28 protein-coding genes and 2 pseudogenes are annotated in these 48,755 nt (G+C 67.5%); 16 read left to right on the top strand and 14 right to left on the bottom strand.

Features of this window, described 5'->3' with window-relative positions; all coding sequences use genetic code 11:
- The coding region (locus ACIRR9_RS51455; protein WP_403767580.1) for a serine hydrolase at positions 1 to 681 on the top strand (681 nt) is incomplete at its 5' end.
- A gap of 50 nt (positions 682 to 731) precedes the next feature.
- Here the strand turns inward: ACIRR9_RS51455 and ACIRR9_RS51450 are convergent.
- A pseudogene (locus ACIRR9_RS51450) lies at positions 732 to 959 on the bottom strand (IS3 family transposase); the annotation flags it as partial.
- A gap of 85 nt (positions 960 to 1,044) precedes the next feature.
- Here ACIRR9_RS51450 and ACIRR9_RS51445 point away from each other — a divergent pair.
- Positions 1,045 to 1,581 carry a WD40 repeat domain-containing protein gene (locus ACIRR9_RS51445; RefSeq protein WP_403767577.1) on the top strand — a complete coding sequence of 179 codons (537 nt, stop codon included), beginning with the start codon at positions 1,045 to 1,047 and terminating at the stop codon, positions 1,579 to 1,581.
- A 974-nt stretch (positions 1,582 to 2,555) separates the two neighbouring features.
- Here ACIRR9_RS51445 and ACIRR9_RS51440 read toward each other — a convergent pair.
- From ACIRR9_RS51440 to ACIRR9_RS51420, 5 genes are all read right to left on the bottom strand, one after another.
- Positions 2,556 to 2,864 carry a hypothetical protein gene (locus ACIRR9_RS51440; RefSeq protein WP_403767574.1) on the bottom strand — a complete coding sequence of 103 codons (309 nt, stop codon included), beginning with the start codon at positions 2,862 to 2,864 and terminating at the stop codon, positions 2,556 to 2,558.
- A gap of 538 nt (positions 2,865 to 3,402) precedes the next feature.
- Positions 3,403 to 4,641, bottom strand: coding sequence for a glycosyltransferase (locus ACIRR9_RS51435; protein WP_403767571.1), 1,239 nt, complete (start codon positions 4,639 to 4,641; stop codon positions 3,403 to 3,405).
- Positions 4,642 to 4,654: 13 nt separating this feature from the next.
- Complete coding sequence (locus ACIRR9_RS51430) at positions 4,655 to 5,665, bottom strand: alpha/beta hydrolase (RefSeq protein ID WP_403767568.1); 1,011 nt, start codon at positions 5,663 to 5,665, stop codon at positions 4,655 to 4,657.
- 185 nt (positions 5,666 to 5,850) lie between these two features.
- Positions 5,851 to 12,507, bottom strand: a complete 6,657-nt coding sequence (locus ACIRR9_RS51425; RefSeq protein ID WP_403767565.1) for an SDR family NAD(P)-dependent oxidoreductase — start codon at positions 12,505 to 12,507, stop codon at positions 5,851 to 5,853.
- On the bottom strand, positions 12,504 to 14,273 hold the full coding sequence (locus tag ACIRR9_RS51420) for a fatty acyl-AMP ligase (RefSeq protein ID WP_403767562.1): 1,770 nt from the start codon (positions 14,271 to 14,273) through the stop codon (positions 12,504 to 12,506). Before ACIRR9_RS51420 ends, ACIRR9_RS51425 begins: the two co-directional genes overlap by 4 nt.
- 406 nt (positions 14,274 to 14,679) lie before the next feature.
- Here ACIRR9_RS51420 and ACIRR9_RS51415 point away from each other — a divergent pair, with 406 nt between their 5' ends.
- The gene (locus ACIRR9_RS51415) at positions 14,680 to 16,071 is read left to right on the top strand and encodes an MFS transporter (RefSeq protein ID WP_403767559.1); all 1,392 of its coding nucleotides are present in this window, start codon (positions 14,680 to 14,682) and stop codon (positions 16,069 to 16,071) included.
- Positions 16,072 to 16,243: 172 nt separating this feature from the next.
- Here ACIRR9_RS51415 and ACIRR9_RS51410 read toward each other — a convergent pair whose 3' ends face one another.
- Positions 16,244 to 17,719, bottom strand: a complete 1,476-nt coding sequence (locus tag ACIRR9_RS51410; RefSeq protein WP_403767586.1) for an MFS transporter — start codon at positions 17,717 to 17,719, stop codon at positions 16,244 to 16,246.
- 152 nt (positions 17,720 to 17,871) lie between these two features.
- Positions 17,872 to 18,492 carry a TetR/AcrR family transcriptional regulator gene (locus tag ACIRR9_RS51405; RefSeq protein WP_403767556.1) on the bottom strand — a complete coding sequence of 207 codons (621 nt, stop codon included), beginning with the start codon at positions 18,490 to 18,492 and terminating at the stop codon, positions 17,872 to 17,874.
- Positions 18,493 to 18,528: 36 nt separating this feature from the next.
- On the opposite strand from ACIRR9_RS51405, the gene ACIRR9_RS51400 reads away from it, so the two are divergent.
- Positions 18,529 to 19,326: an alpha/beta fold hydrolase gene (locus tag ACIRR9_RS51400; protein ID WP_403767553.1), complete on the top strand. Its 798-nt coding sequence runs from the start codon at positions 18,529 to 18,531 to the stop codon at positions 19,324 to 19,326.
- A gap of 499 nt (positions 19,327 to 19,825) precedes the next feature.
- Here the strand turns inward: ACIRR9_RS51400 and ACIRR9_RS51395 are convergent, their stop codons facing one another.
- Complete coding sequence (locus tag ACIRR9_RS51395; RefSeq protein ID WP_403767550.1) at positions 19,826 to 20,323, bottom strand: hypothetical protein; 498 nt, start codon at positions 20,321 to 20,323, stop codon at positions 19,826 to 19,828.
- A gap of 1,447 nt (positions 20,324 to 21,770) precedes the next feature.
- Between ACIRR9_RS51395 and ACIRR9_RS51390 the strand changes: the two genes are divergently transcribed.
- The 8 genes from ACIRR9_RS51390 to ACIRR9_RS51355 all read left to right on the top strand — a co-directional run bounded on the left by ACIRR9_RS51390 (position 21,771) and on the right by ACIRR9_RS51355 (position 34,852).
- A complete protein-coding gene (locus ACIRR9_RS51390; RefSeq protein ID WP_403767547.1) occupies positions 21,771 to 22,178 on the top strand; it encodes a hypothetical protein in 408 nt (135 codons plus the stop codon).
- A gap of 497 nt (positions 22,179 to 22,675) precedes the next feature.
- Entirely contained in the window at positions 22,676 to 22,963 is a 288-nt protein-coding gene (locus tag ACIRR9_RS51385) for a DUF5988 family protein (protein WP_403767544.1), read from the top strand.
- Between the two features lie 46 nt (positions 22,964 to 23,009).
- Positions 23,010 to 24,341 (top strand): beta-ketoacyl synthase N-terminal-like domain-containing protein, encoded by a 1,332-nt coding sequence (locus ACIRR9_RS51380; RefSeq protein ID WP_403767541.1) that lies wholly within the window; start codon positions 23,010 to 23,012, stop codon positions 24,339 to 24,341.
- Between the two features lie 242 nt (positions 24,342 to 24,583).
- Positions 24,584 to 25,945 (top strand): beta-ketoacyl synthase N-terminal-like domain-containing protein, encoded by a 1,362-nt coding sequence (locus ACIRR9_RS51375; protein WP_403767538.1) that lies wholly within the window; start codon positions 24,584 to 24,586, stop codon positions 25,943 to 25,945.
- On the top strand, positions 25,942 to 30,933 hold the full coding sequence (locus tag ACIRR9_RS51370; protein ID WP_403767535.1) for an SDR family NAD(P)-dependent oxidoreductase: 4,992 nt from the start codon (positions 25,942 to 25,944) through the stop codon (positions 30,931 to 30,933). Before ACIRR9_RS51375 ends, ACIRR9_RS51370 begins: the two co-directional genes overlap by 4 nt.
- 1,284 nt (positions 30,934 to 32,217) lie before the next feature.
- On the top strand, positions 32,218 to 32,964 hold the full coding sequence (locus ACIRR9_RS51365) for an IPT/TIG domain-containing protein (protein ID WP_403767532.1): 747 nt from the start codon (positions 32,218 to 32,220) through the stop codon (positions 32,962 to 32,964).
- Positions 32,965 to 33,191: 227 nt separating this feature from the next.
- Positions 33,192 to 34,214, top strand: coding sequence for an IPT/TIG domain-containing protein (locus ACIRR9_RS51360; RefSeq protein ID WP_403767529.1), 1,023 nt, complete (start codon positions 33,192 to 33,194; stop codon positions 34,212 to 34,214).
- Positions 34,215 to 34,351: 137 nt separating this feature from the next.
- Positions 34,352 to 34,852, top strand: a complete 501-nt coding sequence (locus ACIRR9_RS51355; protein ID WP_403767527.1) for an Ig-like domain-containing protein — start codon at positions 34,352 to 34,354, stop codon at positions 34,850 to 34,852.
- 395 nt (positions 34,853 to 35,247) lie between these two features.
- Here the strand turns inward: ACIRR9_RS51355 and ACIRR9_RS51350 are convergent.
- A pseudogene (locus tag ACIRR9_RS51350) lies at positions 35,248 to 36,363 on the bottom strand (tyrosine-type recombinase/integrase); the annotation flags it as partial.
- Between the two features lie 472 nt (positions 36,364 to 36,835).
- Between ACIRR9_RS51350 and ACIRR9_RS51345 the strand changes: the two are divergent.
- A complete protein-coding gene (locus tag ACIRR9_RS51345; RefSeq protein ID WP_403767524.1) occupies positions 36,836 to 38,362 on the top strand; it encodes an FAD-binding oxidoreductase in 1,527 nt (508 codons plus the stop codon).
- A 256-nt stretch (positions 38,363 to 38,618) separates the two neighbouring features.
- Here ACIRR9_RS51345 and ACIRR9_RS51340 read toward each other — a convergent pair whose 3' ends face one another.
- Positions 38,619 to 38,807 (bottom strand): hypothetical protein, encoded by a 189-nt coding sequence (locus ACIRR9_RS51340; protein WP_403767589.1) that lies wholly within the window; start codon positions 38,805 to 38,807, stop codon positions 38,619 to 38,621.
- 298 nt (positions 38,808 to 39,105) lie between these two features.
- Here ACIRR9_RS51340 and ACIRR9_RS51335 point away from each other — a divergent pair, with 298 nt between their 5' ends.
- On the top strand, positions 39,106 to 41,769 hold the full coding sequence (locus tag ACIRR9_RS51335; RefSeq protein ID WP_403767522.1) for an ABC transporter substrate-binding protein: 2,664 nt from the start codon (positions 39,106 to 39,108) through the stop codon (positions 41,767 to 41,769).
- A gap of 259 nt (positions 41,770 to 42,028) precedes the next feature.
- Here the strand turns inward: ACIRR9_RS51335 and ACIRR9_RS51330 are convergent, their stop codons facing one another.
- Positions 42,029 to 42,385 (bottom strand): transposase, encoded by a 357-nt coding sequence (locus tag ACIRR9_RS51330; RefSeq protein ID WP_403767583.1) that lies wholly within the window; start codon positions 42,383 to 42,385, stop codon positions 42,029 to 42,031.
- A 509-nt stretch (positions 42,386 to 42,894) separates the two neighbouring features.
- On the opposite strand from ACIRR9_RS51330, the gene ACIRR9_RS51325 reads away from it, so the two are divergent.
- Positions 42,895 to 44,166, top strand: coding sequence for a hypothetical protein (locus tag ACIRR9_RS51325; RefSeq protein ID WP_403767519.1), 1,272 nt, complete (start codon positions 42,895 to 42,897; stop codon positions 44,164 to 44,166).
- Positions 44,167 to 44,179: 13 nt separating this feature from the next.
- Here the strand turns inward: ACIRR9_RS51325 and ACIRR9_RS51320 are convergent, their stop codons facing one another.
- Positions 44,180 to 45,085: a hypothetical protein gene (locus tag ACIRR9_RS51320; RefSeq protein ID WP_403767517.1), complete on the bottom strand. Its 906-nt coding sequence runs from the start codon at positions 45,083 to 45,085 to the stop codon at positions 44,180 to 44,182.
- On the bottom strand, positions 45,082 to 45,483 hold the full coding sequence (locus tag ACIRR9_RS51315; RefSeq protein WP_403767514.1) for a hypothetical protein: 402 nt from the start codon (positions 45,481 to 45,483) through the stop codon (positions 45,082 to 45,084). Before ACIRR9_RS51315 ends, ACIRR9_RS51320 begins: the two co-directional genes overlap by 4 nt.
- 30 nt (positions 45,484 to 45,513) lie before the next feature.
- Between ACIRR9_RS51315 and ACIRR9_RS51310 the strand changes: the two genes are divergently transcribed.
- Positions 45,514 to 48,597, top strand: coding sequence for a CHAT domain-containing protein (locus ACIRR9_RS51310; RefSeq protein ID WP_403767512.1), 3,084 nt, complete (start codon positions 45,514 to 45,516; stop codon positions 48,595 to 48,597).
- Positions 48,598 to 48,755: the final 158 nt, after the last annotated feature.

Raw genomic sequence — 48,755 nt, 5'->3', positions numbered from 1 at the left:
CTCGCCTCCTCGGTGAGCGACCTGCTGCGCTGGGCACGGTTCCAACTCGGCGACGGCGAGGGCGTGTTGCCCGCCGCGGAGCTGCACCGCATGCGAGAGCAGACGGTCGAGCTGCGCGCCAGCACGCTCGGCGACGGCTTCGGCATCTGCTGGTTCCTGCACGACCTGGACGGCGTCCAGGGGATCGGGCACGGCGGCTCGGGCAACGGCCAGTTCGCCGAGCTGCTCATCGTGCCCGAGCGCAACTTCGCCGTGGTCTCCCTGGCCAACGTCGGCCCGGACGGCTACCCCTTCAACCAGTCCGTCGTACGGTGGGCGCTTGAGCACTACCTCGGAATCGTCGAGAAGACGGCGGAGCCGCTCCCGTACGACGAGGGACAGGCCCGACAGGTCGTCGGCCGCTACGAGATCGACGCCATAAACCTCGACATCGCCTCCGACGGCACCCGTCTCACCCTGGCGGTCGGGATCAAGCCGGAGATCCGCGAGGCATCGGACGAGGAGATGCCCCCCGACCACCCGGCCGCGGACATCGGCTTCCTCCCCGGCGACGACGAGTACATCGTCACCGAAGGCGGCCTCAAAGGGCAGCGCGGCTACTTCTCCCGTGACGCAGACGGCGCGGTCACAGGCGTCGACCTCGCCGGCCGGCTCTTCAACCGAGTCGCGGAAGCATCCTGATCCAACGCGGGAAGGGGCGGTCCGGAGGGGCCGCCCCTTCAGGCACCCCGAACCGACGGCAGGTATCTGGTGTTCGGCTCCTGAGCGGTGAAGTCCCGCTGGAGCAGGTCCGGCACCGGTGTCGCCGACGGCTCGGGAATGGTGGTGCGGACCTTCTTGCGCAAGTGCAACCCGACGATGTGGAACTTGCGCATGACGCGCTCGACGCGCTTGTGATTGACCGGCTTCCCGGCCTCCTTCAGCTCGGCGGTGACGCGCGGAACCTCATAGGTGCCGTCTGGCGTCGTGGGGCTGTGGAGCACCACGACCGGAGAACCAGTCGGCCCGCCGTTCCTCAGCGACACCTCCCACAGCCTTCACCCGGTGGCGTTCTCTCCCGACGGGCGGCTCCTCGCAGCCGCCGGCCATCGCGCGGCGTGGGTGTGGGATGTCGGCACCGGGCAACCGGTCGGCCGGCTGCTCGCGCACCCCGGCGCCGTCTGGACGGTGGCGTTCTCCCCCGACAGTCGGCTCCTGGCCACCGGCGGCGCCGACAGTCCGGTGCAGCTGTGGACCGCCGCCAAAGCGCCCCGACGTCGCCCGCTCACACGGCGGCGAGCCGACGCCCCGGAGCGGCTGCGAAACCCCACCGTCCTGAAGCCGGCCGGCGCGCCGCTCGTGGACGGCACCATCGGCGTGCACGAGGTGGTGTTCTCCCCCGACGGTCATCTCCTCGCCCGGCGGGGCACCAACCGCACCGTGCAGCTGTGGGCCGTCGCGGCCAGGGAGCCGGTCGGTTCACCGATGAAGTTCGACGGGAAACCCACGTCGATGGTGTTCTCCCCGGACTGCCGGTTCCTCGCCGTCTCCTGCATCATCACAGGCGGGTCGCAGCTGGTGCGACTGTTTGCGCTCGGGTGATCGCAGATCGAGCTGGAAGTCGAAGTCCGGTATACACCAAATGCCATACCCCGATCGGGTGATATAGGAACCCTGCTCTTGAGATGCCACTCATCTGTCGCATTACTGGATTACGAACTGGCGGTTTCCCATCCCTTTCCGGGAACGTGACTGCTGCCCGTTCCGGTCGTCACTCCCAACATGCGCAGTATGGTTCTCGCCGCAGGCAGCCGCCGGCAGTTGGCGGCAACCACTCCCACCGACGTCGTAGCCAATGAGTGAACCGGCCACCTCTGAAAGGGAGTGTCAAAATGTTCCGTTCTCGCCTTACCGTCGCCGCCGTCACTGCCACCATGGCCGCGGGCGCGATCGTCGGCATCGCTCCTCTGGCCACAGCGGTCCTGTCGGCGCGCCCTGTGTCAGCAACTTGCAGGCTGCCCAGACGTCGAACAACGCTGCCATCGCGGCCGACCAGGTCCGCAACCCCGTGGACGCCCGTCCCCACAACGTTGCCACCGCCACCTACCTCGTGGTCGCAGGCGCCCGCTTCGGCGATCACCCAGGCACTGGCCAACGCGTTCTGACCGATACACGGGCAGGCTGCTTCTGCGACAACGCCCGCTTGCCCCCGCCCGTCCCGGCGTGAGCCGGGACCAGACGCCCGCCGGGCCGCCGGGTCTCTCCTTCCCCCCCGGCCCTGCGGACGATGGGAGGGCCGGGCACTCGACCGTCGATTCGAGCGAGTGCCCGGCCCGGTCGGCAGCCCTCACAATTCCCGTTCGCAGGGGCATTCGGTGCCGTGTCCAGATGCTGGGGCTGATGGCAGCGGTGAGGCCGTATCAGCCGGCTCTTGGAGCGCGTTTGGAACCCGTCCCACCACAGCCGAGGAGACCGAGACAGAAGAACCCGCCACAGAGGAGTGGGAGAAAGGCTGTGCGCGACGCTCGTCGTGCACAGCCACGACGGCAGTCTCAAAAACAGGCTCGGGACGCACTTCAAGCAGACTCGCCGACATCCAGCTCGCTGCCCGTAGGCACCGGCCGCGCCCGCTGCCGCGCGAGGGGCAAAAGTCCGGCTGCCCGTAGTACCGCCGGTCTCACCGCGGACGGGTCTCCACTGGCCACCCAACGGAAGCGGGCCACCATCATCACGTCGTCGACGCTCTCACGCACGTATCCGTCGACGATTCCGAGGCCGCCCGGGCATTCGCGCAACACCACATCGCCCGGCTCCTCATCATCCGCGATCTGCTGGTAGTCCCCCGAGTCGGGGAAACCCGAGAACTCGTACACCCAGTGACCCATGCCTGCCATCCTGCCGGGAACAACGAGCACCCACTGGTCAGACATGAAAGCGGTGGAGCGGATCCGCCCGAAGGGATCAGAGGCGCCGCTGATCAGACAAGTCCGCGGCCCACGGGAGCCTGGAGCTGATCGTCGGCTGGCCCGTTCCATGGGCCGTCACGGATACCCACAGCATGGAAATGGCCCGAATGCCGTCGTTTCGCGGAGGTGAACCGCGATGACTCTCCTCGTACACCACCGGCCCGGCCATCTCATGGAACGAGCGTTTCCCTTCCCGGGCTGGGTCGAGCTGATCGCCGCCGAGTTCGATGGCGTCTTCGAGCGGATGAACCGGCTCCTCAGGCCGTCGGTGTCGCACCCTCCTTCAGGGCCTTCTCGCCCCTGGCCGACCTGCACGAAACGGACGACGCCTCGTGGTCTGGGCGGAACTGCCCGGCATCGAGGGCGAGGACACCGGCGTCGCGGTCAGCAAGCGGGAACTATGTCAGCTCTCCAGCCCGGCACCGGAAACGTTCTTGGACGTCTTGATCAGCCTTGATCACGCAGAGCCGACTCCGAGCCGGTCCAGGACCTGACAGGCCTGGGCGACCCCGTCCTCGGCTTCCAGGTCCCGGCCTAGCCGACGCGCGGTCTCGGTGTAGGGGGCATGCTGGGTGAGGGTGTGCAGGCGATCGACCAGGGCGGCAACGGTGAGCTTTCGGACCGGCAGAGGCGTGGGCCCCGCGCCGAGTTCGTGCACCCGTGTGGCCCAGTAGGGCTGGTCTCCGAAGAACGGGCAGATCAGGGAGGGTCTTCCGGCGCGCAGTGCCGAGGCCGTCGTGCCGGCTCCGCCGTGGTGGACGACAGCGGCCATCCTGGGAAACAGCCAGTCGTGGGGGGTGTCGCCGACCACGAGGATGTCGTCCTCGCTGGTGGCGGGGTCCCCTGGCAGCACTCCACGCAGGTTCGCCCGACGCAGGGCCGTCCGTACGAGGGCGTCGGTCGCCTCGGGGTCGCCGGTTTTCATGCTGCCGAATCCGACGTAGACGGGCGGGGGGCCGGCGGACAGGAAGGCAAGCAATCGCTGTGGTGGGGTCCACAGCGGCTGATCATGATGCCAAAAGCCGGTGACGTGGACGTTCCGTCCCCAGTCGGACGGCCTCGGCACGACAGTGGGGCTGAACGCACACAGTACGGGGGCTTGGCGAACCGGCCGGAAGGGGGCCGCCAGGGACAACTCCGGTAGGCCCAGAGTCTCCCGGCGCCATGTGTTGACGAACCGTCGGAACACCATCCAGGACCCGAGGTCGACGGCACCGAAACTGAGCCGGTTACCCACACCCCCCAGCATCCGGGCAGCCGGCGCGAACGGGTGCGGAAAGACCTTCGTGGGCTGGCTCGGCTGGAAGTGAATGACGGCGTGCGGGACCTGGAGGTACTCGCTCAGGTGAAGACCGAGGAAGCTGAAGGTTGGTGCCAGAATCAGGTCAGCTCCCTTCGAGCCGATCTGCGTCTCCTCAAGCATCGACATCATGCGGGGTCGTAGGACCCGGTCCATATGCCGGATGAACGCCACCGGGTTCCGTCGTCCGGCGAGGAGTTCCTGCCCCTCGGCCGACTCGACGATCTCCACCGGGTCGACCGGAAGGGGATGAAGATCCAGACCTGCCTCGGCGATCAGACGCCGGTAGCGGAGACTGGCCAGGATCCTCACCGTGTCGCCTCGCCGGAGCAGTGCTCGCCCCAGGGCCAGGCAGGGCTGGACGTCGCCGCGGGATCCCGCGGCGAAAATCACCACTGTCCGCATGGAATCACGACCCGATCGACTTCATGACGGACGGCCAGATGCTGTGCAACTCCGCCTCCCAGTACGGCCAGGAATGCGTCCCCGGCGTGTAAAGATGCGTCGTGACGTCGACCCCTTCAGAGCGAAGCACCGTCGCGAATCTTTCGATCTGCCCCGACAGTGGTGCCTCGCCCAGCATGCTCACCAGCACTTCATCGGCGGGGCGTCCCGTGTCCAGCGGTCCGGTCTGACTGCTGCCCGCGGAGAGATGGATGTGCATTCCGCGGAAGGCACGCGGCATTGCAGCAGGGTTGTGGGCCCGCCAGACTTCGGCGTTCTTCACCGGGTCGCCCCAGACTTGTTTGATGTCGATACCTTCCCTCGCGGTACCAAGGGCGAGTTCCAGCCGCACGGCAGGGTCGTTCAGATCCACGTAAGAGCTCATTGAAGCCACGTACCGGAACATCCACGGGTTGTGCGCCGCGTAGTTGAGCGCGCCGAAGCCCCCCATGGAAACTCCCACGGCGGCTCGTGAGCGGCTCGCACGGAACTTCTCCTCCATGAGCCGCACGAGTTCGTGAGTGTGAAATGATTCCCAGCTGGCGGCACCGGCGAACCAGTTGCTGTAGTAACCGTTCTTTCCGGCATCCGGCATGACGACCAGCACGTCAGAGTTCTTCGTCAGCGCCTCCACGTCTGTCTCGCGTGTCCAGGACGTGTAGTCGTCGTCACCGCCGTGGAACAAGTAGACAACCGGAAAGGTGGCTGTCGGCTCTTCTCTCCAGTGCACGGGAAGAATGACGCGGACCGGGACGGACATTCCCATCGTCGGGGAACTGACCATGAGATCACGCATTCGCTCGTCAATGAATTTCACGTCAGTGACGCTGGCCTCCGTATGGTGAGGCCAGGGCGAGGCGCCCGGTTTCCACTCAGCCGCTTGTGCCTCGGTCGAGAGAAGAGCCGCGGCGAGCCCGAGACAGACCAGATTCTTTTTCGCGTACTTCAGGAGAGTGACCCACACAGGTGGGATCATGACGAAATATGTTGATCACCACCAGCAGACACCCCGGCCAACTGAGGGCAAATGTTCCGTACAGCCGATCGGTGTTCTCGGCGTACCGGGCACAACATCACTCGCCCACAGGCCGTGCTCTGGCGGGCGACAATCGGTTGCGCCTGTTCCACAAGTGAGGCTGCGGAACAGGCGCGGTGCTCCGATCACTGGGTGGGCCACCCCATGGCTCGGGTGACGTGCTGCGCGATGGTCTGGACGTGCGGGGGGTCGATGACGGACAGATGGTCACCGTCGACCGGGACGATCTCGAGGATGGGGCACAGGGGCGCCCACCCGAGGTCGGCGTCCTGTCGGAGGTAGCGCGGGTCCAAAGCGGCGGTGAGCTGTTGCGGTTGCTTGGCGCGATAGAGCACTACGTGGCCCTCCTGAGGGCGAGGGACGTATCGTTCACCGACGCGGGCGTCGATGTACGAGGTCCGTTGGTGCTCCATGATCCCTGGGCTCATGTCGAGTCCCGCCTCGGCGACCAGACGCATGACAACGTCGATCTGCTGATCGTCCGGGGTGGCCGCCAGCTCTTCGTAGGGCAAGTCGAGGCGGTGCCCGTACGTCTTCTCGATGTATCCGGCGAAACGACCGAAACGCTCGAGCAGGAACTCCCGTGATTCCGGTTCCGGCAGGACGGGCGGCAGGACGGTGTCGATCAGCCCGAGAGACCCGATGTCCTGTCCCTCTTCCCTCAGTTGAAGCGCCACTTCGTAGGCGAGACACCCTCCGAAGGACCAGCCGAGCAGGTGGTAGGGCCCTTCCGGCTGGATGTCACGGATGAGTGTGCGGTAGCGGGCCGCCTTCTCCTCCATGGTGCTCAGCTCGTCGACGCGTTCCAGGCCGTACACGGGCTGCTCGGCTGGCAGCAACCCCGTCAGTGGCAGGTAGACGGAGGTCGGGCCACCGGCGGGGTGGAAGGTGAACAGCGGAGGCCGTTCCGACCCGGGGAGGGGAGGACGCAGGGTGGTGAGTGCCGACCCGCCGGTCCGGTTGACGACGGGCCGGATCAGTTCGGCGACTGCTGCGACGGTGCGCAGGGCAAGGATGGCAGCGGCCGTCAGGCTCAACTCGATGTCGTCGCCGAGGCGCCGACGAATGACGTCCGCCATGGCTGCGGCAGCGTCGTGGTCTCCGCCGGCGGTGATGAAGTCCTCCCGGACGTCCCTCGGCCCTTGCTGCAGGACTTCGGCCCAGGAACTCGCGACCAGCCGCTCCGCAGCGTCCCTGGGGTTGAGGACACTCGGCAGTGTGCGTGGGGACGGCTCGGCCCGGCAATTGTCCTCGGATGCCGTCGGCCGGGAACCGGCCGACGGCTCCGTGACGTCCAGCCCAAGTTGTTCGAGTACCGCGCGTCCGATTTCACGCAGGCTGGCGCCGCGCAGCAGGCGGGACGCGGGCACGTCGACGCCGAAGTCCTGGCGGATCGTGTTCTGGACGCGTACCGCCACCAGGGAGTCCAAGCCCAGGTCGGTCAGCGGGACCGTCTCGCCGAGTTCGGCGGCCGCGAATCCCATGATGGCCGCCGTTCTTCGGACCAGGCGTGTGTAGACCGTGTCCGCGGCGGAGCTGCCGAGAGCCCCGATACCGTGGGGGCCAACCCAGTCGTCGGGGCCGGCTGAACCGTTTTCGAGGACGTCGGAGAAGAAGGGAATGGCGGACAGGCCGGGGAACGCCTCCAGCACGCGCTCCGCGTCGAGGTGGACGACGCCCACGTGCGCGCAGTTGAGGGTGACCAGTGCCTGCAGCACGTCCATTCCCTCGCTCACCTGGATGGGCTCCAGCGCCAGCGCCTGGTTCCCGGCTGTCATGCCGACGTTCTCCCAGGGGCCCCACGCAATGGAGGTCGCGGGCAGGCCACTGGCTCTGCGGCGGTGGGCCACGGCATCGAGCCAGGCGTTGGCAGCCGCATAGGCGGACTGTCCGGGTGAGCCGAGCAGTGCCGCGGCGGAACTGTAGATCACCCACCAGTCCAGATCGAGGTCGGCGATAGCCGCCTCAAGGTTCTGGGCTCCTACGGCCTTCGGCCGCAGCACCGTGTCGATATCCGCCGGTTCCAGGTCGGTGATCACGCCATCGTGCAGGACGCCGGCACAATGCGCGATTCCGCGCAGCGTGTGGCCGTCGGCGAGCGCGGCACCCACCAGTTCCGCCGCCACGTCGAGGTCCGCGATGTCCCCTTGGACCACCGCGACGGAAGTCCCCCGTTCCTGCAGTTCGGCCAGGACGGCCTGGGCCTCGGGTCCCGGGGCACGGCGTCCGTTGAGGACGATGCGCCCGGCGCCCTGCTCGGCGAGCCGGCTCGCCGTAGCCAGGCCCAGTCCCGTCAGGCCCCCGGTGATGACGTACGCGCCGTCGGGGCGGGTGAAAGCCACGGTGTCGTTGCGCTGTGCGCTGAGTTCGGCGCGGGCGAGATGCGCGGTGAGGCGCGTGCCGGCCCTCCACGCGATCTCGTCCGCGTCGCTGCCCGCCAGGAGTTCGCGGGCAAGGTCGTCGATTGCTCCGGGCTGCTTGTCGATGTCTACCAGCGAGGCCCGCAGCTGGGGGTGTTCGAGCGCAAGAACCCGGACGAGTCCACGCAGGCAGGCGAGAGACGGCGTCCCTGGTTCCCCGGACCCCGTAGCCTGTGCCAGCACGGTGACCATCCACAGGCGTGGCGGTTGCCGGTGCGTTGCACTGGCCAGGCGACGCGCCAACTGTGCCGCCCTGTGCAGTGACCGCATGTCGTCGTCCTGTTCTTCCTGTTGGAAGAACAGGACTACCGCGCTCTGGCCGTCCTGTGGGCTCTCCAGCCAGGCGGCGAGCACGGCGTCGCAGGCATCGTCCCGGGCATCCGTCGCCGTGACGTCGGTACCGCCGGCTTCCATGGCTGCCAAGAGAGAGGCCGTGGCGTCTGATTCGTCGCTGATGAGCAAGACACGCCGCAGACCCAGCGACGGCAGGGGAACGGTGGACTTCTCCCACTGGATGTCGTACGTGCACGTCTCAAGGGCCCGTGGCACTTCGTGCCGCTCGACGGGCCGCAGCTGAACGAACCGAGCGACGATCTCGCTCGTGTCGCCCCGTGCAGAGACATGCCGCTGGTCGACGTCCGCGTCTGTCGGGTCGGCGCCGTCGGCGGGCGTGCAACTGATGTCATAGCCGGTGTCAAGGATGCCCGGCCCCTTGACGAGCAGGGACCCCATGCCGACCGGGACGGTATGTGCGGCGGCTTGGACGGTGCGGTCCCCGGCCGGTGGCGTCTCCGCAGCGCTCTGCGCCTCCAGCATGGCGGTCAGGACATGTGCGTAGGACGGCCGGTGAGGGGATCTGGGGTCCTCGGGGATGAAGTGCCGGGTGAGTGTCAGCTTCGATTCCGGCTCGGGGTGAGGCTCGTCCTGGGGTTCCGGGGCGCGGGTGACACGGGCCGAGGCGTAGCAGTGCCAAACGGTTTCGGCGCCCCGGGCGTGGAGGCTGATGGTTCCGTGTGTGCCGGAGTCCGGTTCCCACACCGTGGTCAGGGGGGTGCTGCTGGAGATGGCGAGCCACCGGTGGATCTGCAGGTCCTCGATGCCGAGATGAGTGATGCCCTCCCGGGCCCATAGGTCCAGGCCGGCTTCGATCATCAACTCCGCGGCCTCGGCAAGGGTCAGCACCGCTCTGCCGTGGACCTTGCCACGAGTGCCGTGACAGTTCGAGCCGACGTCTCCCTGCCACAGCACGGCGCCGGTTCTCGGGTCGTCGGTGCGCACCCCCAGCAGGGGATTGCCGCCAACTTCGGTCGATCGGGCGGAGCGAGGGAACCAGAACCGTTCATGCCGCCACGCGGGCGTGGGCAGTGCAGTGCGTGCACCGGCGGGCCACAGTCCGGGGTTCAGCGGGACGCCGGCGAAGTGCAGCCGTGCCAACGCGACTCGTACCTGGACGGTGTCGTCGGTGTTCTTGCGGAGGGTCGGAAGGACCAGCGCCTGATCCCCCGCCGGGGTGGTGTCGAGGCTCTCCGCGAGGGGGACGACGACGATGGGGTGGGGTGAAATCTCCAGGAACAGGGTGTGACCGTCCTCGGCTGCCGCTGTCACCGCTTGTTGCAGAAGCACTGGGCGGCGGGTGTTGGCGCACCAGTAGCCCGCATCGGCTGCCGCGCCTGCACGGGGATCATCAAGGACTGTGCTGTACCAGGGTGTGGCCGGTGGGCGCGGGCACAGGTCGGCAAGATCCTCGCTCAGTGGCGCCAGGATGGGATCGACCAAGGCAGTATGGGTGGCTCCGCCCAGTTCGAACAGTCGGGCGAGCCGGTCCTGATCGGTCAGCTCGTCCACCAGGTCGCGCACCGCTTGGGCCGGGCCGGCCACCGTGCAGCGTTGGGGCGAGGAGTGAACAGCGACCTCGACACTGGGAAAGCGACTGAGGACGGCCGTCCGGGACTCTACGGGCAGCTCCACCGCGGCCATCGCCCCTGCCTGGGTGGCTTCGAGGATGGCGAGGTGGGCCGACCGGCGGACGATGACGCGCACTCCGTCGCGGTCGTCGAGAGCACCGACGACCACGGCGGCTGCGACCTCGCCCATCGAGTGCCCGATGACGGCGGCGGGTTCCACACCGTGGGCCTGCATGGTCCGCGCCAGGGCCACCTGGATTCCGAAGATCAGCGGCTGGATCCGGTCCGCTGTCTTGGTCAAATCGGCCATGAGCATGTCGGTAAGGGAGAAGCCGGTCTCCGCAAGGAAGAGCGGGTCGAGCTCGGATACGTGGGCGGCGAAGACGGCGTCGTCGGTCAACAGGCCCCGCCCCATGCCTTCCCACTGTGAGCCGTAACCGGAGAAGACGAAGACCGGTCGCTGCGCTGCGAACGACGAGGCCGCTCGTGCGTCCGTGCACGCGGGCACCACGCCGGGTACCGTCTCGCCCTGGGCCAGTGCGGCCAGCCCGGACGCCGCGTCGGAGTGGGTCCGTGCGACGACGGCGGCGCAGGACGGGCCACGGCGGTGCGAGGCGAGCGTGTGGGCGATGTCGGTGAGGGCGGGCGCGTCGCCGGCTGCAACCCATTGCGACAGACTCGCGGCCGTGTCGGCGAGCCGGTCCGCGGAACGGGCTGAAACCACCAGGATGTGCGGGTCGCCGGCCTCTTCGTCGTCGGCATGCGTGGGATGCGCGCCGGTCGGGACCGCCTGCTCAAGTACGGCGTGAGCGTTCGTACCGCCGAAGCCGAAGGCCGACACACCGGCGCGCGCCGGACGGTCCCCGGCGGTGGGCCATGCGGTCGGTTCGGTGACCACGCGCAAGCCCAACTCGGCGAAGTCGATGTGAGGGTTGGGGCTGTGGAAGTGCAGACTGGCCGGGATGCGGCCGTGATGCAGGGCCAGCGCTGTCTTGATCAGGCCGACAATGCCGGCCGCGCCTTCGAGATGGCCGAGATTGCTTTTGACCGATCCGATCAGCAGTGGCTGGTCGGGCTGCCTGCCACGTCCGACGACAGCCCCGAGCGCGGTCCCCTCGATGGGGTCTCCCAGAAGGGTGCCGGTCCCGTGCGCCTCGACGTAATCGATTTCGGTCGCGCTGATGTTTGCGTCGCGCAGGGCGTCCCGCAGCAGCGCTTCCTGCGCCGCCGGGTTGGGTGCCATCAGACCCGCCGAACGGCCGTCCTGGTTCACGGCGGTACCCCTGATGACGGCGAGCACCCTGTCGCCGTCGCGCCGGGCGTCGGCGAGCCGCTTGAGCACGACGACGCCGCAGCCCTCACCGCGGGTGAATCCGTCCGCCGCGGCGTCGAAGGGTTTACACCTGCCGTCCGCGGCCAGTGCGCCGGCCTGGTCGAATGAGGCCGTGACCGCCGGGGACAGAAGGAGGTTGACGCCTGCAGCCAGCGCCGTGTCGCACTCCCCGCTGCGCAGACTGCGGCAAGCCAGGTGCACGGCCACGAGAGACGACGAACAGGCAGTGTCGACGGTGATGCTGGGACCCCGCAGGTCGAGCAGATAGGACACGCGGTTGGCGGCGATACTGCCGGCAGCCCCAGTGCCGGTCCACGCGGTCAGTCGTGTGGGGTCCGACGTGGTCAGATGCCCGTATTCGAGGGCGCTCAGTCCGACGAAGACGCCGGTGGATGTGCGCTGCAGGGCGGGGGCGGGTACGCCCGCATGGTCCAGTGCCTCGCAGACGACTTCGAGCAGCAGCCGTTGCTGGGGATCCATGACTTCGGCCTCGTGCGGCGTGATGCCGAAGAACTTGGCATCGAAACCTTCGATGTCGTCGAGAAAGCCACCCCACTGTGTGGTGGATTCCATGAGGGCGGTGGCCTCCGGCGCCGTTCCGGCGAAGTCTGGCCAGCGTTTCTCCGGCACCTGACCGACCGCGTCCATTCCCGCCATCAACTGGTCCCAGAACGCGTCCGGCCCGTGCACGTTGCCGGGCAGGCGGCACCCTATGCCGACGACGGCGATGGCACCGTCGTCAGTGCGGGCGGTGGCGGCCGCATCATCGGGCGTACAGGACTGCCGGTCCGACTGCACGGCATCCGCCTGGTCGGCGTTCGTCAGGGCGGCAACGAGTTGTCCGATGGTGGGGTACTCCCACAGCAGCGTGGTGGCCAGTGATCGGTCCAGGATCTTCTCCAGCTCGCCGGTCAGTCCGACGGCATCGCGGGAGGTGAGACCGTACTCCGCCAGAGGCCGGCCGTCGTCGAGTTGTTCCGGCGAGATGCCGCTGATGTCTGAGACCAACTGCACCAGTGCACTTCGCAACTCGGCAGCGCCCGATCCGGAGCGACCGTCCGTGATGGAGGTGGTGGCCTCGGCGTCGTCCTCGACCGCCTCCCCGTGTTCGCCTGGCTGGTTCATGCGTCTCCGGTCTCTTTCTGTACGTGCGAGTCGGAGGCCCAGGTACCCCGGAGGTAACGCTCGCGGCAAGCGCCGCGGGCGACCTTCCCGCTGGTGGTGTGCGGTACGGTGCCGGGTTGGGCGAGGACGAAGTCGTACATGGCGATGGCGTGACCGGTGGACACCGCCGCACGTACCGCGCGTGTCACCTCGTCCCGGACCTTGTGCGGTTCCGCGAGGTCACGGGCGTGCTCGGCCACGACGATCAGGCGTTCCCCGTCGTCGGTGGGGACGGAGAACGTCGCGGTGTGATGACGGCGGATCGCCGGGTGGGCGTTCTCGACGGTGTGCTCGATGTCCTGCGGATAATGATTGGTCCCGTCGATGATCACGAGATCCTTGAGGCGACCGGTGATGTAGAGGTGGTTGTCGTGCCACACCCCGAGGTCTCCCGTGCGCAACCAGTGCTGCGTCCCCTGGCCCGGGTTGTCACCGTGAAGAGTGGCGCGGAAGGTCGCCTCGCTCTGTTCCGGCCTTCCCCAGTAGCCGCGTCCGACGTTGGGGCCGCTCAACCAGATCTCGCCCACACACCCGTCCTCCAGCCGGACGAGGCTGACCGGGTCGACGATGGCGGCCTCCTGGTCGGTGGGCCGTCCACAGCCGACCAGGCGGCTCACTGCCTGTTCCTCGGTGCCCTCGGCCGGCCGGGCGGTGCCGGCTGCCAGCGCGTCGCGGTCGAAGGAGGTGACGGTCGGTTCCTCACCGGCCGATGAGGCAGATACGAACACAGTCGCCTCGGCCAGCCCGTAGGACGGACGCATCGCCGTGGGAACCGCACCAACTGGCGCAAAGGCCTGCTGGAATCGCTGGAGCGTCTGCTCCGCGATGGGTTCACTGCCGTTGATCATGGCGGTCACCGACCCCAGCGACAGCGTTGCGCGCTCCTCCTCGGTGACGCGGCGCACACAGTAGTCGTACGCGAAGTTGGGGGCGGCAGTGAGCGCACGCGGGTGTTCGCTGAGCAGTCGCAGCCAGCGGACGGGCTGTTGGACGAAGGCCAGCGGATCCATGAATACGGAGTGGACGTTGCCGACGACGGGAAGCACGATCGCCAGCACGAGCCCCATGTCGTGGTAGAGGGGGAGCCAGCCGACGGTGCAGTTGCGCCCGGCTCGGATGTCGTACGCCTTCTGCGCCTGGCGTGCGTTGGCGCAGACGTTGGCGTGGGTGATCTCCACGCCGGACGGCATGCGGGTGGAGCCCGAGGTGTACTGCAGGTAGGCGCACTCCTCGGGGCGGGGATGAGAATATTCACCGTCCGCTGGTTCGGCCCACGCCGTCGAACTCGAGAGCAGGTCCTCCTCGGTGGTCACACGCACGCGGAGGCCGTCCTGGTTGGCGCAGAACTTCTCCGCGGCCGGAAGCGAGTCGGGGCTGGTGAGAGCGAGCACTGGGTCGGCGTCGGCGAGCGCGGCGGCCAGTTTCTCCGCATGGCCCGGCAGGGTCGGGGGGAACAGGGGAACGGCGATCGCGCCGGCGCACGTGGCCGCGAGGAAGCCGACGACGTAGTCGAGGTTCTGCGGCCCCACGAGGGCCACCCGCTCGCCGACCGCACCGCCGTGACGCAGTGCCGCCGCGAGGGTACGGACCCTCTTCTCCAGTTCGCGCCACGTCAGAGAGGCAGGGGTTCCTTCGCGAACGGCACTGAAGTCCACGAAAGTAAAGGCATTTTCGGCGGGGGCCCGCTCCGCGGCCCGAGTGAGATGATGACTGATCGTGTCTTCCATGGTTTTCAGCATGAATTCACCGAACCTTCGTTCTCGACAGGCAGCGGGACCCCTCAGCCGTCAGTCATTCCGGAGAATTGACGACAGACGTCACCGCTCGCCATCCATCCCCAATGCATGATGGCAGCGATGGTGATCATCCCTACATATAAGGGCACCGCGGATGCGGCGCCACTCCGGGAGTCCCGTCCGAGCGACCCACCGGAAAGCGAGCGGCGTTTTCGGCACACCAGATACCGAAGTCAGGCCGTCACGGAGTCGCGCCTACCATGCCCACGAGGCAAAGTACGGAGAAGGGCCTGCGGAACGTGGCGGCCCTTTACCACCGTCGGCGCTACTCAAGGCAGGTACCGTGAGCCGACTACGTGTCCTCTCCATCCTCGTGGCCGTACTACTGCCGTCCTTCATGACCGCCCTGGACAACACTGTCGTCAATGTGACACTGCCTCAGATCCAGGCTGAACTCGCATTGAGTGAAGCCGACCTCAAATGGGTGGCGGCCATTTACCCGCTCACCCTCGCGAGCCTTCTGTTGCTGGGCGGGCATCTGTCGGACACCGTCGGGCGGCATGCCACTCTGTCGCTTGGCGTCGCAATCTTCACCGTCGCATCGGTCGGGTGCAGCGCGGCGCCCTCCGGTATAGCGCTGATCGCCTGCCGGGGGCTGCAGGGAGCGGGCGCTGCACTGATCCTGCCGGCCTCGCTGGCAGTCCAGTCGCACGATCTACCGCCTCACGTGCGCAATACCGCCTTCAGCGCCACCACTGCCACGTTGGCATCAGCGCTGGCCTGCGGCCCTGTGATCTCTGGTGTCATGACACAACACTTGGGCTGGGAATCCGTTTTTGCCATGAACCTACCGCTGGGCTGTGTGAGTCTCCTCGTCGGCTTCCTTGTCCCCCGGCCCAAACCCTCGCCCCGTGCCACGTCCCCGGCCTCGGCCACACTCTCGCTCCGCGTCATCGCGTTGGCCTGTTGCTCGCTGGCAGCCCTCGCCTACGGCCTGATCGAGGGGCCTGAACAGGGCTTCGACGCCCTTCCTGTCGCCGCGGCAGGGGGCGTCGTCGTCGCATCGGCCGTCGGCCTGTGCTACGAATTGACTTCGTGTCGGAACACCGTGCTGCGCCCCCTCCTCCGGCAACGCCCTTTCGTCGGCGGAGTCATTACTCAACTACTGTGGGGCCTGAGCGTAAGCGGAGTCTATTTCTTCACGTCTCAATTTCTACAGAACGGCCTCGGCCTCGCCCCGACGCAGGCCGGGCTGACATTCATGCCCGTCGCCCTTTCCCTGATCGCCACCATCCCTTTCATTTCGCGTATGGCGCACCGCTGGAGTGAAGGCCGGATCTCCGCTGCGGGCCTGCTCCTGGTCGGCCTGGGGTTGCTGATGGTCGCGCTGGGAAGTTCTAGAGGAAATCTCGTTGATATCCTACCCGGCCTTTCACTTATCGGTTTCGGTTCCGCGCTGGCCGTGCCGCTGACTACCCGTGCTCTGGAATCCTCACCGAATCATCTTTCTGGAATCGCGGCCGGATTGTTCAGCGCCGCCCGCGAGGCGTCCGGAGTCGTCGGAATCGGCCTGGTGGGCGCCATCGTGTCGTTCGTGGAACATGCCGCAGTCTCCACCGGGGCCGATGGCTCGGGTGCTTTTCTCTCCGGCTACCAAGCCGGTCTGTGTTTCGCTGCAGCGCTGGTCGCGGCAGGAGCTCCCGTCGCGTTGTGGGCGCTGCGCCGCCGCAGGCGCACACCAGAAGGCGACAGGGGTGCCTCTGCATACGCCTCGAGGCCAGGGCCATAACGCAGCCCGGTCGGGCAGCAGCCCGCCTGTCGGCAACGGTTGGCATCTGCGCGGGCAGGGACATGCTGCTGGTCAGAGCTTGGTCCAAGCGCGATGGCGGCGGCCGCAAGGAAGTACTGCGCGTGGAGCCTTACGGCCCCGGACAGCCAGTCCCATCGGCACGGGGAACTCCCTATACCCGCGTCTTCGTCGCCCCGCCCGGCGTAGCCGTGAGCGGCGTCGCAATCTCCTCCAGCGGCCTGCGCTCCGCATTGACCGCCAGCGCCGCCGCCACCAGTCCAGCCGCGCACATCAGCCCCGCCCCGATCTGGAACGCCAGCACCGTGTCGGCCACCTTGCCCGTTCCCGTGAGGTCGGCGAAGAGCAGTGGGCCGCTGATGCCGCCCGCCGCCGTGCCCAGCGCGTAGAAGAACGCGATCGACATCGCCCGCGTCTCCATCGGGAAGATCTCGGACACCGTGAGGTACGCGCTGGACGCGCCCGCCGACGCGAAGAACAGGACCACGCACCAGCACGCCGTCAGCGTCCCGGCCGACAGCACGCCCCGGCCGAACAGCCACGCCGTGAGGAAGAGGAGCACGCCCGAGAGAAGGTAGGTCGACGAGATCATCACCCTCCTGCCCACCGTGTCGAACAGCTTGCCCAGCAGCAGGGGACCCAGGAAGTTGCCCACCGCGATGACCACGAAGTAGTAGCCCGTGTCGCCCGTCGGCACGTCGAAGAAGGTCGTGAGGATCGCGCCGAAGCCGAAGGTGATCGCGTTGTAGAGGAACGCCTGGCCGATGAAGAGGGAGAAGCCGAGCACGGCCCGGCGCCGGTAGTCATGGAAGACCGTGCGGGCGATCTCGCCGAACGTGATGCTCCGGCGCTGGTGGATGACCAGTTCGCCCGCCGGTTCGGGCAGCGGCCCGCCCTTCTCGGCCGCCACCCGCCGCTCGATCGACGTGACGATCTCCTCCGCCTCCTCCTCCCGGCCGTGGATCAGCAGCCAGCGCGGGCTCTCCGGGACGTTCCGCCGTACCAGGAGGATGACCAGGCCAAGGACGACACCGAGTGCGAAGGTCAGCCGCCAGCCCACGTTCTTCGGCAGGAAGCCCGTGTTCAGGGCGACGATCGAGAGCAGCGAGCCGCCGATCGCGCCGACCCAGAAACTGCCGTTGATGATCAGGTCCACCCGGCCGCGGTAGTGCGCCGGGATCAGCTCGTCGATCGCGGAGTTGATCGCCGCGTACTCGCCGCCGATGCCGAAGCCGGTCAGGAAACGGAAGACGAAGAACCACCAGGGGGCGAAGGAGATCGAGGTGAGAGCGGTGGCGGCCAGGTACACCGCCAAGGTGATCATGAAGAGCTTCTTGCGGCCGTGACGGTCGGTCAGCCGACCCCAGAACAGCGCGCCGATACAGGCACCGGCCACATACAGTGCCGCGGCCGTCCCGGTGACCTGGCCGGAGGAGATCGCGAGGCCGCTGCCCGGTTCGGAGAGGCGGCCGGCGATGTTGCCGACGACCGTGGCCTCCAGGCCGTCCAGGATCCAGACCGTGCCGAGGCCGATGACGATCGTCCAGTGCCAGCGGGACCACGGCAGCCGGTCCAGGCGGGCCGGGACGCGGGTGGTGATCGTCCGGCCGCCGTGTTCGTCCACGCTCATACCCGTAGCCGTACCCACGCGTGCCTCCTCGACCGGGAGTCCAGGAAAGAAGCACCCGATCGAGTGCCCCACACAAAGCGGTCCACGCCCCAGGAGCGCGGCCCTGGCATCGAAGCGGTCCACCCCAGACGGGGATCACTAGTTGTTGCGGGTCAGGACGTTGGTGACGTGAGTTGTCGGCAGATCAGCTGGTGAGCAAGTTCTGCCGTCGAGAGCAGGTCCTCGCGAGCCGTGTCGATGTTGGACCGCACTGACAATCCGTGCCAGACGGATTGGATGAGCCCGGTCAGGACCGCCGCGTTGGTGCCCGCGGCTAGTTCCTCGTCCTGGATCGCTCGTTCGATGCGCACGAGGAGGGCCTGCTCGTTCGAGCTGTGCAGTTCGGCGACGTAGGCACTGGTATCGAGCGTGCTCGTGCTGTCGGTCATCACGGCGCTGCTGATGAGACATCCGGGATGCGTGTCGCTGGGCTGAGTGAACTCGTGGACCGAGTCGGTGAGGATGCGTTCGATGACCGTCTGGATGTCCTTCTCGGCGACAGCCTGCTGGTAGATCTCGCGGTAACGCTCGGCGTAGGTCCGCACGGCTTCCTCGAACAGTCCGGCCTTGCTGCCGAAGGCGGCGTAGAGGCTAGAGGTGGAAAGCCCGAGGGTCGCGGTCAAGGTGCGGGTCGAGGTGCCGGAGTAGCCGCGTCGCCAGAAGAGGCGAGCGGCGTCAAGGACCGCACGGTCGCGGTCGAAGGCTCGTGGTCGTCCACGGTTGCGTTCGGTCACGCTTGCATTGTAGATCGTTCGCTCCATAATACAATTATGGAGCGAACGATTCAGAAGAAGCTGTCGGTCGGCGGGGACAGCTGGGTCACGGTCGATGTGTACGGGGAGCCGGATGCCCCGAGCCTCATCGTCGTCCCGGGCGTGATGAGCGATGCGCATACGTGGCGACGTGTTGCGGGCGCCATCGACGCCTGGCCCTCAGTAGTAGTGGTGAACCGCCGGGGACGTACTTCCTCAGGGCCGTTGACCAACTCGTACTCACTGCGGACAGAGGTTGAGGACCTCTGCGTGGTCCTTGACGAGTTCGACAGCACGAGGGCGCTCTTCGGCTGGAGCTACGGCGGCTTGATCACCTTGCTGACCGCCAACGATCACCCGATTCCCCAGGTGATCGCCTACGAGCCAGTGATGCAGCCATTCGGACGCCATGCACTGCCGGATCTGAAGCACGCAGCGGAGGCGGCGGACTGGGATCACTGCGTCGAGATCGTCAATCGGCAGATCTCCGGCTTCTCCGCTGCGCATGTCGAGGATCTTCAGGCCGATCAGCACGGTTGGGCGATCTTGCGTCGCTTGACCGGACCGCTGTACGCCGAACTCGGCGCGCTCAACGCGGCGCCGCCTCCGGATGTGTTGGCACGGCAGGCAGATCAAGTGGACCTGATCATCGGCCAGTGCAACCGCGGAACAGCCCCTTACGGAACGTCGTTCGACAACGTGCGGCGGCACGTCGATCACGCCAGAGTCCACGAACTCCCCGGCCAGGGCCACCTGGCCCACATTCAGGCGCCGGCAGAGCTTGGCCACCTGCTCAACAACCTCGCCGCCATCTGATGGGCATCCATGCCAACGCGCCGCTCTCCATTGAGGGACAGGCACCGAGTGGGACGACGGCCTTGATGACAGTGCACACCCCCATCGAAGCCGTCGATCGCATGGGGACTTGTTTGAAGCGGAGGCCAGCCCCCAATCGTGATTGTCTTCTCCTTCGCTCAAGAACGTCGGGATGCGAAATGCCATACAGCTCGATGCTCGGCTCGTGGACTTCAAGTCACTGGTATTGAGGCTCGTGGCCGTCCTGCTGGTAGACCTCCCAGCTCACCGGGTAGACCCGGCCCCGGGTGCCGCTACTGGACGCGTTCGCCGACCCCGGCTGCCGCACAGTGTGTACCAGGAGCTCGTACGACAGCAGTTCCGCATCCGTGCCGGTGGCAGGACGGCGCCGATCCGCAGCACGGCTGCGGATCCGAGTGGATCCCCGATCCGGTCCGCGGGACTCCATGGAATGTCGTCGGCGGGAGTGGGTGTGAGCCGGGGCCCATACGGCCCGACACTACGGCTCACTTCCCGAAAGCGAGACGGTGGCCCAGATCGTCCGGGTGCCGTCGTCAGCCACGTGTGTTCCGAGCGCTCGGGCGCAGCTGGCGACGATTCCGAGACCGCGCCCGAATCCTGAAGCATTATGCCAGTGCTGCCCTGCGGAGGTCTTCCCTTGGTCACGCACCTGAATCCGCAGGTGAGTTCTGTTCCTCCGCAGGTTGGTGGTGATGACGGCACTGTCGGTGTGAACGATGGCGTTCGTGGTGAGTTCCGTGGTGACCAGCAGGGTCGTATGGCGGACGCTCTGGTCCGTGAATTGCTGCTGGTCCAGCCATAAGCGAGTCAGATAGCGGCAGATCGGGACGGCACGGTCCACTGCGGGAAGACGGACGGCGACGGTAGGCGATCGGCACCAGGTGGTGGTCGGCGCCAGGACCGCCGACGTGTCAGGCCATTGCTCGATGTCTTGGGGGGAAAGAACGAGCCGCGCGCACGCATGTGTGGTCAGCATGTCTTATCTCTCTTGGTGCTGTGTGAGGGGGCAGGCATCAGCGAGAGGCGCCCGTGCCCTCGGTGCCGCGGGCTGGGACGCGACGTGGTGGGAGCATCCTTCGCGTCGGACAAGAAGAGCGTGCATCCGGGCATCGACAGGCGGTTGCAATGGGCCGCAAGCGTCGACGAGGCGTGGACTGGCTCCTGCCGGGCTCACGTGCCGATTTCCCGCCACTACTCCCATCCGGTGACGGCGTGGTGCAGTGCCATGGGGTTTGCCGCGCCTCTTACGGAGCGGTGCCGCCGACTTTTCATACGGGCAACGGCGTTCACGGCTGTCTTGACCCAGCAGCACGCTCCGTCGCAAGTGGATACGGAAATTGCCCGTCAGCCGACGCCGGCCGACGCCGGCTGACGGATCCAACCCCTCTCGCGGGGGGCCCATCGTGGCAGCCCGCCGGTCAGCGGCCGGCACGAAACCGGCGCGCTGAAGCTCGGACCGTCACTCCCCCGGAGAGGATGGGCAGCCCACCGTTGGATGGAACCGTTATCCACCGGAGCGGCATATGGCAGCAACACCTGCCTGGCGACCAACACTCGGACGGCCTAACGTAATGTGATGAAAATGTTCGTCCGAGTATCCCGGATGCACGGAGACCAGACGGCTCGATCGCGTCGGTCGTGCATTCTGTGTGACAGTAGGGATTCCGTGCATCGAGTTGGGAAGCCCGGTAACCCAGGAGCGAAAATATGCTGGCGCCGCGGTTATGTGTCGGCAGTCTGAGCAGCGAGGGTTGAGCGGTGGGACGTTTTCCGGCCATGGATTTGATCAGACCGGGCGGCTCCGGCTCGACCGTGCAACTGATGGCGCGCTCCGGATAAAGCGCCGGAGTTCCGCCCGCGCGGATCGTCGTGCAGGCGCGCCCACTGCCGCGAAATCGTAGGCGCCCTTTCGGATGCGCGACCATTCCGTGGTGTGAGAACCCCCGCTCTTCCGGTGTCTCCCTGACCTACTGCTGCCTCTGGCGCGTCGAGGGGTATGCACACCGGACCGGCCCGCCGGCTCCTCCGTCTCGTCTCTCAACTCGCTTGATGGCAGCCGGGTTGGGTGATTTCCTGCTCACCGGAGCGAGGGCACCATACCCGTCAACGCGGTGCTCACCTTCGACCGATTTGATGTGGTCAACACGTGATGTCCTACTCCGATCGGGTGACGCAGGCGACGCTCTCTTGATGTGCCGCTCGTCCTTGTCGCATTACTGGACTACGAACCGGCGGGTTGCCCATCCCTTTCCGGGGATGTGGCTGCTACCCGTCCCGGTCGTCACTCCCAGCACGCGCAGTGCGCGGCGATCAGGTCGAGTTCGCTTTTCCAAGCAGCCAACTCCCGGGTAGTGGGAAACAACCGTTCCCGCCGGCGTCGTAGCCAATGAGTGCACACGTCATCTCTTCAAGGGAGTGCCAGCATGTTCCGTGCTCGTTTTGCCGCCGCCACCGTCACCGCCACCATGGCGGCGGGCGCCATCGTCGGCATCGCCCCTCTGGCCATGGCGGCCCCCGCCGCCGCGGCCGTCTCGTCCTGTGTCGAGGACCTGCAGTCCGCGCAGACGGCCAACAACGCCGCCATCGCGGCCGACACCGCCAGCCATCCCGCAAGCGCACGCACCCACAACCTGACCGCCGCGACGTACCTCGTGTCCGCAATGGGCGACTGCCAGGGACAGCCACAGGTGGTGGGGTCCAACATCCTCACGGCCAGCACGACCAACGCGATCGCCCTCCTGCAGAACCTGCTCGGCAATGCGAACGCGGCCCTGAACTCCGAGCAGGCAACCGCTTCGGCGATCAGCCAGGCACTGGCCAACGCAACCTGACCCGTACAGGGGCGGGTTGCCCCTGCGGCAACGCCCACCTGCCCCCGCCCGTCCCGGCGTAAGCCGGGACCGGCCGCCCGCCGGGACCATCGCCCCTCCCTCCCCGGCGGGCGGTACGCGGGCCGGGCACTCGCCGCCGGCGGCGAGTGCCCGGCCCGTGCGGCAGCACACGGATCCTCTCTCCGCAGGCGCATCCGGTGGCGTGTCCAGCGGCCCGGGCTCATGGCATCGGTGTGTTCGCGTCCGCCGGCCTCCCCGCGATTTCTCCGCGTTCGCGGTACGTGACTGCCCGCGAGATTCCCGCTTGCGACCAAGAGCCATCGCTTTCTTAACGTCTGGCAGGTCATCATGTCGGTTTCCGCTTTTATCAACTCTCTGTGTCGATCCCTCTTCATGGCGTCCCGGTGCTTTCTCCCTCCGCCTTCTTCCTTCCGCTCACCCACTAGGGAACGAGGTCGCCGAATGTCTACGGGGAAGGAACACGGAGCGCCGCAGGAATGGCCGACGGAAAAGGACTAGGCGACGGGCAGATCCGCCCTCCCTGCCGCCCTGCGAAAACGGAGATGAAGGTGCCAAATTCCGTTCGAGTAATGCTTTCCGGGGGTCCGGACTGGGTCACGGTTCCCGTCGTATGGGAAGTCACTTCCCTGGAAACCGAGCCCAAAGTGAAAATCCTGTGCGGCAACGCCTACGAACACTTCGAGTTCTCGGGCTCGTACTCCGTTCACGGGGATGAGCAGTTACCCGTCTACCGCTGGTGCCGTCGCACCTATGTGGCCGAATAGCCCACCGCCTGATCCTTAGGAGAATATCCATGATCGACTCACTGTCATGTGCGGGTGCCTCGTGAGGCGGCGCACCGGCGCACGCGCGCGGGACGCCGTCGTCACCGGAATCGGACTGTGTCTTCCAGGCTTGAAAAACCCGGTATTCACCGCCGACGACCTCTGGCAGGTCGCCTCCACCGGAACGTCCTGCCTCGTCAAGAAGGGCGTCTACTACGGCAGCGTCAACCTCTCGCAAGCAGCTTTCGAGGAACGTGTACCGGGCATCCCGGAATTCTTCGCACGTCACTACACCGACGCCCATCGCTTCGGACTGGTGTCGCTCGGGCAGGCGTGCCTGGACGCCGGCCTCGATGTGCAGCGGGACCTCGAAGAGGCCGCCGTCCTGGTGGGCCGGGGTGGAGTGGATGCCAACATCGACAGCTACCTCGCCGTGCTGCGGGCCGATCCGGCGACCTATCCCGTCGCCGAAGCGCTGGAGATGTTCGTCGCGGCGGAGCAGTCCGTCACCCCGTCGGACGTCGCCCTGGTCCAAGGGGCGCTCACCCGGTCGAGGGGCGCCAATTTCACGGTGCCGTGCGGCTGCGCATCCTCGGCCCTCCAGGTCGGCAACGCCCTGAGCCTGATCGCCACGGGTGAGACCGACATCGCCGTGGTGACCGGAGTCGACGTCTTCAGCATCACGATGATCCGCAACATCCAGCGACTGCTGAGCGGAGCCCAGCATGCGTACGACGCCATGCGCTCCGAGGACATGCCCAGCCTTCTGCCGTCGTTCGACGCTCTCATGCGTCCGTACGACAAACGCGCCGACTGCATCAACCACGGCGAGGGATCCACGACCATCGTCATCGAGAGCCGGGAGCACGCCTTCGGACGAGATGCGCGCCTTTACGGCCAGATCTTGTCGCAGGTCACCACACGGGACGGGCTCTCCAGCCCGCTGGCCTGTGATGAGACCGGGAAGGCGCTGGTGTCAGCGGTGCGACGGTGCCTCGGTGACACCTGGGAGATCGGTCAGGTGCCGTACATCCACGGGGGCAGCGACGGCAATGCGGTCGTCACGGCGTTCGAGGCGAATGCCGTCAGGGAGCTGTACGGCTCCGCGTCACGCGACCTCCTGATGTCCTCGCAGGAGGGGTGCTTCGGTCACAACGGTGCTCCAGCCGGCTGTCTCGGGGTGGCGGAGACCCTGCTGATGATGCGGAACGGCCAGGTGTGTCCGACTGCCAACTGCGAGGAGCCGGCCGACCATCTGACCTTCGACCCGGTCCCCGGGACGGTGCCCCGTCCCCTCGACTTCGACTACGCCTTCACCTTCAACTACCAGGTCGGCGGGGTGAAAAGCGCCATCCTGCTGGGCGGCCCGGACGTCTGATTCCACGCCCCTCGCCGTCGCCCGGGCTGCGCGGCGTCACTCCTCCCAGACAGTGGACACGCCACGGAGCCCGGTGCTCCGTACTTCTCTCGGTAGCCCGCGGACGTGCGCGGACGTTCCGCGCGTCCGCGCATGCCCCGGCTCCGGTGCGCCGGACCCGCCGTCTCACGGCCTGACCTGCGGCCCACACCCTCCGGGCGCAGCCCGCGCTCCTCCCCTCCCGCAGCGACAAGGAGACTTTCGTGGCCAACGACAAGCACGGCCCTCGTCCGGTGACCGCGCCCATCGCCGTCATCGGTATGGGCTGCCGCCTCCCCGGAGACGCCGATTCCCCGGCCGCATTGTGGCACCTGCTGGTGGAGGGGCGTGAAGCAGTCGGCGCTCCGCCTCCCGGCCGGGAGGCGGACGACCTCGGGCGCGGGTCGCTCGGCAATCCGCAACCCGCCCTGTACCGGGGCGGTTATCTGAAGGACGTCTCGCGGTTCGACGCGGACTTCTTCGGAGTCGCGGGTCGCGAGGCCGACGTTCTCGACCCCCAGCACCGGCTCCTGCTGGAGGTCGTCTGGGAGGCCCTGGAACACGCCGGGCTGCCCCGTGACCAGCTCGCCGACTCCCCGACCGGCGTCTTCACGGGGCTGAGTTACAACGACTACATGGACCAACTGGCCGGGCGGCCGGAGGAACTCGAAGGCTCCATCCTGACGAACGGCCACTGTGTCGCCGCAGGCCGGGTCTCCTACCTCCTCGGTCTGCACGGCCCCAGTCTCGCCCTCGACACCGCGTGCTCGTCCTCCCTGGTCGCCTTCCACCTGGCCTGCGACGCGCTGCACCGCGAGGAGTGCGACCTTGCCATCGCCGCCGGTGTCACTCTCATGCTCGCCCCCCGCATCACCCGCTCCTTCGCCCGGATGGGCATGCTCTCCCCGACCGGACGCTGCCACACCTTCGACGCTGCGGCGGACGGATTCGTCCGCGGCGAGGGCTGCGGCGTGGTCGTCCTCAAGCGCCTGTCCGAGGCCCGCAGGGACGGCGACCGCATCCTTGCGGTCGTCCGCGGATCCGCGGTGAACCAGGACGGCCGCTCCGACGGCCTCGCCGCCCCGTCCGCCGCCGCCCAGCAGGCCCTCTACCGCGCCGCGCTCAGCCGAGCCGATGTCGACCCGGCCCGGATCTCTCTGATCGAGGCTCACGGCACGGGGACCCCCGTGGGCGACCCCGTGGAGTTCGCGAGTCTGGCCGCCGTCTACGGCCCTGGTCTCTCACCGTGCGCCCTCGGCTCGGTCAAGACCAACCTCGGCCACCTGGAGCCCGCCGCCGGAATCACCGGACTGATCAAGACCGTCCTGTGTCTGCAGCACGGAATCATCCCTCCCAACCTCCACTTCACCCGCTGGAACCCGGCCATCGCCGCCGACGCCACCCGTCTGTTCGTCCCCCTCGAGAACACCCCGTGGCCCAGCAAGGAACCGGTCAAGCTGGCCGCTGTGTCCTCGTTCGGTTTCTCCGGCACCAACGCCCACGTGATCCTGCAGGAGCCACCGCATCTCGCCCGCAGGACCAGGCTGCCGGCCCCCGCCGCCCCCGGACGACATCGCCGGACGTGATCCTGGTCGGGGCCGGATCCCACCGAGCTCTACCGGACGCCGCCCGCAGACTGGCCGACTGGCTGGACACGGACGGCGCCAACGTCCCGCTCCGGGACATCGCCCACACCCTGGCGCTGCGCCGCAGTCCCGGCCGGGGACGCCTCGCGGTCGTCGCCCGTTCCCGTACCGAGACCGCCGAAACGCTCAGGCTGTTCGTCAGCGGCCTGCCGACGCCGGCCCTCGTGTCCGGCACAGCCGATGTCACCGCCCCCCGCCATCCAGTGTGGGTGTTCTCCGGACACGGCTCCCAGTGGGCCGGCATGGGCCGCCAACTACTGGCCACGGACGAGGTCTTCGGCAAGGCTCTGACCAAGGCGGACGCTCTCATTCGCAAGGAGGCGGGCTTCTCCGTCCTGGACCTGGTCCGAGCCGGCGAGCCCGTCACCGGATGCTCACGGGTCCAACCGGTCCTGTTCGCCCTGCAGATCGCCCTGGCCGCAGCATGGCAGGCACACGGAGTCCAGCCCGCCGCTGTGATCGGCCACTCCATGGGGGAGGTCACGGCCGCGGTCGTGGCCGGAGCCCTCAGCCTCGCCGACGGCGTTCGCGTCATCTGTCGTCGCTCGGCACTGCTGGAGCGGATCGCCGGCACCGGCGCCATGGCCTCCGTCGGCCTGGACCGGGCCGCGGTGGAAGCCACCCTTGCCGACGCCGGTGCCGACGCCGTGTCCGTGGCCGTCCTGGCCGCGCCCGACACCACCGTCATCTCCGGCGATGCCGACCAGATCACTCGTTTGATCAGCCGGTGGGACGAGCGCGGAATCCTCGCCGTACCCATCGCGGTGGACGTCGCGTCGCACAGCCCTCACGTCGACCCGCTGCTGACCGATCTGCGCCAGGACCTCTCCGGCCTCACCCCCCGCCCGCCTCACATCCCGTTCTATTCCACCGTGGCCGAGGACCCGAGGGAGAACCCCCTCCTCGACGCCGCGTACTGGTGCGACAACCTGCGCCGGCCGGTTCGCTTCCACCCCGCCGTGGCTGCCGCCGCCCAGGACAGGCACCAGATCTACATCGAGATCTCACCCCACCCCGTGGTCACCCAGTCCCTGACGGACAGCCTGGCCCAGTGGGTCCCCAACGCCGTCGTTCTGCCCACTCTGCGTCGTGCGCAGGACGAAGTCACCACCTTCCGGACCCAGCTCGCCGCCCTCCACTGCAATGGCGGCACCGTCGACTGGACACCCCTGTACCGCGACGGTCTGCTGGCCGACGTGCCCACCACCACCTTCGATCGCACGCGGCACTGGGCCTCCTCGGGCCAGGAGTCACCGGTCGACGACGGGGCCCTGCCCGGCCGGCACACCGAGGTCCCCGGTGCCCCGGTCCGCCACAGCTGGCACGCCACCGCCCCCGTCCGGCACCTGCCCTGGCTGGACGACCACCGCGTCCACGGCACCCCTGTCCTGCCGGGCGCCGGCTTCTGCGCCGTGCTCCACACCACGGCCCGTACCGCGCTGACCGGTGCCGCGCCCGACGTCGACGGTGCCGCCTGCGACATCGACCTCATCGACATCGCCTTCCACGACCTGCTGCCCCTGGACAACGACACGGAACTCAGCAGCACCGTCACGCACACCGGCGACGGACAGGCAACATGCGAGATCCACTCCCGTACCCCGGACGGCTCATGGCAACTGCATGCCTCGGCCATCGCCCGCCGCACGCTCGCGTCCCCCGAGACCCGTGCCGCCTCCATCTCCGGCCTGCACCGCAAACACCCCGTCCCTCTCGATCCCGGCCAGCTCTATGCCGGGCTGCGCGCCTGCGGACTGGAACACGGCCCAGCCTTCAGCGGCATCACCGAGCTGTGGACCACGAAGCAACGGGAGAGCTTCTGGGCCCCCATCGAAGTGCCGCCACTTGCTCTCACCCCGTCCGCCCCCCTGAGCGTCCACCCCGTCCTCCTCGATCTGTGTCTCCAACTGCTGGTCGCGGGAGCGGGCCAGGAGAGCGCCCCCGCACCGATCCTTCCGGTCGGGGTCGGCGCCCTCCGCCTTCTCGGCAACCCTGCACGAGCCGTACACGCTCACGCGTTGATCACAGAGAACAGCGATGCGACGCTCGCCGGCCACGTCCGCGCCCTGGACGCCCGTGGCCGTCCGGTCCTCGTCCTCGACGACGTGCGGTTCCTGCGCAGGACACCTGCCGGAGAAACCCCCATCGACCAATGGTTCATGGAACTCGGCTGGCACCGCGTCCCGCAGCCGCGCACCGAACAGACCCCGCCCGGGAACTGGCTCCTCCTCGGTGAAGGGGACGGCCGGGCCGAACGCCTCGCCGGATTCCTGCGTTCCGCCTGCGCCCGGGTCGAGGTGCGGGAGATTCCTCTGGACTCGCGGGAACTCACCTCACTGGCCGAGACCTTCGCCCGGCACCTGGCTGCCGGAATCGAACCCTGGCGCGCCGTCGTCCTGCTGTGCAGCGCACCCTCCGCCGACAGCACCGACCCCACCCAGGGCGCGCAGCAACGCGCGCGGCGGCTGCTCGCCCTGGCTCAGGCCGCCGACGAACACTGCGGAACGTGGCGCCTTTACGCGGCCACCCAGCACGCGTACGCCGTCACAGCGGACGAAGCCGGCCACCCCGCCCAGGGCACCGTACGCGGCGTGGCACGCGTCCTGGCGGTCGAGCAGCCCGGTAGGCGTCCCACCCTCGTGGACACCGACCCCGATGAACACGGGCTGCACACGCTGGCCGCGGAGCTTCTCGCCGACGCGCCCGAGGACGAGGTGGCACTGCGCGGTGACATCCGATACGTCGCGCGCATCGACCGAGCTCCCGTCACGCCCGCCGAAAACACGGCCCGAACCACCCGAACGGTTCGGTTCGGACACGACGGATTCCGCCTGCGCGTCGGGCGGCTCGGAGATCCGGACAGCCTCGAACCGGCCGCGACCGGCCGTCGCCGGCCCGGCGAGGGCGAGGTCGAAGTACGTGTCCAGGCTGCGGGCGTCAACTTCCGTGATGTCCTGACCTCGCTGGGCATGCTCGGCTCCGATCCTGCCACCCCCTACCGCATCGGCTTCGAGTGCGCGGGCGTGGTCAGTGCCGTGGGACCTGGCGTGGACCACCTCCGTGAGGGGGACGCCGTGCTCGCCGTTCAGCTCGAGGGCGGCGCCTTCGCCTCCTTCGTCACCCTCCCCGCCACCGCCGTCGCCCATGTACCACGGGGCTTCACGCCCGCGACGGCGGCGGGACTGCCCACGGCCTACCTCACGGCCTGGTACGCCCTGCAGCATGTCGCACGACTCGCTCCCGGCGAACGCGTGCTGATCCACGCCGCGACCGGAGGAACCGGCCGGGCCGCGATCGCGGTCGCCCGTCTCCTGGGGGCGGACGTACTGGCGACGGCCGGCACGGAGGAGAAACGGCGCCAGTTGCGCGGGATGGGAGTTCGCTGCGTCATGGACTCCCGCACCTTGGACTTCGCCGAACAGACCCGTCGGGCCACCGACGGCCAAGGAGTCGACGTCGTCCTCAACTCGCTGTCCGGCCCCGCCGTCCGCGCCGGACTCGAAAGCCTGCGCCCGTTCGGCCGCTTCGTCGAACTCGGCGTACGCGACATCATGGCCGACGCGGCCCTCAGGCTGGGCCCGCTGCGCCACAACATCACTTTCAGCACGGTCGACCTCATCGAACTGCAGCAACGCCGGCCGGAGCTGTTCACCACAGTGTTGCGCGAGGCCATGGTCCACATCGCCGCAGGAAGACTGAAACCGCTGCTGTGCACCGAGTACCCGCTGGACCGCGCGGCCGACGCCTTTCGGTTGATGGCCCGTGCCGGACACACCGGCAAGATCGTGCTGACTGTTCCCGACCGGGGAGAGACCACCGCCGTGGTGCCGGACGGCCCGCCCATCGTGCACAACGACGGCGCTTACATCATCACCGGGGGACTGGGAGGTCTGGGCATGGCCACCGCGTGCTGGCTGGCTGAGCAGGGCGCGGGCCGCATCATCCTCAACGGTCGTCGGTCCCCGTCGCTGGACACCGCTCGCGTCATCAACGACCTGGGCGCCGACACCACGGTCGTGCTGGGCGACATCTCGCAGCACGGCACCTCGGAACGGCTGGTCGAGGCTGCCACCAAGGGGGGCGTACCTCTGCGCGGCGTGGTGCACTGCGCCATGGTTCTCGACGACGCCGCGTTGACCACCGTCCGCGACTACCAGCTCAGGCGCGTATGGGCGCCCAAGGTCACCGGAGCCTGGCACCTCCACCGGGCCACGGCAGACCAGCCACTGGACTGGTTCGTCGTCTACTCCTCGATGAGTTCCCTGCTGGGCAACGCCGGACAGGGAACGTACGCGGCGGCCAACGCCTGGCTCGACGCCTTCGCCACCTGGCGCACGCGCAACGGCTTGCCCACGCTGGCCGTCGACTGGGGCCCCTGGGGAGAAACGGGGCAGGCCGTCGACTTCGCCGAGCGCGGATACGAGACAATTCCCACCCGCAAGGGCTTGGAAGCGCTCCACTGCCTCCTCACCCACCACAGGGTCCAGACCGCCGTGATCCCCGGAAGGCCACAGACCTGGATCCCTCGCGCAGCCTCGGATTCCAGCCTGTTCGCCCTCCTCGCACCGGATGGCGTCCACGCGGAGCAGAAGGACACCGGGACCGGCCGCGCGGATATCCGCGCCCGCGTCGAGGCACTGCCTCCAGGCATCGCGCGCCAGACCGCCCTGGAGAGCTACCTGGCAGAGCACATTCGGGCGATCCTGCGCACCGGCAGCACCACCCTCGACCCGCACACCCCCCTGAAGTCCCTCGGTTTCGACTCGCTCCTCGCCACCGAGCTGCGGATCCGCCTCGACGCCGACCTCGCCGTCCGCCTCGCGAGCAACTTCGTCTGGCAGCACCCGACCATCGCCTCCCTGGCCACGGCCCTGGCCGTGCACATGGGCCTGATGCAACAGGAGGAGACGTCGCCTTCCGGCACCTGACCACCGCATCGGCCGGATCTCGTGCCCCGGTTGTGTCCCGCTCCCGTCGAGCAGCGGGACACAACCGCGCGGACGCCACCGGACACAGCTCGCCCGGTACGCGAGGGGTGGGCGCTGCTGCGCTAACGACACGGTTGCGACATGGCTTTCCTGCACTCCACAGGGTGCATCATCAAAACCATGTCATGTAGGTCGGAACCGCCAGAAACAGCACACCAGATGGTGTTTTCCCACCCTCCCGGTGGTGGGGCCTTGCGGCTTTCAAACGAGACCGACCACGCACTGGTCTCCCGACGCCGCAGTGACTTCTGCCTGGCCCTGACACAGCTGGCTCTGGGCACTCCTAACGCGTCTTCTGCGCCCGGGGGGGCGGGGGCATCAAGAGAATCTCAATGAGCGCTGTATGTCGTGAAGTTGCCGGTCGCGAGCCTGGTATGCGTGGGCATCGGGGTGACCAGCGCGGTCGCCCGCTCCGGTTCGGTGCGTATCTTGCCGAGTACGCGCCAGTTCTTCAGGTACGCGAATCACGTTCGCCCAGCGCCCGAATCGCGGCCAGCACCTTGTCCGGCAGTCTCTGACCACAGGTCAGGGGCCGGCACCGTCCTCAGGGCATATGTTCCGCCAGCCACGGTCGACGAGTCTGTCATCTTCGCACGCAGTGGCTCCGGCTTACCGCCCGATACCGCACAGCTCGCTGGCGAGCAACTAGCAAGCTGCCCGGCTTCGTACGATCGCCCTGGAGAGCCGGGAGAAGCTCATCCCGGCCGGGGAGTCCCGGCAGGCTCTCCTCGAATCTCTGTTGTTGGACTACTAGCCCCCCCCGGATCGACCAGCCCCGACCCGCTTCTCGGTCCCATAGACCTCAACTTCCCCTGCACATTACGGACTTCACGCTACGAAGGCAGGGACGGCGCGTACGCCGGTGGCGTGACTCGGTGACTTGTGGCTATGCGCTCGACCATTCGGGTGACAGTCACAGGGATGCCTTGCCCGTGGTTCGCCCGTATGGCGTACTTGAGGCAGTGAACCGGTGGGCCGCCCATCCCACAGCCGGGAGATCGCGGTAAGGGCGGTGTCCGCCGGTCTTTCCTTGTCGACACAGGAAACCGCTCCATTGTGGGCGCCGGCCAAGCAGCAAGGCCCTCCCGTGCACACCTTCCGGGGATCATCGCTGCCTTAGCACACGCTTCGCCAGCGGTGCGTCGGTGCAACTCCGCCAGCTGGGTGGTCCGGTTCAGCACAGTTCAGTCCTCTGTCCCTGCTCTACCAGCGAGGAGTCTGTCCATGCCCATCTCTCCGAATCAAGGATCCACAGGCGGCGGCACGTTGGTGACCATCACCGGTACGAACCTGTCCGGCACCACCGCGGTGACGTTCGGCACCAAGCCGGCCACCAATGTCACCAATGTCTCGGCGACCCAGGTCACGGCCGTGTCGCCCTCGGGCAGCGGCGAGGTCGGGGTGACCGTGAAGACCGCGGGCGGCACGAGCAACCCCCTGCCGTTCTACTACGTCGGCGCTCCGTTCAAGTCGTCGCTCACTCCGACCTCGGGTCCGCAGGCCGGCGGCAACACGGTCACCATCAACGGTGTGGGACTGGCGACCGCGACCAGTGTGGCCTTCGGCACGGCGACCGCCACGCCGACGGTCATCTCGGACACCCAGATCACCGCCGTGGTGCCGACGGGCACGGCGGCAGGTCCCGTCGGGGTGAGTGTGACCACCGCGGGAGGAACCAACAACGGGCTGTCCTACACGTACATCGCCGTCCCCACCATCACCGCCGTCGCCCCGTCCTCCGGGCCGACGTCCGGCGGTACCGGTGTGACGATCACCGGTACCAACCTCGACTCCGCCGAATCGGTCACCTTCGACGGCGTCGTGGCACCATTCTCCGTCGTGAGCGCCACCACGCTGTCGGCGGTGACTCCACCGGGTACCGCGGGTGCGGTGGACGTGGTGGTGACCAACCCGGCCGGCGCCGCGACGGACACCGGCGCCTACACCTACGTGGCATCTCCCGGCATCTGACCGTCGTCCACGCTGCCGCCCGGTCCACCACCGGGCGGCACTGCCGCGCTCCCGCGCAGAAGGCCGATACCGAACGGCTCATCCGGCCTGACGTCCTCGGCATCGGTCCTCCAGGGCACATGCCCTGACCTCACCCGCCCCTGCACCAGGTGCGGTTGGCTACCCCAGTCCGCACCGACATCCGCGCAGATCCCGGGTTCTGCCCGAGCTGCCCTAGGAGCATCCTCATGCCTCCCACACTCAGCACCCTCAATCCCTCGCAAGGGCCCACGACCGGGGGCACGACCGTCACCCTCACCGGCTCCGGACTCACCGGCGCGACTGCCGTGCGCTTCGGCAGCACGCCCGCCGCCTCCTACACGGTCAACTCGTCCACCCAGATCACCGCCGTCACCCCGGCCGGAACCGCGGGCGCCGTGGCAGTGACGGTCACCAGCCCGGCCGGCACCAGCAACGCTGTGACCTTCACCTACGTCACGGCTGCCGTACCGGTGATCACCGGTGTGGCACCCAACAGCGGTCCGACATCGGGAGGCACCAGCGTCACCATCACCGGGACCGGGTTCGCCGGCGCCACGGCGGTGAACTTCGCCGCGACGCCAGCGGCGTCGTTCACGGTCACCTCAGCCAGCCAGATCACCGCCGTCACTCCTCCGGGCAGCCCCGGCGGTGCCGCGGTGACGGTCACCACGCCGGGGGGAACCAGCTCGGCCTCCGCGAACGCCTACTTCTTCTACGCCGCACCTCCGGTGCTGAACGCTGCCGACCCTGCCCAGGGCCCGACGGCCGGGGGGACGTTGGTCACCCTGACCGGAAGCAGCCTGCTCAACACCAGCGCCGTCACCTTCGGCTCCACGAACGCGACCTCTTTCACGGTCGTGTCGGCAACGCAGATCACGGTCACAGCACCACCCGGCACGGGCAGTTCACCGATCACGGTGATCACGCCGGGTGGCACGAGCAACCCGATCGGCTTCACCTACGTCGCCCCGCCCACCCTGGCCAGTCTGGCACCCAACAGCGGCCCGACGTCCGCGGGCACGGTGGTCACCCTCACCGGCACCAATCTGGCCACCGCCACCACGGTCGCCTTCGGCACCGTGGCTGTCGCCTTCACTGTGGTCTCCAACACCCAGGTCACGGCCGTCGCGCCTGCCGGGGCCGCGGGGCCGGTCACAGTCACGGTCACCACAGCGGGCGGCACCAGCGCCGGCCTGACCTACACCCGTGTCGCCACGCCCGGCATCTGACGTCTACGCGGCCTGCTGACCCAACCGGGTTGCTTGTGCACATTGCCTACCCGCACCACGGCATAGATCACCGTAGCGTAAAGATCCGCAGCCCCACGACCCAGCAGACCCGTTGATCGACACAAGGAGCCGAAGCAGTGAGCATCCCAACGCGCAGAGCAAAACTGGTCATCGCGACGGCGCTGACCGCCATGCTCGGGTTGGCCACGCCCGCCGAGGCCGTGGCATCCAGCACCACCGTCGTGGCAACACCGCAGTCCACCGCAGTGGGCACACCGGTGCAGCTGACAGCGACGGTGACCTGTACCGGTGATCCCAGCGGCGGTCTGGGGATGACGTTCTTCGACGGCAGCAACCAGCTCAACACCGTGCCCGTGGCGGCCGACGGCCAGGCCATCTACACCACCACCTTCAGCACCGTCGGCGCGCACACCATCACCGCGGCATACAACGGCAACGGCACATGCGACGCCTCCAACGGCACCACGACCGTCCAGGTCACGACCACCCCCACCCAGCCCCCTGGATTCTGCCTGCTCACCTGCGGCGGGTTGATCGGCTTCAACGTCGGCGACATCAACAACACCGTCATCATCTCATCGCGCAACCACGGGCACTGGGCACCACCCATGCGGTAGGCCGCAGGCACAATGCGGCAAGTCCCTGGCGCCGGCGACCTGTGTACCAGGAACGCCACCACGTGCTGCCTGTGCGACAAAGGTCCATACCGGCCGTGGGACCCGCAACCTGGAATGTCCGGCCGGTGCTCGTCGTACCAGACCCGGGCACCGGAAGACGTCGCAGCCACGGAGACACCGCCGGTCCTCCCCTCTTCACCACCGGGGCCACCGAATCTCGTCCGAAGCCCTGCCTCGCCCTTCGATCCTGGCTCCTCATCGATCACTCTCGGACGTCAGGTCGTGGTGGTTTGTTACTGAGATTCCCAAGCTGAGAGCGCGAGTTCGATTCTCGTCACCCGCTCCACGAAGAAGGCCCAGGTCAAGGACCCGGGCCTTTTTGCTGTTCGTGGTGATCAGTCGCCGCGTGCCAGATCCGTGCCAGAAGGCTTGTTGGGCGCTCTCTGTACGGCAGCGGCCCGCGCCTTACGGACCGTGGCGTCCAGCCCGGCGGCGACCTCCTCCTGCCGCTCGTCGTCGGAGTGCTGATAGATCAGCGCGGCCTTCTCGGAGGACTGCCCGGCCCGGACCATGGTGTCCTTGAGCGTGGCCCCTGAGCGCGTCGACAGCGTGTGCCCCGTGTGCCGGAGATCGTAGAATCGAAAGCCCTCAGGCATGCCGACGATCTCCCGCGCCTTCCGCCACCTTCGCCCGAAGGCGCTACGCCGGAACGGAGCGCCTTCCTCCCCGACGAAGAGCAACCCGTCCGGCCCCTGCTCGGCGTAGCTCTGCAGATGCCAGCGGAGCTCCCGGTGGAGGAACTCGGGAAGAATCACAGTCCGGGTTCCGGCCTCGGACTTGGTGTCGCCCGGTACGCGCCGCCCGTTCATCCGCTCTGGCTCGGCGAGGCGAACGCGGACGCGCAGGTTGTCGAGGTCGACATCCCGGCGGCGGAGGCCGGCCAGCTCTTCCGGTCGCATCGGACCGTACGCGCCGAGGTAGACCATGAGCCGCCAGCGCATCCCCACGGCGTTGGCGAGTGCGTCGACCTGGGCGACCGTAGCGATGCGCCGCTCAGCCGCCTTCTCCTTACCGGCGCCCTTGATCCGGCACGGATTGCGAGTGATCAACTCGTCGTCCACGGCCGTCTCCATGATGGCCTTGAGGAGTCGGTACGCCTTGGCCGTCATCGTCTTGGCGTTGGCGGTCCGCAGCCGATCGGCCCGCCACTCACGCACGCGCGGAGCTGTGATCTCGTCCAAGTCCGATTCAGTGAAGGCGAACAGGTGCTTGTCGAGGAGATAGCGATAGAGGTCGTGGGTCAGAGGCGCGAGCTCCCGTTCCTCGACCCACTTGTCGGCGTAGGCCCGGAAGCTCACCGCGTCTGCCTCCGGATCGCGTCACTCGCCCCGGCGGATCTCCGTCTGCTTCTCGGCAAGCCAGTCGTCCGCGTCCGCCGTCGTCTCGAACGTGATCGGAGCCGGACGCATCACGCCATCAGGGCCCGGATAGCGCGCCTGGTAGCGACCGGAAGGCCCATCTCAACATCACCCGTCCGAACGATCGCCGTCTGAGTCCGAAAGCTCCCATGATCATAGGACGGAAAACCGCGATCACGCTGCGATCAGCTCGCCACGTCCGGCCAATACGGGGGCTCGCCCACAAATTCTTATCAGAAAGGCGGTTCGTCGGGCCATTGCGAGATGCTGACCTGACTAGCAAGATCGGCGAGCCCATCATCTTTGAGAGCACCCGCGTATTCTGACCGCTTGGACCAAGGGATAGCTTCGAGCAGGACGCGGTGCATCCCAAACCGGTTATGACGGGATCCCGCTGAGTTACTCCTTCAGGCTGTCGTCATCGTCCTCAAATGGCGTGTCGGGAAACACCGCATGGTCGCCCCGTTACCGTGCAGGGGTCGACCACAAAGGACTGCCCGGCGGCTGGCGGGCAAGGGCTCCCTCAGCCGCGTAGCGGCGTAGCCCGATCGAGAGGATCTGGACCTTGAGCGATTTTTCCCGCCGCTACGTGCTCAGGGCGTCAGCGGCCGCCGGCGCCGGGGCGGTCGTCGTCCCGGGCCTTACGGCCGCAGGCGCGCCGGACATTGCGGCCGCGACCACCTCGGGCCTTCTGGCCGCGAGCGACCCGGCTAAAGGGTCGCCGGGATGTCGGCCGGCGAAGCTGACCGGTCGCGTCGTCCGCCCCGGTGACGCCTCGTACACGAATGATCGCATCGACTACGACCAGCTGTTCTCTCACTACCCGCTGGTCATCGTCTTCGCCCAGGAGACCAAGGACGTGGTGAACGCCCTCACCTGGGCGCGGCAGCACAACGTCGCACTGCGGGTACGCAGCGGCCGCCACGCCCTGGAGGGCTGGTCGAACATCGACAACGGCATCGTGATCGACGTCAGCCAGCTCAAGTCGGTCCACATCGACACCGACGCTCGTATCGCAACGGTCGGCGCCGGCCTGACCCAGTTGGAAGCGGTGACGGCGCTCGCCAAGCAGGACCTCGCGGTCACGACCGGAAGCGAGGGCAGCGTCGGCTTGGTCGGTGCGACGATCGGCGGCGGCCTTGGCCCCCTCAACCGCTTGCTCGGCATGGCCTGTGACAGCCTGATCGGGACCGAGGTCGTCGTCCCGTCGGGTCGCGACTGCGCCGAGGTGATCCGTGCCGACCTGAAGGACCACTCAGACCTGCTCTGGGCGCTCCGTGGGGCGGGAAACGGCAACTTCGGAATCGTCACGCAACTCACCTACAAGGTGCACCCGCTCAAGAGCGTCGCCTATGTGCAGGCGACCTGGGACGGCCTTACGGACCTGCATGGGATCTTCGATGCATGGCAGCGCACGGTACCGTTCGCCGACAACCGCCTCGGATCCGAAGTCGAGTTCCACAAGTCCCAGATCCTGCTGTCCGCGTGGCTCGCGGAGGGCACGGCGGCAGAGGCCAGAAAGCTGCTGGCCCCGATCCTGTCGATCGGAACGCCCGATGTGACGGTGCAGGTCGGTAACTGGGGCCCCATCTTTGCCGGAGCCCAGGTCCCGCGCTCGCAGGAGCCCGCCAACGTGAAGTTCTTCTCACAGTTCGCCAAGAAGCTGTTCCCGAAGAAGGCGATCGACGTCATCGGCTACTACATGCAAAACGCTCCCACGGAGGACAGCAACTACTTCGTCGATGCCTTCGGCGGGGCGATCAAGAAGGAGCCCCGCGGCGGCACCGCGTTCGTACACCGCGACGCGATCTTCTACGGCGAGATCGGCGCAGCCTGGGGGACTCCTTCAACGACACCCGGCGTCTGCGACCCGCTCACCTCGACGTGCCAGGCCTGGACCGCCGAATTCAGCCAGGCGATGCGCAGCTTCGTGGACGGCGCCTACGTCAACGTGCCGAACGTCGGAATGCAGGAGTGGGAGACCGCCTACTGGGGGACACGCAACTTCGAGCGGCTGCGCAAGATCAAGGCGAAGTACGACCCCGACAACGTCTTCCAGTACGAGCAGAGCATCCCGCCCGCGTCACGCTGATCGACAGTTCGCCGCCGGGGCCCCGCCCCGATCAGGCTCGGCCTTTCACGCAGAAGGGCCCGACGCAGTCGAAGGGGTGTCGTCAGCCTCGATCTTGCATGAGGGATCGTCAGCTTGCTGACGATCCCTTTGCTCGTTCAGAGTGAAGATTTCTGCTTGCGGGCAGGGCTGATGGTCCGGCTGTCGTGCCGGGTGGGCGCCGGGTTCCACGGCTCCGGTTGTGATGGTGCTGGTAGCAGGGATGGGATGCTGCTGGTCAGCCAGGGTTGGGCAGAGCTTCGAGCCGGTCGAGGGCGATCAAGGTGGAGGGCCCCTTTTCCGCGACAAGATCGAGGACAGCCTGCCAGTCCTCCACCGAGGCACCAGGGACACGCACGTCCGGCAGCGACCCCACCAGGTCCGGATCGAAGAAGCACTTCACGTCATCCCACAGCAGATCAGCCACCCCGCCATGCTGCCCGGCACCCCGACCCAGCGCACTCCCGTTTCCCTTGACCAAAGACATAGAGGCACCCCCCGCTGAGGTTTTCGCAGGTCAACGCGCACCTCACCGAGAACCCCGGGTCAGTGCCCCTCTCTCACTTCCGCGGCGAGAAACTCGTGCCCCCCTATCGCGATTCTGTCATTCGTCACCTCGAAAAAGGACTGAATCACTCGTTAGGCGCCAATGACTGATATAACGCATTTTCACATGCGCCTTTCATGACATGTTGACCTCCCTGCTTCCCCGAGGGAGGAACTGCGTGCCCAACTCCCCCACGCCCACGGACCCGGCCCCGCGATACCCCAGGTGGTCGGACCGCCTCATACGTCAGCTCGACACCTTCGCGGCCACGCGGTCCCGTGCCGAGAAGGTGCCTGCTCTGGTCCTCACCAGGCAGGACGGCGGCGATGTCCGGGCACCGGCCTTCATGGTCCGGGAATACGAGCACCGGTTGTCTCGACGACGGGGCACCCCTCATTTCCAGGTACCGCACGCCGTCATCGACGACGCGGAGCTGAGCGGAGGCTTCCTTGCCGCGATCGACCGGGTCGGACTGCGGTTCCAGCTCACCATGCCGACTGGAAGACTGCGGTTGCCGGCCCTTCACACCTGCCGGGCCGTACTGAACTCCGAACGCGGCACGGGCGACTTCCAGGCCCAGCAGCAGCCGATCCTCGACGACCTGTACACAGCGCTGCTCAAAAGACGGAAAACGCTGCGCGCCTGCGCTCGCCTCGCGGACTTCCTCGGTCAGCATCTCCTGACTGGCTGGCTGCAGGGACTCGTGGCAGCCCTGGTCGTCGGCTTTCCCAAGCTCTGTTACCGGTTCCACCTGCGGCACTGGGGCCTGCGCTGGGTCGCGGACGAAGCGAACGCGACCTGCTTCCTGGACGCCGCGCTCGCCTTCTGCCAGGACGGCGAGCTGGACAGGGAGGACCCCCGCGTGCGACGCATCCTCTTGCGCGCACTGCTCACCGATCTGCGGAAAGCGACCCGAAGGAGGACCTGGCTGAGTCACCTGTGGGCGCGGCGCCGGTGGTCCTTCGTCGTCCTCGTTCCCGAGATCGACAACACGGACGGCCCGGGCCGCGCCTTCCTCGGCACGTTCGAGGAGCTCGCCGGTGACCAACCGTCCAAGCCGCTGCTCGTCTTGGCCGCCTGCGCGGGTCCGCCTCCGGACTACGCCGCGCCGCTGGGCGCCGACCCCGACCGGCCCAACGGCATTGCCGACAAGGTCTTCACGTTCCTCAACGAGGGCAGTGACGAGCCGGTACGCCTGGTCACGCTGCCTGCCGAGGACGACACGGAGGGCACGGCCAAGACGAAGATCGACACCCACTGGGGCGTCATGGCTCGCCGGGACCACCCACTCGACTGGTTGCGTCCGACTGCTCTGCCCGTCATGGCCGCGGCGACCGCGGGCATCCTCCTGGCCCCGCACTACCTCTTGCCCACTCCGCCCCCCGCGCCTCCCTCATGCGTCACAGTCAAGACCGGTGAGCGCGTAGGCGTCACCGACGGCAGCCAATGCGATCTGGCCGTACCGGGAGCCCGCGGAAAGGAACTGCGGGACCTGGAGCGCCAGGTCGCCAAGGAGAACGCCCAGATCCCGGACGGGCGTTACCGCACCCTGGTCTTCCTCGCCCCCCTGAGTCTGCAGAACGGCGTGTACGACGACCCGCCGATCGGCCTGCAGATCCTGCGCGGCGCCATCGCCCAGCAGCACAAGCTCAACACCGGGGTCCGCCAGAACAAGATGCCGATCCGCCTGCTCATCGCCAACACCGGCCAGTACTTCCAGTACGGCGCACACAGCTCCACAGCGCCGCAGGACCCGGACGTCGCACAGATGATCATCAGCCGTCAGCGGCAGGACCACATAGCCGCGGTCATCGGCATCACCCAGAGCCGTCCCGAGTCGCTGAACGCGGTCCGGGAACTCGACCAGGCCAGCATCCCGGTCATCGCGAACGGTGTGTCCGGAAGCACCATGGTCGGCCCCGACTCACCGCAGCGGTACTTCCAGATCTCGGCGCCCGACGGGCGAGTCGCGCCCGTCCTCGCCGACTTCATCCGCCACTCTCCCGCGGTCCGCGGACTCACCAGTGGCACACCGCACGCCGTGATCGTGTACGACCCGACCGACACGGCCTTCAGTACGGACCTCAAGAACCTGTTCATCACCGCCTATCGCGGACACGGCGGTATCGACGAGATCAAATACAGCGAGAAGCCCGGGGCGACCACGCCGGAGAACATCGCGAGCGAAGTGTGCAACAAGGTCGCCGCGACACACGGGATCGTGGTCTACCTCGCCCGATCCGGCGTGCTTCCCAGCCTCCTCAACGCGATGCAGAGTGCGGGCGGTCAGTGCCAGCCCCCGGAAGGCACGACCATCCCGATGATCACCGAGAGCTCCCCCATCGACTTCCAGCTTCATCCCGAACAGACGGCGCGTGCCTACCCGTACATGACGCTCTTCTACGAGACGACGAACGCCCCCACCCCGGACTCCCGGGATCCCTATGCCCAGTTCGCCCAGGACTTCGCCACCGCCTTCGGCGGACGCAGCGCGGATGCGGACGCAGCCGGCGGCTTCGACACCGTGGGGGTCGTCAGCAAGGTCATCGAGGACCTGCTGCCGGCTTCCGACGACGTCCAGCCCAACGACATCTACCTGTGGCTCACCGCCCACGGCGTGTCCCAGTACCCCGGCGCTTCCGGCGTGCTGCAACTGGACGGCAAGAACAAATACCCACCCGAAAAGGCGGTGTTCATCCGCGAGATCGCCCAACCGAGCGGAATCACGGCCACACTACTCAGCTGCGGAGTCCTACCCGACCGGCAGAACCCCGCGAAGTGGGGCACTCCTCCCGACACCTTCCCCTGCCCCAGGGACGACACCGCGGCGACTTCCCCATGAGAGGCTCCCGGTTCAGTTCGTGCTGAGCATGCCTTCCCACAGGCGGGCAAGAAGGCAAGGAGGCACTGACAGCGCACCCCCGGAATGCATGGAATCCTCCCGGCCGAGTGCAATCGCAAAGTAGACGCACCCTGGAAGCGTGACAGGAAAACGGACCGCATGAGGCGCCGGCGCAGCCGATCTCACGACTCCGTACAGAGGTCCCGTCAGGACGAGCCCCGGCGGGGCCTCGCCGTATCACCCGCCTATCACACAGCCCCTATGAGCGGGGTACTGGCTGAACCTGTTTGACCAGGTGGAAGACCTCCCTGGCAGCGTAGCGTTTGAGGCAACGGACGATTTCGCGCCGGGTCTTGCCCTCCTTGATCCGGCGCTCGTAGTAGTCCTGGGTACGCGGGTCGACCCGCAGGCGGGTGAACACGATCCGACGCAGCGCGGCATTGGCCTGTCGGTCGCCGCCGCGGTTGAAGCGACGGCATTGTCGGCGTCCCGAGGAACGCTCGACAGGGCTGACACCGCATAGCCCAGCGAAGGATGCCTCGCTGTCCAGCCGTTCCGGGTTGTCCCCCACCGTGATCAGCAACGAGACCGCCGTGTCCGGGCCGATCCCCACCACGTCGAGCAACTGTGGGGCGTGGCATTTCACGAGCCGTCAAGACGAGTCTCCACGTCCCGGATCCGCTCGGAGAGCTGGCCGATCCGCTGAGCCAGCCAACCCAATGCGATCCGAGTGGCCTGCAGCACCAGCTCCTCGCCGACCTCCTCGCAACTGCTTTGAAGACCCGGTTTTCGAACTCCCCTTCGCCAAGGCCCTCGTGATGACCAGCGGACGCATCACCGACGGCAAGACCCTCCTGCTCCTACACTGGGCGGCCCTGCACGACCCCTTCGCCCAACAACAGAACGGCTGACAGGCTGCCTTCGTCGGAGAGTCCAGGATGCGCTGAGCTGGGACTCCCTGAGGGGTCGTCACGGAATGGGAACTTCAGTCGCAGCGAAGCGATAAATTCCGTTCGCATCTATTCTCGGTGAAAACGGTGAAGATCAATAGGTCAGGCCGTGGTTTCCGTGTGCATTTACCGAAAGCGGTGGACCAGGGCTGTACGCGCTGGATACGCTCGCCAGATGCCTATATACACGTACCTCCTCCAGGTCCATCCGAAAGGCGAAGGGAACTGGGCCAACCTTCTCGAACCGCGTTCCGGGTCCCCGGTAGACGGGACCTTCGGCACCGTCGAAGTGCCGGAGAACGGGTTATCGGATGCCGCCACGGACAAGATGAACCGGTTCTCGGGCATGGGACTCAAGCTGAGAGTGGCGTTCTGGGAAGGGAGAAGAGTGAATGAGCGTCTGTACAGCAATGAAGTCTTCCGCCTGATCTACGACGACGGCAGAATTATGGATGCCGATGGAGTCGCTCGGGACGGCGGCGACGAAACGTCGCGCGGTTCCGGGAATACGCGGCCCGGGTGTCCTCACGCTCCGCACGACGGTTCATGCGGTCACGAGGGCGCGTGCATGCCCGCGCATCACGGCAGGGACTGTGACGCGGTTCGGCCCGTCTGCCCCTCCTGCTTCGACGAAGTGTTTCCCAGCAGAGTTCCGGACATCGTCGAGCGTGTACGCCGCGCAGGAGAGCTGGTGCTGAGATGCTCGTCGTGCGAACAACTCTCCTTCCACTTCGACACCGATCTGATCTGCAATCTGTGCCATTGGCTCGTACCGGATGCCAATGAAGAGCTGGAAGACCGGTTCGCGTCGAACGGCGGTGAATTCCCCCCGCAGCCGGACTCCTGTCCCGGCTGCAGCAACCAACTGCCGCAACTCGCGGGGCCTTTCACTTTCGGCTGCCCGAAGTGCGGACAGAGCGTCATTCTCGCGCAGGATGCCTTCCGCCCCGGAACCACCATCAAGACGATGTGCCCGAACCGGGAATGCAGGCTCTACATCACGATCCCGCCGAGCATCTGGTGCCAGGTGTGCGGGCAGAACCTGCGTCCCTTGGACGTCGTCAGGAGACTGACCCTGGAGGCCAACGGCACCCGGCTACCTGCTCGGAGCAACGTCAGAGAGGATGACGCCACCCGTCTCGCCCGACGCCTGGCCGAAGCCGCGGAGACCGGCCTGAGGAATTACCCGTATCTCTCGAAGGAGCAGCAAGGGCTCCTCCTGGACAAGGGGCATCTGGACTCGCTGATCCCTTCGGCCGAGCAGGCTGACGCATGGGTACGGGGCGCGGTCGAAATCAGGGCAGCCGGACATCAGCTCAACCGAAACGGTGGCATGCGCGCGATGCAGGAGACCCACCAGCGGGTGATGGAACTCGGCCTCAACTACCGCGCTGCGGCCCGGGAGATCGAGCGGCTCTGGGACGGCATCGGAGACTGGTGGGGGTGAAAGCGGCGGCGCGTTACGTCGGCGGCAGGTCTTTGCGCCGGAGCAGCGCGCCGATCGCCCTTCCGGCCTCCGTAGTCAGCTGGCCCGCGCATGGGACACGGAGCTGTTCGGCGACGGAGTGGATGTACAGGTCGCAGGCCGACTCCACCAGTTCGCACAGGCTGCTGATGGCGTCCCGCGTCTTGATGACGCCGGCCGCGGCGAGGATGCCGCAAACGATCAGCGCGGGCCACCAGAAGAGTCCCACTCCGCCGTAGAGAACAGCCCACGACACCAACACACTTGATTCCTGATAGGCGAGCTGTGCCGCCGCGATGTCGCTCCTCGACACGTCGGGCAGTACGGTCCACAGCCGCGGCCAGACGACCGTCAGGTCCAGCCCGTACGCCCGGTGAATCCTTATACCGGTCGCCGTCCAGCGATCGCCGATCCAGGTCGGCCTTTGCGGCCGTTCGAGCCCGATCGACTCCCGCCTTGCCAGCGCGTCGCGGTACTCCGGTCCCACCAACGCGGCTGACGGGTCCACGGCGTTGAGGATCTCCGTCCTGAGCTGGGCGGCCGTGCGGTCAGCGGCGTCCCAGCGGCGCCTGCGCCGGTCGCGGAGCCACCTCGCGGGCGCGACGGACGTACCGGGCAGCGCCCAGGCGCGCCGGAGCGCCGCTCCGAGACCGATGGCCGCGAGCCCGATCGCAGCGGCGGCACCGAACACTCCCGCCACGAGAAGTACGGCCTGGGCCGTGGACCGCTGGTCGCCGAGTCGACGCACCAGAGGTTCTGCCGCACGCGGGTCGACGGCGTGCTCCCAGCCGAGTCGGGCGGCAACGGCCGCGCAGCACAGCCAGAGCAGGCCGGGCAGGAGCAGGTTCACGAGCCACCGGTCCGCGATCCTCGCTCCGAGCTGCTGCAGGAAGGCGGTCACCCGCTCTCCACCGAGATCCAGGTCAGCGCATCACCGGTGACCGCGCACCTCCGGATCGGACTTGGGTCGACAGCGGCATACGCGCGTCCACAGCGATGGGGGTGCGGACATCGCCAGCCGCTCACCGTTCTGATGTCCGGCAGACCGCTCGGCAAAGGCTTGTATTCACGGTTCGGGTCGGTGACTCCGTCCAGGCCCGCATCGGCAGCGGCATCCTCGACGGCGTCGAGCAGTTCGGTCAGCGCGTCCGCGGAACCGGCCCGGATCACGGCCGCCAGTTCCTCCCAGTTCTCGCTCGGAAATCCCGCACGCTCGATCTCCTCCCGGAGCTCGGCGTCGGACTCAAGACTCTCGCAAAGCTGGCTGACTCGCCGCAGAATCGGCGTAAAGTCCGGCATGACTTAATCCTGCCACGGTCACGGGGTTCTATGGTCGAGAATGAGCGTCTCCGGCAGAACGTCATGCAGATTCGATGGCAATTGGAAGGCATGCCGCATAACCACCCGAAACGGGCGGAATTGCACGCCGATCTGACATTGGCGCTTCAGCGTCTGTTCGAGCAGTCCCGGGATGTCACCGTGCTGCGCGAGGCGATCACCGCATGCCGGACCATCATTTCACTCACACCTCCTTCCCATCCGGAATTCGAGGCTCACAACCGGAATCTGGGCAGGTTGCTGTTGGATCTGTTCACCAGCACGACGGACCTCGATCCGTGGAATCTTGCGCAGGCCGTGAAGTGGTCGTACCCGTGGAGAGCCGGACCGGTCGGCACCTATTCCACGGATCCCATTTCAGCCGCATCCCTCTATGGGCTCGCGTCCGCACTCCTCCGCGAGTACCAGCGGACGGACGACTTGCCCACGCTGCGCGACGCCGTCAGCGCGGCGCGGCGCGCTGTGGAGTTCATGCAACCCCACGACCCGGCCCTCGACACGTACCGCGAGACTCTCGCCTCGATGCTCTGGCTGCTTTCCGGACGTACCGGTGACGTCGAGATCCTGGACGAGGCATCCGGTCTGATCCGGCGGTCGCTGAGCGAAGCCCGGCGAGAGAGCGAGGATCACTCTGCACGGCGGAACCTCCTCGCCCATGTGCTGAAGCGGCAGTACGAGCTGACGGGTGACGTGCCCGCGCTGCGCGAGGCCGCGGGGTTCGGCCGCGGTGCGGTCGCGACCGCACCGGGTAGCGGCCGTGAGGCCGCGTCCTTCACAGGCAACCTGGCTGATGCTCTCCGGATGCTGTCCGAACGGACGAGGGACCTGGCCATGGCGCGGGAAGCGGTGTTCTACGCGCGCGAGGCGATCGGCGGCCTTCGGCCCGACGATCCCGAGTGGGCCGGAACCCAGGCCGTTCTGGGCAGCTCATTGGTCCACCTCGCCGACCGCACGGGCGATGAACGGACAGCCGCCGATGCCACGAGGGAAATCGACAAGGCTGTCAACGCCACCTCGGTGAACCATCCCGGCTACCTGCCGCGACTCAACGTGCTGTACCGGGCATTGATGAATGAGTACGGCCATTCAAAGGATCCGGCGCTGTTGGAAAGGGCTTTGGAGGCCGCACGGGACCTGGTCGGGACGGCGCCCGCAGACCATCCTGAGCGGGGAAAGTATCTGTCCCGTCTCAGCACGGCGCTGCGCGAGTTGTATCTGCGCAGTGAGACAGCTCCGGTCCGAGCCCTCGATGAATCCATAGAGTTCGCGAAGCAGGCGGTTGCCAGTACTCTGCCCAATCATCCTGACCGCGCCGACTGCCTCTCCAACCTCGGTGAGTTGTTGCAGCTGTCGTTCGAGAGGACCGAGTACCCCGCTACGCTGCGTGAGTCCGTTCCGCCCTATTCGGCGACCGCCAAGATGAGCGGAGCTTCGATCAGTCAGCGCATCACAGCGGCGCAGCGTGCAGCCCTTGCGGATCTCCGGCTGGGGCGCGTGCGGCGCGCGATGGCGATGATCCGACTCGCGACGGAGCTGCTGCCGCAACTGGGCCTGCGAGACGTAGACCGCGCCGACCGGGAGCACCGGGTCAGCAGCGCGAACAGGCTTCCCGCGACAGCCGCGGCGACCGCCATCGCCGCGGGACTGCCTGGTTACGCGGTCGAACTGCTGGAACAGACCCGCGGAGTGGTTTTCGCGGGCACGCTGGACACGCGGGACGACGCAGCGGAACTACGGGCCACAGCTCCCGATCTCCTGCCGCGGTTCCAGGAGATCCGCGACGCGATCAACGCTGCCGATCACGAGATCACGCTGCCCTCCTTCGGCGAGCACCGCGACGCCACGGGACGCCACTCGCGCGAACTAGCCGCCCGCCGCGTGGCGCTCAACGAACAGTGGGACGCGCTCCTCGAAGAGATCCGCCATCGGCCCGGCCTGGCCGGCTTCCAACGCCCCACGCCCATCGCCGAGCTGTGCCGGCACGCAGACCGGGGTCCGGTCATCTACGTGACGGCGGACGAGACGAGCGCCCACGCCCTGATCGTCCGCAACGATCCCGATGAGCCGACCGGCACCGTGCACCTTCCCGCCGCGGTCACCCGGAAGGCGGTCGTGCAACAGGCGGACGCGTTCCGCACAGCTCTACGGGTCACCACCGACCGGCAGCAGCCCGCGCGGGCACGACGTGAAGCACAGCAACAGATGCTGGCCGTGCTCGCCTGGACTTGGACCAACATCACCGAACCCGTGCTCGACTCCCTGGGCCACACCGGTCCCCCACCGGAAGGCCGGCGTTGGAGCAGGGTGTGGTGGTGCCCGGTCGGCGTGGTCACGATGCTGCCCCTCCATGCCGCGGGCCGCCACGAGCCGACCGCACAGTCCGAGACGGTCATGGACCGCGTCATCAGCTCTTACACTCCCACCCTCCGCGCGCTGGCCCATGCGCGGCGCGACGGTTCCGGTGCGGAGTCCGCGCTGGTGGTCGCCGTTCCGGACGCACCGGACTGTCCGCCGCTCGACGGCGCCGCCCAAGAGGCCGACATCGTGCGCGACTTCATCCCCGGAGCGTCCGTCCTTCCGGCTCCCGGCATTACGACGGACCGCGACGCCGTGATCGAAGCACTGCGTCGGCACGGCATCGTCCACCTCGCGTGCCACGGCTACGCAGACCTGCGCGATCCGTCGGCGAGCCGACTGCTGCTGCACGACCACGTGGCCAACCCGTTGACGCTGCACGCCATCACGCGCCTCGATCTCCGGTATGCCCGACTGGCCTACCTGTCCGCCTGCAGCACGACCGACACCAACCAGGAACAGGCGGACGAGGCGACGCACCTCACCGCGGCCTTCCAACTCGCCGGATACCGCAGTGTCATCGGGACGCTGTGGCCCATCAACGACCGGACCGCGATCACCGTGGCGCAGGACTTCTACGCCAGCCTCACCGCCGATCGGACGCAACCGGCCGAGCCGGAGCTGGCGGCCGAGGCCCTGCATCACGCCGTACGCAGACTGCGCGACAAGACCCCGGCGCTGCCCAGCCGTTGGGCCGCCTACATCCACTCGGGAACGTAACTGACTGAGTTCTTCGAGTTGGCCACCGATCAGGTGATGGTCCGTGGAGCGCAACAAGCGAGACCCCCGGGCTGTTGATCGAGATGTCTGACGTCTCAATCACGTTGCTCGGGGGCCTCGTTGGTCGTCTATCCTGCCGCACTCGACCTGCCGCATGC

The organism is Streptomyces sp. NPDC101234, assembly GCF_044767525.1.
GTDB classification, from domain to species: Bacteria; Actinomycetota; Actinomycetes; order Streptomycetales; family Streptomycetaceae; genus Streptomyces; species Streptomyces sasae.
This window is presented reverse-complemented; position numbering and strand designations above follow the sequence as displayed.

Excerpts from the sequence above, each read along its gene's own strand:
- ACIRR9_RS51390 (WP_403767547.1), top strand. The coding sequence starts at position 21,771 with ATGTTCCGTGCTCGTTTTGCCGCCGCCACCGTCACCGCCACCATGGCG.
- ACIRR9_RS51430 (WP_403767568.1), bottom strand. The coding sequence starts at position 5,665 with ATGATCCCACCTGTGTGGGTCACTCTCCTGAAGTACGCGAAAAAGAAT.
- ACIRR9_RS51410 (WP_403767586.1), bottom strand. The coding sequence starts at position 17,719 with ATGAGCGTGGACGAACACGGCGGCCGGACGATCACCACCCGCGTCCCG.
- ACIRR9_RS51400 (WP_403767553.1), top strand. The coding sequence starts at position 18,529 with ATGGAGCGAACGATTCAGAAGAAGCTGTCGGTCGGCGGGGACAGCTGG.
- ACIRR9_RS51380 (WP_403767541.1), top strand. The coding sequence starts at position 23,010 with ATGTGCGGGTGCCTCGTGAGGCGGCGCACCGGCGCACGCGCGCGGGAC.
- ACIRR9_RS51395 (WP_403767550.1), bottom strand. The coding sequence starts at position 20,323 with ATGCTGACCACACATGCGTGCGCGCGGCTCGTTCTTTCCCCCCAAGAC.
- ACIRR9_RS51415 (WP_403767559.1), top strand. The coding sequence starts at position 14,680 with ATGACCGCCCTGGACAACACTGTCGTCAATGTGACACTGCCTCAGATC.
- ACIRR9_RS51425 (WP_403767565.1), bottom strand. The coding sequence starts at position 12,507 with ATGAACCAGCCAGGCGAACACGGGGAGGCGGTCGAGGACGACGCCGAG.
- ACIRR9_RS51310 (WP_403767512.1), top strand. The coding sequence starts at position 45,514 with ATGGTCGAGAATGAGCGTCTCCGGCAGAACGTCATGCAGATTCGATGG.
- ACIRR9_RS51360 (WP_403767529.1), top strand. The coding sequence starts at position 33,192 with ATGCCTCCCACACTCAGCACCCTCAATCCCTCGCAAGGGCCCACGACC.
- ACIRR9_RS51325 (WP_403767519.1), top strand. The coding sequence starts at position 42,895 with ATGCCTATATACACGTACCTCCTCCAGGTCCATCCGAAAGGCGAAGGG.
- ACIRR9_RS51440 (WP_403767574.1), bottom strand. The coding sequence starts at position 2,864 with ATGGGTCACTGGGTGTACGAGTTCTCGGGTTTCCCCGACTCGGGGGAC.
- ACIRR9_RS51385 (WP_403767544.1), top strand. The coding sequence starts at position 22,676 with ATGGCCGACGGAAAAGGACTAGGCGACGGGCAGATCCGCCCTCCCTGC.
- ACIRR9_RS51365 (WP_403767532.1), top strand. The coding sequence starts at position 32,218 with ATGCCCATCTCTCCGAATCAAGGATCCACAGGCGGCGGCACGTTGGTG.
- ACIRR9_RS51420 (WP_403767562.1), bottom strand. The coding sequence starts at position 14,273 with ATGGAAGACACGATCAGTCATCATCTCACTCGGGCCGCGGAGCGGGCC.
- ACIRR9_RS51315 (WP_403767514.1), bottom strand. The coding sequence starts at position 45,483 with ATGCCGGACTTTACGCCGATTCTGCGGCGAGTCAGCCAGCTTTGCGAG.